The 57,671-nt window shown below is 65.0% G+C and carries 48 protein-coding genes, 1 tRNA gene and 1 pseudogene (2 of these 50 only partly in view); 30 read left to right on the top strand and 20 right to left on the bottom strand.

Going from position 1 to position 57,671, the window contains the following annotated elements:
• Both PSTAB_RS01275 and PSTAB_RS01270 read left to right on the top strand, forming a co-directional pair.
• Positions 1-442 carry the final stretch of an asparaginase gene (locus tag PSTAB_RS01275; RefSeq protein WP_013981392.1) on the top strand. It extends 542 nt beyond the left edge of the window, so 442 of the gene's 984 nt are visible here — the last part of the coding sequence; its start codon lies off the left edge, out of view; it ends in the stop codon at positions 440-442.
• A 127-nt stretch (positions 443-569) separates the two neighbouring features.
• A complete protein-coding gene (locus tag PSTAB_RS01270; RefSeq protein WP_013981391.1) occupies positions 570-1,379 on the top strand; it encodes a substrate-binding periplasmic protein in 810 nt (269 codons plus the stop codon).
• 4 nt (positions 1,380-1,383) lie between these two features.
• On the opposite strand, the gene PSTAB_RS01265 is transcribed toward PSTAB_RS01270, so the two are convergent.
• From PSTAB_RS01265 to PSTAB_RS01240, 6 genes are all read right to left on the bottom strand, one after another.
• On the bottom strand, positions 1,384-2,082 hold the full coding sequence (locus tag PSTAB_RS01265) for a carbonic anhydrase (RefSeq protein WP_011911437.1): 699 nt from the start codon (positions 2,080-2,082) through the stop codon (positions 1,384-1,386).
• A gap of 44 nt (positions 2,083-2,126) precedes the next feature.
• The gene (gene glsB / locus PSTAB_RS01260) at positions 2,127-3,035 is read right to left on the bottom strand and encodes a glutaminase B (RefSeq protein WP_013981389.1); all 909 of its coding nucleotides are present in this window, start codon (positions 3,033-3,035) and stop codon (positions 2,127-2,129) included.
• 64 nt (positions 3,036-3,099) lie between these two features.
• Entirely contained in the window at positions 3,100-3,402 is a 303-nt protein-coding gene (locus tag PSTAB_RS01255) for a P-II family nitrogen regulator (protein WP_013981388.1), read from the bottom strand.
• A 1-nt stretch (position 3,403) separates the two neighbouring features.
• Positions 3,404-4,345: a sodium-dependent bicarbonate transport family permease gene (locus PSTAB_RS01250; RefSeq protein WP_013981387.1), complete on the bottom strand. Its 942-nt coding sequence runs from the start codon at positions 4,343-4,345 to the stop codon at positions 3,404-3,406.
• A 189-nt stretch (positions 4,346-4,534) separates the two neighbouring features.
• A complete protein-coding gene (gene oadA, locus PSTAB_RS01245) occupies positions 4,535-6,346 on the bottom strand; it encodes a sodium-extruding oxaloacetate decarboxylase subunit alpha (protein ID WP_013981386.1) in 1,812 nt (603 codons plus the stop codon).
• 10 nt (positions 6,347-6,356) lie between these two features.
• A complete protein-coding gene (locus tag PSTAB_RS01240; RefSeq protein WP_013981385.1) occupies positions 6,357-7,772 on the bottom strand; it encodes an acetyl-CoA carboxylase biotin carboxylase subunit in 1,416 nt (471 codons plus the stop codon).
• A gap of 238 nt (positions 7,773-8,010) precedes the next feature.
• On the opposite strand from PSTAB_RS01240, the gene PSTAB_RS01235 reads away from it, so the two are divergent.
• Positions 8,011-8,970 (top strand): LysR family transcriptional regulator, encoded by a 960-nt coding sequence (locus PSTAB_RS01235; RefSeq protein WP_013981384.1) that lies wholly within the window; start codon positions 8,011-8,013, stop codon positions 8,968-8,970.
• Here the strand turns inward: PSTAB_RS01235 and PSTAB_RS01230 are convergent.
• The gene (locus PSTAB_RS01230; RefSeq protein ID WP_011911430.1) at positions 8,915-9,127 is read right to left on the bottom strand and encodes a PA3496 family putative envelope integrity protein; all 213 of its coding nucleotides are present in this window, start codon (positions 9,125-9,127) and stop codon (positions 8,915-8,917) included. The two genes, PSTAB_RS01235 and PSTAB_RS01230, sit on opposite strands and share 56 nt — an antisense overlap.
• 97 nt (positions 9,128-9,224) lie before the next feature.
• Complete coding sequence (gene hexR / locus PSTAB_RS01225; protein WP_013981383.1) at positions 9,225-10,091, bottom strand: transcriptional regulator HexR; 867 nt, start codon at positions 10,089-10,091, stop codon at positions 9,225-9,227.
• A gap of 141 nt (positions 10,092-10,232) precedes the next feature.
• On the opposite strand from hexR, the gene zwf reads away from it, so the two are divergent.
• The 8 genes from zwf to trhP all read left to right on the top strand — a co-directional run bounded on the left by zwf (position 10,233) and on the right by trhP (position 18,954).
• Entirely contained in the window at positions 10,233-11,675 is a 1,443-nt protein-coding gene (gene zwf, locus PSTAB_RS01220) for a glucose-6-phosphate dehydrogenase (RefSeq protein WP_013981382.1), read from the top strand.
• Between the two features lie 636 nt (positions 11,676-12,311).
• Positions 12,312-12,827 (top strand): diaminobutyrate acetyltransferase, encoded by a 516-nt coding sequence (gene ectA, locus PSTAB_RS01215; protein ID WP_013981381.1) that lies wholly within the window; start codon positions 12,312-12,314, stop codon positions 12,825-12,827.
• The gene (gene ectB / locus PSTAB_RS01210) at positions 12,824-14,101 is read left to right on the top strand and encodes a diaminobutyrate--2-oxoglutarate transaminase (protein ID WP_013981380.1); all 1,278 of its coding nucleotides are present in this window, start codon (positions 12,824-12,826) and stop codon (positions 14,099-14,101) included. Before ectA ends, ectB begins: the two co-directional genes overlap by 4 nt.
• Before the next feature lie 10 nt (positions 14,102-14,111).
• Complete coding sequence (locus tag PSTAB_RS01205) at positions 14,112-14,513, top strand: ectoine synthase (protein WP_013981379.1); 402 nt, start codon at positions 14,112-14,114, stop codon at positions 14,511-14,513.
• A gap of 68 nt (positions 14,514-14,581) precedes the next feature.
• The gene (gene thpD, locus PSTAB_RS01200; RefSeq protein ID WP_011911424.1) at positions 14,582-15,490 is read left to right on the top strand and encodes an ectoine hydroxylase; all 909 of its coding nucleotides are present in this window, start codon (positions 14,582-14,584) and stop codon (positions 15,488-15,490) included.
• A 152-nt stretch (positions 15,491-15,642) separates the two neighbouring features.
• The gene (locus tag PSTAB_RS01195; protein ID WP_013981377.1) at positions 15,643-17,073 is read left to right on the top strand and encodes an aspartate kinase; all 1,431 of its coding nucleotides are present in this window, start codon (positions 15,643-15,645) and stop codon (positions 17,071-17,073) included.
• A gap of 166 nt (positions 17,074-17,239) precedes the next feature.
• Entirely contained in the window at positions 17,240-17,458 is a 219-nt protein-coding gene (locus tag PSTAB_RS01190) for a YdcH family protein (protein WP_011911422.1), read from the top strand.
• Positions 17,459-17,580: 122 nt separating this feature from the next.
• Positions 17,581-18,954, top strand: a complete 1,374-nt coding sequence (trhP, locus tag PSTAB_RS01185; protein WP_013981376.1) for a prephenate-dependent tRNA uridine(34) hydroxylase TrhP — start codon at positions 17,581-17,583, stop codon at positions 18,952-18,954.
• Positions 18,955-18,975: 21 nt separating this feature from the next.
• Here the strand turns inward: trhP and PSTAB_RS01180 are convergent, their stop codons facing one another.
• Positions 18,976-21,807 carry a putative bifunctional diguanylate cyclase/phosphodiesterase gene (locus PSTAB_RS01180; RefSeq protein ID WP_013981375.1) on the bottom strand — a complete coding sequence of 944 codons (2,832 nt, stop codon included), beginning with the start codon at positions 21,805-21,807 and terminating at the stop codon, positions 18,976-18,978.
• 257 nt (positions 21,808-22,064) lie between these two features.
• Between PSTAB_RS01180 and uvrD the strand changes: the two genes are divergently transcribed.
• The 3 genes from uvrD to PSTAB_RS01165 all read left to right on the top strand — a co-directional run bounded on the left by uvrD (position 22,065) and on the right by PSTAB_RS01165 (position 26,459).
• The gene (gene uvrD, locus PSTAB_RS01175) at positions 22,065-24,254 is read left to right on the top strand and encodes a DNA helicase II (RefSeq protein WP_013981374.1); all 2,190 of its coding nucleotides are present in this window, start codon (positions 22,065-22,067) and stop codon (positions 24,252-24,254) included.
• Between the two features lie 73 nt (positions 24,255-24,327).
• The gene (locus PSTAB_RS01170) at positions 24,328-25,431 is read left to right on the top strand and encodes a TRAP transporter substrate-binding protein (RefSeq protein WP_013981372.1); all 1,104 of its coding nucleotides are present in this window, start codon (positions 24,328-24,330) and stop codon (positions 25,429-25,431) included.
• 185 nt (positions 25,432-25,616) lie between these two features.
• Positions 25,617-26,459, top strand: coding sequence for a Tim44 domain-containing protein (locus PSTAB_RS01165; RefSeq protein WP_013981370.1), 843 nt, complete (start codon positions 25,617-25,619; stop codon positions 26,457-26,459).
• Between the two features lie 160 nt (positions 26,460-26,619).
• Here PSTAB_RS01165 and PSTAB_RS01160 read toward each other — a convergent pair whose 3' ends face one another.
• A complete protein-coding gene (locus PSTAB_RS01160; RefSeq protein WP_013981369.1) occupies positions 26,620-27,570 on the bottom strand; it encodes an alpha/beta fold hydrolase in 951 nt (316 codons plus the stop codon).
• Between the two features lie 37 nt (positions 27,571-27,607).
• Complete coding sequence (locus PSTAB_RS01155; protein WP_013981368.1) at positions 27,608-28,036, bottom strand: organic hydroperoxide resistance protein; 429 nt, start codon at positions 28,034-28,036, stop codon at positions 27,608-27,610.
• Positions 28,037-28,152: 116 nt separating this feature from the next.
• On the opposite strand from PSTAB_RS01155, the gene PSTAB_RS01150 reads away from it, so the two are divergent.
• The 8 genes from PSTAB_RS01150 (at position 28,153) to PSTAB_RS01110 (ending at position 39,570) form a co-directional block, all read left to right on the top strand.
• On the top strand, positions 28,153-28,989 hold the full coding sequence (locus PSTAB_RS01150) for an AraC family transcriptional regulator (RefSeq protein ID WP_013981367.1): 837 nt from the start codon (positions 28,153-28,155) through the stop codon (positions 28,987-28,989).
• Between the two features lie 145 nt (positions 28,990-29,134).
• Positions 29,135-32,209 carry a formate dehydrogenase-N subunit alpha gene (gene fdnG, locus PSTAB_RS01140; protein WP_148263407.1) on the top strand — a complete coding sequence of 1,025 codons (3,075 nt, stop codon included), beginning with the start codon at positions 29,135-29,137 and terminating at the stop codon, positions 32,207-32,209.
• Positions 32,209-33,147 (top strand): formate dehydrogenase subunit beta, encoded by a 939-nt coding sequence (gene fdxH / locus PSTAB_RS01135; protein ID WP_041771908.1) that lies wholly within the window; start codon positions 32,209-32,211, stop codon positions 33,145-33,147. Before fdnG ends, fdxH begins: the two co-directional genes overlap by 1 nt.
• A 57-nt stretch (positions 33,148-33,204) precedes the next feature.
• On the top strand, positions 33,205-33,828 hold the full coding sequence (locus PSTAB_RS01130) for a formate dehydrogenase subunit gamma (RefSeq protein WP_013981363.1): 624 nt from the start codon (positions 33,205-33,207) through the stop codon (positions 33,826-33,828).
• 126 nt (positions 33,829-33,954) lie between these two features.
• Positions 33,955-34,872: a formate dehydrogenase accessory protein FdhE gene (gene fdhE, locus PSTAB_RS01125; protein ID WP_013981362.1), complete on the top strand. Its 918-nt coding sequence runs from the start codon at positions 33,955-33,957 to the stop codon at positions 34,870-34,872.
• Positions 34,869-36,278, top strand: a complete 1,410-nt coding sequence (gene selA, locus PSTAB_RS01120; RefSeq protein WP_013981361.1) for an L-seryl-tRNA(Sec) selenium transferase — start codon at positions 34,869-34,871, stop codon at positions 36,276-36,278. The genes fdhE and selA overlap by 4 nt, the downstream gene beginning before the upstream one ends.
• A complete protein-coding gene (selB, locus tag PSTAB_RS01115; RefSeq protein WP_013981360.1) occupies positions 36,275-38,191 on the top strand; it encodes a selenocysteine-specific translation elongation factor in 1,917 nt (638 codons plus the stop codon). Before selA ends, selB begins: the two co-directional genes overlap by 4 nt.
• Before the next feature lie 272 nt (positions 38,192-38,463).
• On the top strand, positions 38,464-39,570 hold the full coding sequence (locus PSTAB_RS01110; protein WP_041771617.1) for a hypothetical protein: 1,107 nt from the start codon (positions 38,464-38,466) through the stop codon (positions 39,568-39,570).
• A 283-nt stretch (positions 39,571-39,853) separates the two neighbouring features.
• Here the strand turns inward: PSTAB_RS01110 and PSTAB_RS01105 are convergent, their stop codons facing one another.
• Complete coding sequence (locus PSTAB_RS01105) at positions 39,854-40,405, bottom strand: hypothetical protein (protein ID WP_041771616.1); 552 nt, start codon at positions 40,403-40,405, stop codon at positions 39,854-39,856.
• 213 nt (positions 40,406-40,618) lie between these two features.
• On the opposite strand from PSTAB_RS01105, the gene PSTAB_RS01100 reads away from it, so the two are divergent.
• Positions 40,619-40,714, top strand: a tRNA-Sec gene (locus PSTAB_RS01100).
• A gap of 137 nt (positions 40,715-40,851) precedes the next feature.
• Positions 40,852-41,163 carry a hypothetical protein gene (locus tag PSTAB_RS01095; RefSeq protein WP_013981358.1) on the top strand — a complete coding sequence of 104 codons (312 nt, stop codon included), beginning with the start codon at positions 40,852-40,854 and terminating at the stop codon, positions 41,161-41,163.
• A 91-nt stretch (positions 41,164-41,254) separates the two neighbouring features.
• Here PSTAB_RS01095 and PSTAB_RS01090 read toward each other — a convergent pair.
• Positions 41,255-41,719, bottom strand: a pseudogene (locus PSTAB_RS01090) (glycine cleavage system protein H).
• Entirely contained in the window at positions 41,716-42,090 is a 375-nt protein-coding gene (locus tag PSTAB_RS01085; protein WP_041771615.1) for a DsrE family protein, read from the bottom strand. Before PSTAB_RS01085 ends, PSTAB_RS01090 begins: the two are co-directional and overlap by 4 nt.
• Before the next feature lie 151 nt (positions 42,091-42,241).
• Here PSTAB_RS01085 and cfaB point away from each other — a divergent pair, with 151 nt between their 5' ends.
• Positions 42,242-43,423 (top strand): C17 cyclopropane fatty acid synthase CfaB, encoded by a 1,182-nt coding sequence (gene cfaB / locus PSTAB_RS01080; RefSeq protein ID WP_013981356.1) that lies wholly within the window; start codon positions 42,242-42,244, stop codon positions 43,421-43,423.
• 47 nt (positions 43,424-43,470) lie between these two features.
• On the opposite strand, the gene PSTAB_RS01075 is transcribed toward cfaB, so the two are convergent.
• Both PSTAB_RS01075 and PSTAB_RS01070 read right to left on the bottom strand, forming a co-directional pair.
• Positions 43,471-44,322, bottom strand: coding sequence for a universal stress protein (locus tag PSTAB_RS01075; protein WP_013981355.1), 852 nt, complete (start codon positions 44,320-44,322; stop codon positions 43,471-43,473).
• A 260-nt stretch (positions 44,323-44,582) separates the two neighbouring features.
• Positions 44,583-45,800, bottom strand: a complete 1,218-nt coding sequence (locus PSTAB_RS01070; protein WP_080564963.1) for an HD-GYP domain-containing protein — start codon at positions 45,798-45,800, stop codon at positions 44,583-44,585.
• 204 nt (positions 45,801-46,004) lie between these two features.
• Between PSTAB_RS01070 and PSTAB_RS01065 the strand changes: the two genes are divergently transcribed.
• Positions 46,005-47,768 carry a sensor histidine kinase gene (locus PSTAB_RS01065; protein ID WP_013981351.1) on the top strand — a complete coding sequence of 588 codons (1,764 nt, stop codon included), beginning with the start codon at positions 46,005-46,007 and terminating at the stop codon, positions 47,766-47,768.
• Positions 47,769-47,799: 31 nt separating this feature from the next.
• Complete coding sequence (locus PSTAB_RS01060) at positions 47,800-49,143, top strand: sigma-54-dependent transcriptional regulator (protein ID WP_013981350.1); 1,344 nt, start codon at positions 47,800-47,802, stop codon at positions 49,141-49,143.
• Positions 49,144-49,272: 129 nt separating this feature from the next.
• Here PSTAB_RS01060 and PSTAB_RS01055 read toward each other — a convergent pair whose 3' ends face one another.
• The 3 genes from PSTAB_RS01055 to PSTAB_RS01045 all read right to left on the bottom strand — a co-directional run bounded on the left by PSTAB_RS01055 (position 49,273) and on the right by PSTAB_RS01045 (position 51,420).
• Complete coding sequence (locus PSTAB_RS01055; RefSeq protein WP_013981349.1) at positions 49,273-50,514, bottom strand: RNA polymerase sigma factor; 1,242 nt, start codon at positions 50,512-50,514, stop codon at positions 49,273-49,275.
• A 2-nt stretch (positions 50,515-50,516) separates the two neighbouring features.
• Positions 50,517-50,873 carry a YciI family protein gene (locus PSTAB_RS01050; protein WP_011911395.1) on the bottom strand — a complete coding sequence of 119 codons (357 nt, stop codon included), beginning with the start codon at positions 50,871-50,873 and terminating at the stop codon, positions 50,517-50,519.
• Between the two features lie 85 nt (positions 50,874-50,958).
• Positions 50,959-51,420, bottom strand: a complete 462-nt coding sequence (locus PSTAB_RS01045) for a YybH family protein (RefSeq protein ID WP_013981348.1) — start codon at positions 51,418-51,420, stop codon at positions 50,959-50,961.
• 291 nt (positions 51,421-51,711) lie between these two features.
• Between PSTAB_RS01045 and PSTAB_RS01040 the strand changes: the two genes are divergently transcribed.
• The 3 genes from PSTAB_RS01040 to PSTAB_RS01030 are packed head-to-tail and all read left to right on the top strand — an operon-like array spanning position 51,712 to position 55,288.
• A complete protein-coding gene (locus tag PSTAB_RS01040) occupies positions 51,712-53,943 on the top strand; it encodes a TonB-dependent receptor (RefSeq protein WP_013981347.1) in 2,232 nt (743 codons plus the stop codon).
• Positions 53,943-55,070 carry a PepSY-associated TM helix domain-containing protein gene (locus PSTAB_RS01035; RefSeq protein ID WP_013981346.1) on the top strand — a complete coding sequence of 376 codons (1,128 nt, stop codon included), beginning with the start codon at positions 53,943-53,945 and terminating at the stop codon, positions 55,068-55,070. Before PSTAB_RS01040 ends, PSTAB_RS01035 begins: the two co-directional genes overlap by 1 nt.
• Positions 55,067-55,288 carry a hypothetical protein gene (locus PSTAB_RS01030; RefSeq protein WP_013981345.1) on the top strand — a complete coding sequence of 74 codons (222 nt, stop codon included), beginning with the start codon at positions 55,067-55,069 and terminating at the stop codon, positions 55,286-55,288. The genes PSTAB_RS01035 and PSTAB_RS01030 overlap by 4 nt, the downstream gene beginning before the upstream one ends.
• On the opposite strand, the gene PSTAB_RS01025 is transcribed toward PSTAB_RS01030, so the two are convergent.
• Positions 55,251-57,671 carry the 3' portion of a response regulator gene (locus PSTAB_RS01025; protein ID WP_013981344.1) on the bottom strand. 366 nt of this gene lie beyond the right edge of the window, so 2,421 of the gene's 2,787 nt are visible here — the last part of the coding sequence; the start codon falls outside the window, past its right edge — the gene reads right to left on this strand; the stop codon is at positions 55,251-55,253. The genes PSTAB_RS01030 and PSTAB_RS01025 overlap by 38 nt on opposite strands.

Below are 57,671 nucleotides of genomic sequence, written 5' to 3'. Positions count from 1 at the left end.
GCGCCTGGCGAACGCCACCGCCGAGCGGCCGCCGGCCTTGCTGCCCCGGCGCCCGGCACAGGTCATGGTGCTGCCGCTGTATCCCGGCGTCGGCGCGACACAGGTCCAGGCGCTGGTAGCCAGCGGAGCCCAGGCGCTGCTGCTGGAGTGCTACGGCAGCGGCACCGGGCCGGCGGACGACGCCGAGTTCGTCGCGGCGCTGCGCCAGGCACACCGCCAGGGCGTGGTGCTGGCGGCGATCAGCCAGTGCCCGGGCGGCCATGTGGATTTCGGGGTCTATGCTGCCGGCAGCGCGCTGCGTGATGCCGGGCTGATCTCCGGCGGCGGCATGACCCGCGAAGCGGCTCTGGGCAAGCTGTTCGCCCTGCTCGCCGCCGGCCTCGACCAGGCCCAGGTGGAACACTGGTTCTGCCGTGACCTGTGCGGCGAAATGGCGGGCTGACGCCAGCCCCCGGTGAAACGCCTGCGGCTCCGATCGGCAGCCGCACCGGCGACTGGCGAGACCCGCCCGGCACCGCTACTCTCTGATGCGCCAACAACTACAAAAAAAGCGTCAAGGAGCCGATGCCATGGCCAGATCCCGAACTGCCCGGGCGCTGTTCGCCCTGCTCGTCAGTGCTGCGTTCAGCGTCCGGGCCGAACTGCCCGCCAACTACCCGATCACCCTGCAGACCGACAGCTTCCCGCCTTTCAACATGGGGCCCAACAGCAAGGGCTTCGCCCGGGGCGACGACGTGCAGGGAATCGCTGCCGATACAGTGCGCGACATCTTCCGGCGCGCCGGCGTCTCCTACAACCTGACCCTGCGTGGCCCCTGGAGCCGGCTCTACGAACAGACCCAGCAGCAGCCCGCCCACGGTCTGTTCTCGGTGGCGCGCACGCCGCAGAACGCCGGTCAGTTCAAATGGGTCGGGCCGCTGGCACACCATGACAGCGTACTGCTGGCGCCGGCCGGCAAGGGCCTGAAGTTCGACAGCCTGGCCCAGGCCCAGGGCTACCAGATCGGTGGACATGCCAACGGCACCGTCAGCCTGTTTCTGGAGAGTCAGGGCATCCGCACCAGCAACAGCCTCAACGACGCCGAAAACCTGCGCAAGTTGCTGACCGGGCGCATCGACCTGTGGGCCGTGGCCGATCCGGTGTGGCGCTACTTCGCCCGGCAGCAGGGCGTCGAGGAAGGCCAGCTGCAGGTGGCGCTGAGCTTTCGCAGCGAACCGCTGTACCTGGCGCTGAGTCCGGATACCCCCGATGCCGTGGTGAACCGTCTGCAGAAAGCCCTCGACGAGGTGATCGACGAAGGTTACGCCGGCTGCAGCAAGACACCGGACCTCTGCTACCTGATCCAGAACCGCGGCAAGACGCTGGCCGGCAGCCGCTGAGCCCTCAGCTCGCCTGATAGCGGGCGCGTGGCGTGGCCATTGGCAGTGGGCCGTCGCCGATCATGCGGAACTCGCCTTTCTCGGCGTCGTAGGCGCGGATCTCGCTGGTGCCGATGTTGTAGATCCAGCCATGGATGAACAGCTGACCGCTGGCCAACCGCGCCGCCACCGAAGGATGGGTGCGCAGGTGGTCGAGCTGCGCGACCACGTTCTCCTCGGTGAGGATGCCCAGGGTGTTGTGGTCGGCACAGCCGCAGTTCTGCTCCACGACGATCTTGGCCACCTCGGCATGTCGCAGCCAGCCCTTGACCGTCGGCATCCGCTCCAGCTGCGCCGGATTGAGCACCGCCTTCATGGCACCGCAGTCGGAATGGCCGCAGACGATGATGTGCTGTACGCCGAGGGCCATCACGGCGAATTCGATGGCGGTCGACACGCCGCCGTTCATCTGCCCGTACGGCGGGACCACGTTGCCGACGTTGCGGGTGACGAACAGGTCGCCGGGCGAACTCTGGGTGATCAGCTCCGGGATGATCCGCGAGTCGGCACAGGTGATGAACATCGCCCGGGGTTTCTGCTCGTAGGCGAGCTTCTCGAACAGTTCGCGCTGCTGCGGATACACCTCTTCGCGGAAGCGCTTGACGCCTGAGACGATGTGGTCGAGGGCCTCCTGGGCGGTTTCGCCCGTCTTGTCGTCGCTCATGTTCACTTCTCTCCAGTTGCAAGGGTAGGCGCCATCACGGCGCGTCAGAATACGGACCAGCCAATGCGCTGCGACAGCGCCTCCAGCGCGGCCATGCCGATCAGCGAGTTGCCGGCGGCGTTCAGTTCGGGCGACCAGACGCAGACGGTGAAGCGCCCCGGCACCACCGCGACGATGCCGCCGCCGACACCGCTCTTGCCGGGCAGCCCGACCCGGTAGGCGAAGTTGCCGGCCTCGTCGTAGAGGCCGCTGGTGGCCATGATGGCGTTGACCTGCTTGGCCTGGCGCGGCGTGAGCACGGCCTCGCCGCCCTGCGGGCAGACGCCGTCGCGGGCGAGGAAGCCGAACGCACGGGCCAGATCGACGCAGCTCATACGCAGCGCGCAGTGGTGGAAGTAGCTGCGCAGTACCGCCTCGACGTCGTTGTGGAAGTTGCCGAACGACTGCATCAGGTAGGCCATGGCGGCATTGCGTGCGCGGTGCTGGTACTCGGACTCGGCCACCCGGGTGTCGGAGATGACCAGCGGGTTGCCGGACAGGTGCCGGACGAAGTCGCGCATCGACAGTTCGGGCGTGGCGAAGCGCGACTGGTTGACGTCGCAGATCACCAGCGCGCCGGCGTTGATGAACGGATTGCGCGGCCGGCCGCGTTCGAATTCCAGCTGCACCAGCGAATTGAACGGTTGCCCGGAGGGTTCGTGGCCGAGGCGCTCCCACAGCGATTCGCCGCGATGGCCGATGGCCTGCACCAGGCTGAACACCTTGGAAATGCTCTGGATCGAGAACGGCGTCTGCGCGTCGCCGGCGTGGAACAGCTCGCCGTCGGCGCTGCACACGGCGATGCCCAGCTGATCCGGCGCCACGTCGGCCAAGGCCGGGATGTAGCTGGCCACACGGCCCTGCCCGAGCAGCGGGCGCACCTCGTCGAGAATCTCCTGCAACAGCGCGTGCATCGTCAGCTCCATCGGTCCTGGTGGTGGATGGACGCCCGCGCGGGCCATGGCATCACAGCGCGGCTCAGAACTTCTCCGGGCGCAGCACTTCCACCTCGGCCAGGTAGCAGACCATGGCGAAGTTCGCGTAGTAGCGCGCCTGCAGGTGCTCGGCGATCCGCTCGGCCAGCTCGCGGTTGCAGATCACTTCCAGGCGGATGTTGCCATCGGTGTCCCAGCCGGCGCTGCGTACCCCGCGGCTGCCGCTGCCGCGGGCGTCGGACATGGTCCAGCCCGGGGCACCCAGGGTTTTCAGGTCGGCTTCCAGCTTGTGTTCCAGAGCCGCCTCGCAGATCACGGTCAGCAGTGTTCGGTTGTGCGCGTTCATGTCAGAACCCCCAGGCGATCAGCCGCTCGGCCAGGGCCAGGTAGAGCGGAATGCCGATCAGGATGTTGAACGGAAAGGTGATGCCCAGCGATGCGGTCAGCGACAGCGACGGATTGGCCTCCGGCACCGCCAGACGCATCGCCGCCGGCACCGCGATGTAGGACGCACTCGCCGCCAGCGTGGCGAGCATTGCCGTGCCGCCCAGCGAAAGCCCCATGAAGCGCGCCAGCAGCGCGCCGATCAGCGCACCGATCAGCGGCATTACGAGGGCGAAGGCGGCAAGCTTGACGCCGTAACGCTTGAGCGAGCCGAGCTGGCCGGAGGCGATCAGGCCCATCTCCAGCAGGAAGAACGCCAGTACCGGTTTGAACATGCTGGTGTACAGCGGTTCGAGGGGCTTGATCGCCTCCTTGCCGGCAATGGCGCCGATCAGCAGGCCGCCGAGCAGCAGCATGATGCTCTTGCCGAGGAAGATCTCGCGGCCCAGCTCCTTCCAGTCGGTGTCCTTCGACACACCCTTGGCCAGCAGGATGCCCACCAGGATCGCCGGGATCTCGAGGATCGCCACGAACAGCGGCATGTAGCTTTCGAAGAACACTTCGCGCGCCGCCAGGTACGCCACCACCACGGCGAAGGTACCGGCACTCACCGAACCGTAGTGCGCCGCCACCGCCGCGGCGTTGACCCGGTCGAAGCGCAGGCCGCGCAGCAGGACGAACGCCAGGATCGGCAGCAGCACGCCCAGCGCCAGCACCAGCAGCGACTGGCCGAGCAACGCGGCACTGGCCTGCTCGGCCAGCTCCACCCCGCCATGCAGACCGATCGCCAGCAGCAGCACGATCGACAGCGTCTCGTAGAGCGCTGGTGGCAACTTCAACTCGCTCTTCACCAGCCCGGCGAACAGGCCGAAGACGAAGAACAGCACTACCGGGTCGATACCCATCTAGATTCTCCACAGCTCGGAAATTGAACCGCTCCCTGGCATCCACAGGCTCGAAAAAAAGGAGCCGCTGGGGCTCCCAAAGGGGACACATTGCCAGCGCGCTACGTTCCGCCGCCCGCTACAGCGCGCGGGCAGGCGGATCGAAACGACGCTGGCGTGGCGCGATCGGCTCGCCACGCCACCCTTCACTCAGCCCTCGATCTCTATCAAGACTTCTCCCGGGTTCACCCGGTCACCTTTAGCGACGTGAACGGCCTTCACGGTGCCGGCGATCGGTGCCTGGATCTCGGTCTCCATCTTCATCGCCTCGCTGACCAGCACCGTCTGCCCGGCCTTCACCGCATCGCCGACGGCGACCAGCACGTCGACCACGTTGCCCGGCATGGTGGTGCTGACGTCGCCCGGCGCGCTGGCCTGCTTGCGCTGGCTGCCGCCACCGCCGACAAACGCGTTCAGCGGCTCGAACACCACTTCCTCGGGCATGCCGTCGATGGAGAGATAGAAGTGCCGCTTGCCCTCGCCCTTGACGCCGACGCCGGTGATGTCGACGCGGTAGGTCTCGCCGTGCACATCGATGACGAACTCGGTCGGCGTGCCCTCGACGCTGGCGGCCGCGGCCTTGCCGTCGGGGATCGGCAGCAGCACCTCGGGTTGCAGCGTGCCGGCCTCGCGCTCCTCGAGGAACTTGCGGCCGATGTCCGGGAACATGGCGAAGGTCAGCACGTCTTCCTCGCTCTTGGCCAGCTCGCCGATGTCCTTGCGCAGCTTGTCCAGTTCCGGCGCCAGCAGGTCGGCCGGGCGGCACTCGATGACCTCCTCGCTGCCGATGGCCTGGAAGCGCAGGTGCTCGCAGACCGGTGCCGGCGCCTTGCCGTAACGGCCCTGCAGGTAGTACTTCACCTCGGTGGTGATGGTCTTGTAGCGCTCACCGGCGAGCACGTTGAAGAACGCCTGGGTGCCGACGATCTGCGAGGTCGGCGTGACCAGCGGCGGGTAGCCGAGGTCCTTGCGCACCTTGGGAATCTCCGCCAGCACTTCGTCCATGCGGTGCAGCGCACCCTGCTCCTTGAGCTGGTTGGCGAGGTTGGAAATCATCCCGCCGGGCACCTGGTTGACCTGCACGCGGGTGTCGACGCCGGTGAACTCGCTTTCGAACTGGTGATACTTCTTGCGCACGGCGTAGAAGTACAGGCCGATCTCCTGCAGCAGCTCGAGGTCGAGGCCGGTGTCGTACGGCGTGCCCTTGAGCGCGGCGACCATGGACTCGGTGCCCGGATGGCTGGTGCCCCAGGCCATGGAAGAAATGGCGGTGTCGATGTGGTCGGCACCATTCTCAATGGCCTTGAGCTGGCACATGCTGGCCACGCCAGCGGTGTCGTGGGAATGGATGAACACCGGAAGGTCGATCTCGGCCTTCAGCGCGCGGACCAGATCGCCAGTGGCGAACGGGGTGAGCAGGCCAGCCATGTCCTTGATGGCGATGGAGTCGACGCCCATGTCGCGCATGGCCCGCGCCTGTTCAACGAACAGCTCGACGGTGTGCACCGGGCTGGTGGTGTAGGCGATGGTGCCCTGGGCGTGCTTGCCGCTCTTCTTCACCGCACGGATCGCGGTTTCCAGGTTCCGTACGTCATTCATTGCATCGAAGATGCGGAACACATCGATGCCGTTCTCCGCCGCACGGGCACAGAACGCCTCCACCACGTCATCGCTGTAGTGACGGTAGCCCAGCAGGTTCTGCCCGCGCAGCAGCATCTGCAGGCGGGTATTGGGCAGCGCTGCCTTGAGCTGGCGCAGGCGCTCCCATGGGTCCTCCTTGAGGAAGCGCACGCAGGCGTCAAAGGTGGCGCCACCCCAGACTTCCAGCGACCAGTAGCCGACGCGGTCGAGCTTGTCGCAGATCGGCAGCATGTCTTCGGTGCGCATGCGGGTGGCCAGCAGCGACTGGTGGGCGTCACGCAGGATGGTGTCGGTGACGGTGATTTTCTTCTGGGCAGTCATGGTGCGTTCCTCACAGGCCTGCGTGGGCGGCGATGGCAGCGGCGATGGCCAGGGCCAGTTCGCCCGGCTTGCGTTTGATCGAGTAGTTCAGCAGTTCCGGATGGTTGTCGACGAAGCTGGTATTGAACTGGCCGCTGCGGAAATCCGGATTGGCGAGAATCTGCTGGTAGTAGGTGGCAGTGGTCTTCACACCCTGCACGCGCATGTCATCCAGCGCGCGCGAGCCGCGGGCCAGCGCCTCTTCCCAGGTCAACGCCCAGACCACCAGCTTCAGGCACATGGAGTCGTAATACGGTGGAATGGTGTAACCGGTGTAGATCGCCGTGTCGGTGCGCACGCCCGGCCCGCCGGGAGCGTAGTAGCGGGTGATCTTGCCGAAGCAGGGCAGGAAGTTGTTGCGCGGGTCCTCGGCGTTGATGCGGAACTGCAGGGAGAAGCCGCGATGCTGGATGTCTTCCTGCTTGACCGACAGCGGCTGGCCCGAAGCGATGCGGATCTGCTCGCGCACGATGTCGATGCCGGTGACTTCCTCGGTGATGGTGTGCTCCACCTGCACCCGGGTGTTCATCTCCATGAAGTACACCTCGCCATCGGCGAGCAGGAACTCCACGGTACCGGCGTTCTCGTAACCCACCGCCTTGGCGGCACGCACCGCCAGGTCGCCGATATAGGCGCGCTGCTCGGGGGTGAGCTGCGGGCTGGGGGCGATCTCGATGAGCTTCTGGTTGCGCCGCTGGATCGAGCAGTCACGCTCGAACAGGTGCACGGTGTTGCCGAAACTGTCAGCCAGCACCTGCGCCTCGATGTGCTTGGGCTCGACGATGCACTTTTCCAGGAACACCTCGGCACTGCCGAAGGCCTTGGTCGCTTCGGAGATCACCCGCGGGTAAGCCGACTCGAGCTCTGCCTGCGAGTTGCAGCGACGAATGCCGCGGCCACCACCACCGGAGGTGGCCTTGAGCATCACCGGATAACCGATGCGCTCGGCTTCGCGCAGCGCCTCGGCGAGGTCCTTGACGTTGCCTTCGGTGCCCGGCGTGACCGGCACGCCGGCCTTGATCATGCTGCGACGGGCTTCGGTCTTGTCGCCCATGCGGCGAATCACGTCTGCCGAAGGCCCGACGAACTTGATCCCGCGCTCGGCGCAGATTTCCGCCAGTTCGGCGTTCTCGGAGAGGAATCCGTAGCCGGGATGCAGGGCATCGCAGCCGGTCTCTACCGCCAGGTTCACCAGCTTACGCGGGTTCAGGTAGCCGGCCAGCGGGTCCTCGCCGATGAAATAGGCCTCGTCGGCGCGCTTGACGTGCAGCGCATGGCGGTCGGCTTCGGAGAACACCGCCACCGAGCGGACGCCCATTTCGGCACAGGCGCGGACGATTCGCACCGCGATTTCCCCGCGGTTGGCGATCAGCAGCTTCTTGATCACGCTGTCTTCCCTCGGATCGTTGAGCAGGCGACCCGCGAGCGGGTCAGGATCACTCGCATTGCTGGCGAGCCGTTTCACCCTACGCCCGTGAGGGGGATTACTGAAAATGAATAATTGTTTTCTTTGGGATAAGTATTTACTTATATATGCGTCAGGAATGACTGTTTCTTGACCAGTCAGACAGAAACGCCGCAGGTTTGACTGTTCCGCGAAATGCAGGCGAAGTACTGGTAAAACGATGCGAAAATCATTGATGCGCATGACATTGCGCCAGCTTCAGGTGTTCCGCGCGGTCTGCGAGACGCTTTCCTACAGCCGCGCAGCGGAGGAGATGGCGCTGACCCAACCGGCGGTGAGTCTGCAGATCCGCCAGTTGGAAGAACTGGTCGGCCAGCCGCTATTCGAATATGTCGGCAAGAAGCTCTACCTCACCGACGCGGCCGAGGCGCTGCAGCGCGCCAGCACCGACATCTTCGGTCGGCTGGACAGCCTCGACATGCAGCTCTCCGACTTGCAGGGCTCGCTGCAGGGCCAGCTCAACCTCGCCGTGGAGTCCAGCGCCAAGTACGTCACGCCGCATCTGTTCGCCGCCTTCAAGCGCCTGCATCCGGAAGTCAGCCTGCAGCTGGTGGTGGTCAATCATGCCCAGGCGGTGAAACGCCTGTCGGTCAGCCGTGACGACCTGCTGATCATGTCCCAGGTACCCACCGACATGGACCTGGAGTTCATGCCCTTCCTCAACAATCCGATCATCGCCGTGGCGCCCGCCGAGCACCCGCTGTGCCACGCGGCGACGCTGTCGCTGCAGGACCTGACGAGTTATCCGCTGCTGGTACGCGAACCGGGCTCCGGCACGCGCAAGGCCGCCGAGGACTACCTGCGGCAGAAACGCGCGCATTTCACCCAGACCATTCAGGTCGCCTCGCTGGATGCGCTGCGCGAATGCGTGGTGGCCGGCCTCGGGCTGGCACTGCTGCCACGTCACGCGGTGCATCTGGAGCTGGCCGCCGGCCTGCTGCGGGAATTGCCGGTAGCGGAATTGCCGCTGTATCGCAGCTGGTGTGTGGTGCATCCGCGCGGCAAGCGCCTGAGCCCGGTGGCCCAGGCATTCTTCGCCTTCCTCCGTGAAGAACGCGCGCAGATCAGTGCGCTGGCGGAGCGCTTCGCCGGCCCGCCGACGACTCGATCAGCGAGTTGAACACCAGCGTATCGGCATAGTCGTCCAGTTCGGCGTGCAGCTGGCGCTGCTCGGTGTAGCTTTCGATGGCGCGGCGGAAGCGCATGCGGCGCTCATCCTGCTGCTTGCGGCGAGCCTTGCTGTCGAGTGGCGCGGTGACGTCGTTGTGCCGGAGCATGGGCGGTCTCCCAGATCAGGTAACGGGAGACCAGCATCGGCGCTGCGGATGACAGCCTGAAGTCAGCGCGATGACGCGTCCATGAAGCCGCCGCGGCTCACTCCTCGTGCGTCTTCACCGTCTTCGGCGACAGTCGCAGGCTGCGCAGGCTGCGCTTGACGCTCTTGAGGTGGTTGACCAGGCTCGGCCCGCGCGCCATGGCCACCCCCATCGCCAGCACGTCGATCACCACCAGGTGGGCGATGCGCGAGGTCAACGGGGTATAGATCTCGGTGTCTTCCTGCACGTCGATGGCCAGGTTGATAGTGGCCAGCTCGGCCAGCGGCGTCTGGCTCGGGCACAGGGTGATCAGGGTAGCGCCCGACTCACGCACCACGTTGGCGGTGATCAGCAGGTCCTTGGAGCGACCGGACTGGGAAATGCAGATCGCCACGTCTGTGGGCTTGAGCGTGACCGCCGACATCGCCTGCATGTGCGGATCGGAATAGGCCGCGGCCGACAGCAGCAGACGGAAGAACTTGTGCTGCGCATCGGTGGCCACCGCACCGGACGCGCCGAAGCCGTAGAACTCGACCCGCTCGGCCTTGGCCATGGCGGTGATGGCGCGCTGCAGGGCATCCGGGTCGAGGCGCTCACGCACCTCCATCAGGGTGTGCAGCGTGGTGTCGAAGATCTTCAGCGCGAAGTCAGCCACCGAGTCGTTCTCGCTGATGGCGAACTGGCCGAAGCTGGCGCCGGCGGCCAGGCTCTGCGCCAGCTTGAGCTTGAGGTCCTGGAAGCCGAGGCAGCCGATGGCGCGGCAGAAGCGCACGATGGTCGGCTCGCTGACGCCGACGGTGTGCGCCAGGTCGGCCATGGAACTGTGCATCACCGAGGCCGGATCGAGCAGGACATGGTCGGCCACCTTCAACTCCGACTTCCGTAGCAGGCTTCTCGACTGGGCGATGTGTTGCAGCAGATTCACGTGGCGGGCTCGCTATGCTCACGACTGAGGGCTCGTTCGGGCGCGACAGGCACCGCTCGGCCATCAGCGGGTTGTAGTGGGGCGGTAGTTATACTACAAGCCTCGCCATGACGCCCATTTTTTGCCCCTGGGAGAGATTCGATGTCGATTTCCTGTGACATGCTCGTGTTCGGCGGGACCGGTGACCTGACGCTGCACAAACTGCTTCCGGCGCTGTATCACCTGCACCGCGACGGCCGCCTGCATGCCGACGTGCGGATTCTCGCCCTGGCGCGCAAGAAGCTCGACCGCGACGGCTACCTGGCCCTGGCCGAGCGCCACTGTCGCGCGCAGGTCGCCCGCGGCGACTTCAGCCCGGACACCTGGCAGGCCTTCGCCCAGCGCGTCGACTACTTCGCCATGGACGCCTCCCAGCGCAGCGACTACCTGCGTCTGGCCCAGCACCTCGGCCAAGCCAACGGCCGCGTGCGGGTCTACTACCTGGCCACTGCGCCCGATCTGTTCGAACCCATCGCCGCCAACCTGGAAAGCGCAGGGCTTGCCGGTGACGATGCGCGCATCGTGCTGGAGAAGCCCATCGGCCATTCGCTGGATTCGGCGCTGGAGATCAACGAAGCCATCGGCGCGGTGTTCCCCGAAGCGCGCATCTACCGGATCGACCACTACCTGGGCAAGGAAACGGTGCAGAACCTCATGGCGCTGCGCTTCGCCAACGCCCTGTTCGAACCGATCTGGCGCGCCGGGCATATCGATCACGTGCAGATCACCGTGGCCGAAACCCTTGGCGTGGAGAACCGCGGCGGCTACTACGACAATGCCGGCGCCATGCGCGACATGCTGCAGAACCACCTGCTGCAGCTGCTCTGCCTGGTGGCGATGGAGGCGCCGGTGCGTTTCGATGCCAAGCACATCCGCGGCGAGAAGGTGAAGGTGCTCGAAGCGCTCAAGCCGATCACCGGCAACGACGTGCTGGACAAGACCGTACGCGGCCAATACGGCGCCGGGCGCATCGGCGGTCACGACGTGCCGGCCTACTACTTCGAGCCCAACATCGACAACGACAGCGACACCGAAACCTTCGTCGCGGTGAAGGCCGAGATCGACAACTGGCGCTGGGCCGGCGTGCCCTTCTACCTGCGCACCGGCAAGCGCATGGCGCGCAAGCGCTCGGAGATCATCATCACCTTCAAGCAGGTGCCGCACCTGCTGTTTGCCAAGGGCGAGGTCAACCGGCTGGTCATCAGCCTGCAGCCGGAGGAAAGCATCAGCCTGCAACTGATGGCCAAGGCACCCGGCAAGGGCATGCAGCTCGAGCCGGTGGAACTGGACCTCAACCTGGCCCATGCCTTCAGCAGCACCCGCCGCTGGGAGGCCTACGAGCGCCTGCTGCTGGATGTCATCGAAGGCGATTCGACGCTGTTCATGCGCCGCGACGAGGTGGAAGCCGCCTGGAACTGGGTCGATCCGATCCTGCGCGGCTGGAGCAGCTACTACCGCAAACCGCGACCCTACCCGGCCGGCGAGGACGGTCCGGAACAGGCACACCAGTTCATCGAACGGCAAGGCCACAGCTGGTGGCAATGAGCCTTTTTCGTGACCAGAAAGTTACCGGATGAGATGCCCGCAATTACTCTCTCGCGAATTAGCCCGGAGCGCCCGAATAATGCGCGCCAGAGGGCAGCGAGAACTTTGCGGCGACTACGAAGCGTGACTCAAACAATTAAGAGCGGGAGCCGGGAAAACTGCGGAATATATGGGCGTCACACTAGCGCCATATATTCCGGACTCGATCACAGAAGTCTTACGAATATCGAATCGCCCAGCGCGGCCTTATCCGCCCAGCCCCTTCGTTTTTCCCAGACGCCCCGCGCAAGCTACCAATCCGCCGCGCCAAGTACCGCCACAGCCCTCGCCCGGCGCGGCTTTCAGCCAGACAGACCGCCAGCCAGAGAACTTCTGACGCGCTTTGCGCTCGAACTTCCAGCCTGAATTCAAATTGCATTTCGGTGACAGCTAAGTTGCCCGGCAAGCTGACCATCGCAATACACAGAAACATTCTGCGCGCCAGCGCAGTTATCATGCGGGTTTCAGCGGCATATACAGCGACGCACACTTCCCATATTCCGTTACATGGGTTGAGAAACTTGTGCGGATATGCCTACCCTAAAAAGGAATTCAATCAACAACCCCAAAGGCATTGTTTTGAGTTTCCCCACCGTAATGCTCCGTCGTCCAACCGACGGCGACGGTTACAACCTTCATCAGCTGGTGGCGCGCTGCCAGCCCCTCGATACCAATTCGGTCTACTGCAACCTGCTGCAGTGTTCCGATTTCGCTGATACCGCCATCGCCGCAGAGAACGCTCAAGGCGAGCTGGTCGGTTTCATCTCGGGTTACCGCCCCCCTTCGCGGCCGGACACGCTGTTCGTCTGGCAGGTCGCCGTCGACAGCTCGATGCGCGGTCAGGGGCTGGCCCTGCGCATGCTGCTGGCACTGACCGCCCGGGTCGCTCGCGAGTACGGCGTGCGTTACATGGAAACCACCATCTCGCCGGACAACGGGGCGTCACAGGCGCTGTTCAAGCGGGCCTTCGACCGCCTCGATGCCAACTGCACGACGCGCACGCTGTTCGCCCGCGACACGCATTTCGCCGGTCAGCACGAGGACGAGGTGCTCTACCGCGCCGGCCCGTTCACCGTTTCCCATCTAGAAGAAGAGCTCAAGGAGCACGCATGAAAACTTTTGAACTGAATGAATCCAGGGTTCGCAGCTACTGCCGTTCCTTCCCCGTGGTCTTCAAGCAGGCCCAGGGCGCCGAACTGGTCACCCAGGACGGCAAGCGCTACATCGACTTCCTCGCTGGTGCCGGCACGCTCAACTACGGGCACAACCACCCGGTGCTCAAGCAGGCGCTGCTCGAGTACATCGAGAGCGACGGCATCACCCACGGCCTGGACATGTACACCGAAGCCAAGGAGCGTTTCCTCGAAACCTTCAACCGGCTGATCCTCGAGCCGCGCGGCATGGGCGACTACCGCATGCAGTTCACCGGCCCGACCGGCACCAACGCGGTCGAGGCGGCGATGAAGCTGGCGCGCAAGGTCACCGGACGCAACAACATCATCAGCTTCACCAATGGCTTCCACGGCTGCAGCATTGGCGCGCTGGCCGCCACCGGCAACCAGCATCACCGTGGTGGTTCGGGCATCAGCCTCACCGATGTCAGCCGCATGCCGTACGCCAATTACTTTGGCGACAAGACCAACACCATCGGCATGATGGACAAGCTCTTGTCCGACCCATCCAGCGGTATCGACAAGCCGGCGGCGGTGATCGTCGAGGTGGTGCAGGGCGAAGGCGGCCTGAACACCGCGTCGGCCGAATGGATGCGCAAGCTCGAGAAGCTCTGCCGCAAGCACGAGATGCTGCTGATCGTCGACGACATCCAGGCCGGCTGCGGCCGCACCGGGACTTTCTTCAGCTTCGAAGAGATGGGCATCCAGCCGGATATCGTCACGCTGTCCAAGTCGCTGTCCGGCTACGGCCTGCCGTTCGCCATGGTGTTGCTGCGCCAGGAGCTGGACCAGTGGAAGCCCGGCGAACACAACGGCACCTTCCGCGGCAACAACCATGCATTCGTCACGGCGGCCGCGGCGGTCGAGCACTTCTGGCAGAACGACGCGTTCGCCAACAGCGTGAAGGCCAAGGGCAAGCGCATCGCCGACGGCATGCAGCGCATCATCCGTCGCCACGGCCCGGATTCGCTGTTCCTCAAGGGCCGCGGGATGATGATCGGCATCAGCTGCCCCGATGGCGAGATTGCCGCCGCAGTGTGCCGCCATGCCTTCGAAAACGGCCTGGTGATCGAGACCAGCGGCGCCCACAGCGAAGTGGTCAAGTGCCTGTGCCCGCTGATCATCAGCGATGAGCAGATCGACAAGGCACTTTCCATCCTCGACAAGGCCTTTGCCGCCGTGATGAGCGAGCAGACCGAGAACCAAGCTTCCTGAGGTATCCGCAATGATCGTCAGAACCCTCGCCGAGTGCGAAAAGACCGACCGCAAGGTCCACAGCCAGACCGGCACCTGGGACAGCACGCGCATGCTGCTCAAGGACGACAAGGTGGGATTCTCCTTCCACATCACCACCATCTACGCCGGCAGCGAGACGCACATCCACTACCAGAACCACTTCGAGTCGGTGTACTGCATCAGCGGCAATGGCGAGATCGAAACCATCGCCGACGGCAAGATCTACAAGATCGAGCCGGGCACGCTGTACGTGCTGGACAAGCATGACGAGCACCTGCTGCGCGGTGGCAGCGAAGACATGAAGCTGGCCTGCGTCTTCAACCCGCCGCTCAACGGGCGCGAAGTGCATGACGAAAGCGGCGTCTATCCGCTGGAGGCCGAAACCGTCTGATACCGGTTTAACCGGGGCGGCCACCGCGCCGCCCCGCCATTACAAGAAAGGAGGTAAGCGTGAACCCTATGCAAGCCGACCTGTATCCCTCGCGCCAGGAAGACCAGCCCAGCTGGCAGGAACGCCTGGATCCGGTCGTCTACCGCAGCGACCTGGAGAATGCGCCAATCGCGGCAGAGCTGGTCGAACGCTTCGAGCGCGACGGCTACCTGGTCATCCCCAATCTGTTCAGCGCCGACGAAGTCGCGCTGTTTCGCGCCGAACTCGAGCGCATGCGCCAGGACCCGGCCGTCGCCGGTTCCGGCAAGACCATCAAGGAACCCGACAGCGGTGCGATCCGCTCGGTGTTCGCCATCCACAAGGACAACGAGCTGTTCGCCCGCGTCGCAGCCGACGAGCGCACCGCCGGCATCGCCCGCTTCATCCTTGGCGGCGACCTGTACGTGCATCAGTCGCGAATGAACTTCAAGCCCGGCTTCACCGGCAAGGAGTTCTACTGGCACTCGGATTTCGAGACCTGGCACATCGAGGACGGCATGCCGCGCATGCGCTGCCTGTCCTGCTCGATCCTCTTGACCGACAACGAGCCGCACAACGGCCCGCTGATGCTGATGCCCGGCTCGCACAAGCACTACGTGCGCTGTGTCGGAGCCACACCGGAAAATCACTACGAGAAGTCCCTGCGCAAGCAGGAGATCGGCATCCCCGACCAGAACAGCCTGAGCGAGCTGGCCAGCCGCTTCGGCATCGACTGCGCCACCGGCCCCGCCGGCAGCGTGGTGTTCTTCGACTGCAACACCATGCATGGCTCCAATGGCAACATCACGCCCAGCGCGCGGAGCAATCTGTTCTACGTCTACAACCACGTGGATAATGCCGTGCAGGCTCCGTTCTGCGAGCAGAAACCGCGCCCGGCCTTTGTCGCCGAACGCGAGAATTTCAAGCCGCTGGACATTCGGCCGCAACAGTATCTCTGAGGCGATGGGGCGCGTCTGATGACGGGCCCCTTCCCCCGGCTTGGCCGATCGCTACCGGCCCAGGGAAATTCACTCCAGCTCGTTGATCGACAGGTGCGCCAGCTGCGCGCCGGGCCCGTCAACGGCCTGCCAGATTCGGACGCTATAAAAAGATGCATACCGTGGAAAAGATCGGCGGCACGTCGATGAGCCGCTTCGAGGAAGTTCTCGACAATATCTTCATCGGCCGCCGGGAAGGCGCAGCGCTGTACCAGCGTATCTTCGTCGTCTCGGCCTACAGCGGCATGACCAACCTGCTGCTGGAGCACAAGAAGACCGGCGAGCCCGGCGTCTACCAACGCTTCGCCGATGCGCAGAGCGAAGGTGCCTGGCGCGAAGCGCTGGAGGGTGTGCGCCAGCGCATGCTCGCCAAGAACGCCGAGCTGTTCAGTTCCGAGTACGAACTGCACGCCGCCAACCAGTTCATCAACTCGCGCATCGACGATGCCAGCGAGTGCATGCACAGCCTGCAGAAGCTTTGCGCCTACGGCCACTTCCAGCTCTCCGAACACCTGATGAAGGTGCGCGAGATGCTCGCTTCCCTCGGCGAAGCCCACAGCGCCTTCAACTCGGTGCTGGCGCTCAAGCAGCGCGGCGTCAACGCGCGCCTGGCCGACCTCACCGGCTGGCAGCAGGAAGCACCGCTGCCGTTCGAGGAGATGATTTCCAGCCACTTCGCCGGCTTCGACTTCAGCCGCGAACTGGTGGTCGCCACCGGTTACACCCATTGCGCCGAAGGCCTGATGAATACCTTCGATCGCGGCTACAGCGAGATCACCTTCGCCCAGATCGCCGCCGCCACCGGCGCACGCGAGGCGATCATCCACAAGGAATTCCACCTCTCCTCGGCCGACCCGAATCTGGTGGGTGCCGACAAGGTGGTCACCATCGGCCGCACCAACTACGACGTCGCCGACCAGCTGTCGAACCTCGGCATGGAGGCGATCCACCCGCGCGCCGCCAAGACCCTGCGTCGCGCCGGCGTCGAACTGCGCATCAAGAATGCCTTCGAGCCCGAGCATGGCGGCACGCTGATCAGCCAGGACTACAAGTCCGAGAAGCCCTGCGTCGAGATCATCGCCGGGCGCAAGGACGTCTTCGGCATCGAGGTGTTCGACCAGGACATGCTCGGCGACATCGGCTACGACATGGAGATCAGCAAGCTGCTCAAGCAGCTCAAGCTCTATGTGGTGAACAAGGATTCCGACGCCAACAGCATCACCTACTACGCCTCCGGTTCGCGCAAGCTGATCAACCGCGCCGCGCGGCTGATCGAGGAGCAGTACCCGGCCGCCGAGGTCACCGTGCACAACCTGGCCATCGTTTCGGCCATCGGCTCCGACCTCAAGGTCAAGGGCATTCTGGCCAAGACCGTGGCCGCTCTGGCCGAGGCCGGCATCAGCATCCAGGCGATCCACCAGTCGATCCGTCAGGTGGAGATGCAGTGCGTGGTCAACGAGGAAGACTACGACGCCGCCATCGCCGCGCTGCACCGCGCACTGATCGAGCCGGAAAACCATGGCGACGTGATTGCCGCGGCCTGATCCAAGTGCAGGACCGAAACGCCGGGCTCGTCCCGGCGTTTTGCTGTCTGGACGCATGACACCGATCAATACCGCCGGCACCGCGCAGGATGACTATGGAGACAAGAGGCCGGTCACGGCTTACGCCTGACCGGCTCGCCCGCTCATCCACAACGCAGGAGTTGCCATGTTTCCCGAGTACCGCGACCTGATCACTCGTCTCAAGGCGGAAAACAAGACCTTTGCCCGTCTGTTCGACGAGCACAACGACCTCGACCAGCGGGTGAAGAACATCGAGGCGCACATCGTGCCGGGCACCGACAGCGAGGTGGAAAACCTGAAGAAGCAGAAGCTGCAGCTCAAGGATCGCCTCTACGACATGCTCAAGGAGGCATCCGTCGCCTGACCTCTGCGCGCCCCGCTCGCGGGGCGCTGCCTGCCGCGTCATTGCGGACAACGCTCGACGCGCAATCGCCGGGCAAGCGCAGTAAAATGCCGCGCTTTCGATACCCCTGCGAGTCCCGCGCCATGAACACCCCCAACCGCACCGAGCTGCTGTCGCCTGCCGGCACGCTGAAATCCATGCGCTACGCCTTCGCCTACGGCGCCGATGCGGTGTACGCCGGGCAACCACGCTACAGCCTGCGCGTACGCAACAACGAGTTCGACCACGCCAACCTCAAGGTCGGCATCGACGAGGCCCACGCGCTGGGCAAGCAGTTCTACGTGGTGGTCAACATCGCCCCGCACAACGCCAAGCTCAAGACCTTCATCAAGGACCTGGAGCCGGTGGTGGCGATGGGCCCGGATGCGCTGATCATGTCCGACCCGGGCCTGATCATGCTGGTGCGCCAGCATTTTCCGCAGCAGACCATCCACCTCTCGGTACAGGCCAATGCGGTGAACTGGGCGACGGTGAAGTTCTGGGAAAGCCAGGGCGTCAGCCGCGTGATCCTCTCCCGCGAGCTCTCGCTGGAGGAGATCGACGAGATCCGCGAGCAGGTGCCGGGCATGGAGCTGGAGGTGTTCGTCCACGGTGCGCTGTGCATGGCCTATTCCGGTCGCTGCCTGCTGTCGGGCTACATCAACAAGCGCGACCCCAACCAGGGCACCTGCACCAATGCCTGCCGCTGGGAATACAAGACCCACGAGGCGAAGGAGGACGAACTGGGTAACTCGGTGCACCTCTACGAGCCCATCGCCGTGCAGCAGGTCGAGGCGCAGGGCAACCCGACCCTGGGCGTCGGAGCGCCCACCGACAAGGTGTTCCTGCTCGAGGATGTCTCGCGGCCCGGCGAGTTCATGGAGGCGACCGAGGACGAGCACGGAACCTACATCATGAACTCCAAGGACCTGCGCGCCGTGCAGCATGTCGAGCGGCTGGTGCAGATGGGCGTGCACTCGCTGAAGATCGAAGGCCGCACCAAGAGCCACTACTACGTGGCGCGTACCGCGCAGGTCTACCGCAAGGCCATCGATGATGCACTGGCCGGCCGGCCGTTCGACAAGTCGTTGATGGACACCCTCGAATCCCTGGCCCACCGCGGCTATACCGAGGGTTTCCTGCGCCGTCACGTGCACGACGAATACCAGAACTACGAGCGCGGCTTCTCGCTCTCCGAGCGCCAGCAGTTCGTCGGCGAGCTGACCGGCGAGCGGCGCAACGGCCTGGCCGAGGTGAAAGTGAAAAACCGCTTCGCGGTCGGCGACAGGCTGGAGCTGATGACACCGCAGGGCAATCTCAACCTGCGCCTGGAGACCCTGGAAAGCAGCCGCGGCGAGGCCATCGAGGTTGCGCCGGGCGACGGCCACACCGTCTATCTGCCGGTCCCGCAGGACGTGGACCTGCACTTCGGCCTGCTGATGCGCGAGCTGGAGGGCGGCAGCAGCACCCGCGGCTGAAGCTGGGCGGGCAACCCCCCGCTAGCGCAGCAGCTCGGCGAACTGCTCGGCCGGCACCGGCGGGCTGAGCAGGTAGCCCTGGATTTCGTCGCACAGGTTGGCCTTGAGGAAGTCCATCTGCGCCTGGGTTTCCACGCCCTCGGCCACCACTCGCCGTTCCAGGCTGTGAACCATGGCGATGATGGCACGGGTGATCGCCGCATCCTGGGTGGAATGCTCCACCTCGCTGATGAACGAGCGGTCGATCTTCACGTAGTCCACCGGGAAGCGCTTGAGGTAGCTCAGCGACGAGAAACCGGTGCCGAAGTCGTCGATCGCCAACTTCACGCCCAGGGCACGCAATTGCTCGCTGATGCTGATGGCGTTATCGATGTCGTCCAGCAGCTGACTCTCGGTCAGTTCCAGTTCCAGCATCGCTGGCGGCAGCCCGGTCTCTTCCAGCACCTGGCGCACCAGACTGACGAAGTTGCCCTGACGCAGCTGCTTCACGGAGAGGTTCACCGACACGCGGATGTCCGCCAGCCCTTCCTGCTGCCAGCGGCGTGCCTGGCGGCAGGCCTCGCGCAGGACGAACTCGCCCAGCGGAATGATCAGCCCGGTTTCCTCGGCCAGCGGAATGAAGTCCGCCGGCGTGACCAGTCCGCGCTGCGGGTGGCGCCAGCGCACCAATGCCTCGGCGGCCTCCAGGCTGTCGTCGGCCAGACTCAGGCGCGGTTGGTAGAAGACTTCCAGCTGGCCGACTTCCAGCGCCTTGCGCAGCTGGTTTTCCAGTTGCAGGTAGTGCATGCCGGATGCCTGCGGGCGGTCGGTGAAGAACTGCAGGGTGTTGCCGCCCAGGTGCTTGGCCTGCTGCATGGCGGTGCTGGCCTGGCGCAGCAGGACCTCGGCATCGCGGCTGTTGTCCGGCAGCAGGCTGACACCGATGGAAGCGCTGATCACCAGCTCCTGTTCGCCGATGACGATCGGCTTGCGGATGCGCTGCAGCAGACGACTGCCCAGGTGCGCCAGACCGCTGAGGCTGCCGTAGGCATCGAGCAGCACGACGAATTCGTCGCCGGACAGGCGGGCAATGGTGTCGGCCTCACCGAGGGTCTGGCTCAGCCGTCGAGACACCTCGCGCAGCAACGCATCGGCCGCCTCGTGGCCGAGGCTTTCATTGAGCAGCTTGAAACGGTCCAGATCGATATACAGCACCGCCATGTTGCGGCCGTTGCGGCGAACCCGCTGACAGGCTTCCTGCAGCCGCTCCTTCAGCAGGCCGCGGTTGGCCAGCCCGGTGAGATCGTCGTAATGGGTCAGGTAGCGCAAGCGCTCCTCGATCTTGCGCCGCACGCTGAGGTCGGAGACGAAGGCGACCACATGGGTGACGCTGCCGTTGGCATCACGCACCTCGCGCAGCTGCACCCACTGCGGATAGACCTCGCCGCTCTTGCGCGTCTCGATCAGCTCGCCCTGCCAGTGACCGTGCCGCTCCAGCGCCTCGCGCATGGTCTCGTACTGCCGCTGGCTCTCCGGCGAGCCAGCGATACGCGCCACGCTGTGGCCGAGCAGTTCCTCGCGGCTGTAGCCGGACAGCGTGCAGCAGGCGTCATTCACCGCCAGGACACGGTAGCGATCGTTCATGATCACGATGCCTTCGCTGGCGGCCTCGAACACCGTGGCGGCCAGGCGCTGCTGCTCGGCCTGACTGCGCAGCTCGCTGATGTCACGGCGCGTGCCGATCATGCGCAGCGCACGGCCATTGGCGTCACGCTGGATCACCCGCCCGCGGTCTTCCAGGCACAGCTCGCTGCCATCGGCGCACAGGGCACGGTACTCGATGACGAAGGATTCGGTTTCGCCCTTCAGATGGGCGATCAGGGTGGCACGCACGCGCTGCAGGTCGTCGGGATGGATATCCGGCAGTCGCGAACCGTCTTTGCCGTAGCGATTTTCCAGGCCGATGCCGAACACCACCTGCATGCGCGAATGATGTACACGGTTGTTCTGCAGATCCCAATCCCACAGGCCGAGGTCACTGGCCTCCAGCGCCAGGGTCAGCCGCGCCTCGCTCTCGCCGAGTTCGGCGGTGCGCTCGGCGACGCGCTGTTCGAGGCCGTCGTAGGCGCTGCGCAGCTGCTGTTCGGCATGCCGGCGCTGCTCGACCTCGGTGGCCAGGCGGCCATTGAGCAGGTCGGCTTCGCGGCCGGCCTTCTCCAGCCGCTCGATCAGCCGCTGCCGGTGCAGGCGTTGTTCGATGCTGTCGGTGACCAGCCGGCTGATCTGCCAGGCGATCAGACTGAGCGTCGCCAGCACGATCATCGCCAGCACGCCCCAGCCCTGCTGCAGCGGCTCGCCGCTGGTCATCAGCAGCAGTCCCGCCGGCAACAGACAGGGCACGGCGAAACTGAAAAAGGCCGGCAGGCTGACGCCATAGGCGACACTGGCGGCCAGCACCACGGAGCCCATCAAGCCGTAGAGCAAGGCCTGGGTGACAAAGGTATCGGCCGGCACCAGCGCCACCATGGCGTAGGACAGGCTCAACGCCGAGGCACTGCTGCCCAGCAGGAAGCGCCTGCGCCAGTGCGGCGCCGCCTGCGCCTCGGGGCTGGCTCGATTGAAGGCTCCGACCTGCTGCAGGCGCAGCAGCCCGAGCGTGGCCATCCAGCCCAGCCAGACGCCGAGTTCGATACCGCCCTGTTCGGGCCAGAGCACCACCCCGCAGATCAGCGTGGTGAGCAGCAACAGCAGGGCGGGAGTGCGCGAACCGCGATACAGCAACCGCGTGTGCTCGGCAGCCTGCTCGACCGCCGAAGCCTCGTCAGTGACATGCTGCGTTGACGCCGGGCAGGCGGCTCGAATGGAATCGGTCATGAATATTGTTCTAGTAGTAACTGCACCCGAATCAGGTTCCGGCGGAACCACAACACGGCCGATAATGGCACGTTGCTAGCCTCACGTCATATCGCGCTGCGTCGGAAATGCCATGATCGCCGTCCGAACCGACCAGCGGATCGTCGGCACCAGACGTGATGCCGCCTGTGCTGCGGCTGCGCCGGATTGCCGCAAATGCCGCGCCCGAACGGACCACAGGGCGAGCGCAGCGCGGGCATTTCCAATAGAATGCCGCGATGCATGACGATCTCTCCCTTCTCCTGAATTCCCTCAACGATGCCCAGCGCCAGGCCGTGGCCGCGCCGCTGGGCCGGCAACTGGTGCTGGCCGGCGCAGGCTCGGGCAAGACCCGTGTACTGGTGCACCGCATCGCCTGGCTGCACCAGGTCGAGCGCGCATCATTGCACTCGATCCTTTCGGTGACCTTTACCAACAAGGCTGCCGCCGAAATGCGCCAGCGCATCGAGCAGCTGCTGCACGTGAACCCGCAGGGCATGTGGGTCGGCACCTTCCACGGCCTGGCCCATCGCCTGCTGCGTGCGCACTGGCGCGAGGCGAAGCTGGCGGAGAATTTCCAGATTCTCGATTCCGACGACCAGCAGCGCCTGGTCAAGCGGGTGATCCGCGAGCTCGGCCTCGACGAGCAGCGCTGGCCGGCGCGCCAGGCACAGTGGTGGATCAATGCGCAGAAGGACGAAGGGCTGCGCCCACGCAACATTCAGCCCGGCGGTGATCTGTTCCTCGCCACCCAGCTGAAGATCTACGAAGCCTATGAAGAGGCCTGCGCCCGCGCCGGGGTGATCGACTTCTCCGAACTGCTGCTACGCGCCCTGGACCTGTGGCGCGACCACCCCGGCCTGCTCGAGCACTACCAGCGGCGCTTCCGCCACGTGCTGGTGGACGAGTTCCAGGACACCAACGCCGTCCAGTACGCCTGGCTGCGGCTGCTGGCCAAGGGTGGCGAGAGTCTGATGGTGGTCGGCGACGACGACCAGTCGATCTACGGCTGGCGCGGCGCGCGCATCGAGAACCTGCACCAGTTCAGCGCCGATTTCCCGGACGCCGAAACCATCCGCCTGGAGCAGAACTATCGCTCCACCGCCTGCATCCTCAAGGCCGCCAACGCGCTGATCGCCAACAACCAGGGTCGCCTCGGCAAGGAACTCTGGACCTCCGGTTGCGAGGGCGAGCCGATCAGCCTGTACGCCGCGTTCAACGAGCACGACGAAGCGCGTTACGTGGTCGAAAGCATCGAGAAGGCCATCCGCGACGGCATGAGCCGCAGCGAGATCGCCATCCTCTACCGCTCCAACGCCCAGTCGCGGGTACTGGAAGAGGCGCTGCTGCGCGAGAAGATCCCCTACCGCATCTACGGCGGCCAGCGCTTCTTCGAGCGTGCCGAGATCAAGAACGCCATGGCCTACCTGCGCCTGATCCAGACCCGCGACAACGACGCGGCGCTGGAGCGGGTGATCAACGTGCCGGCCCGCGGCATCGGCGAGAAGACCGTCGAATGCCTGCGCCAGCTGGCCCGTGAACAGGGCCTGTCGATGTGGGCTGCGCTGCACCAGGCGGTCGGCACCAAGGCGGTGTCCGGGCGCGCCGCCAGCGCGCTGAACGGCTTCGTCGAGCTGGTCGACACCCTGGCGCTGAAGGTCGAGAAACTGCCGCTGCACAGCATGGCGCAGCTGGTCATCGAGGAATCCGGGCTACTCGCCTACCACCGCGACGAAAAGGGTGAGAAGGCCCAGGCGCGGGTGGAAAACCTCGAGGAACTGGTCTCCGCCGCCCGCGCCTTCGACAACTACAGCGAAGAGGACGACGACATCCAGTCGCCGCTGGCCGCCTTCCTCGACCACGCCTCGCTGGAGGCCGGCGAGCAGCAGGCCGGCGATCACGAGGACAGCGTGCAGCTGATGACCCTGCACAGCGCCAAGGGTCTGGAGTTCCCGCTGGTGTTCCTGGTCGGCATGGAAGAAGGCCTGTTCCCGCACAAGATGAGCCTGGAGGAATCCGGCCGCCTGGAAGAGGAACGCCGCCTGGCCTACGTCGGCATCACCCGCGCCATGCAGCAGCTGGTGATCACCTACGCCGAAACACGCCGGCTGTACGGCAGCGAGACCTACAACAAGGTCTCGCGCTTCGTCCGCGAGATTCCGCCAGCGCTGGTGCAGGAAGTGCGGCTGAGCAACACGGTGACGCGCTCGTTCAGCGGCAAGAGCATGAGCGGCTCGCCGCTGTTCGACGGCGCCGGCGTGCCGGAAACACCGTTCAACCTCGGCCAGCGCGTGCGCCATTCGCTGTTCGGCGAAGGCACCATCCTCAACTTCGAAGGCGCCGGCGCCCAGGCGCGGGTGCAGGTGAATTTCGAGGACGAGGGCAGCAAATGGCTGATGCTCAGCTACGCGAAACTTGAAGCCCTGTGAGGTTGACGCTAACGTCAACCCGCCATACCAACCAGCCACTCTTATAAGAAGAATCTTCCAAGGATACCGACCCATGAAACGCCGCCATCTGTTCGGTGCTGCCGCTGCCTTGCTTGCCACCCTCGGCCTTGCCGGTTGCAACGACGACAAGAAAGTCGAAACCACCGGCCAGCAGGCCGCCAGCGAACCCGCCAAAACCTACACTTGGAAGATGGTCACCGCCTGGCCGAAGAACTACCCGGGCCTGGGCACCGCCGCCGAACGCCTGGCCGAGCGCGTCAAGGTGATGAGCGACGGCCGCCTGACCATCAAGGTCTACGCCGCCGGCGAACTGGTACCGGCGCTGGAAGTGTTCGATGCCGTCTCCCGCGGCACCGCCGAACTGGGCCATGGCGCTGCCTATTACTGGAAGGGCAAGGTGCCCACCGCGCAATTCTTCACCTCCGTGCCGTTCGGCCTGTCGGCCATCGAGATGAACGCCTGGCTGAGCAAGGGCGAAGGCCAGAAATTCTGGGACGAGGCCTATGCCCCGTTCGGCGTGAAGCCCATGGTGGTCGGCAACACCGGCATGCAGATGGGCGGCTGGTACAACAAGGAGATCAATTCGCTGGGCGACCTGCGCGGCCTGAAGATCCGCATGCCGGGCCTGGGCGGCGAAGTGCTGGCGCGTCTCGGCGCGACCACCGTGAACCTGCCCGGGGGCGAGGTGTTCACCGCGCTGCAGACCGGTGCCATCGACGCCACCGACTGGGTCAGCCCGTACAACGACCTGGCCTTCGGCCTGCACAAGGCCGCGAAGTACTACTACTACCCGGGCTGGCAGGAGCCGCAGGCGGTGCTGGAACTGCTGGTCAACCAGAAGGCCCTCGATACCCTGCCCGAGGACCTGCAGGCCATCCTCACCGAGGCGACCCGTGCGGCCAGCCGCGACATGATGGACGACTACGTCTACAACAACGCACTGGCGCTCGATCAGCTCAAGCAGCAGGGTGTGGAGCTCAAGCGCTTCCCCGACGAAGTGCTGGACGCCATGCAGGAGCAGTCGGAGCTGGTGCTCGGCGAGCTGGCCGCGCAGAGCGAGCTGAACGGCCGCATCTGGGCCTCGATGAAGGCCTTCCAGGAGCAGGTCAAGCCGATGCACGAGATTTCCGAGAAGGAACTGTACAACTGGCGGTGATCGCCCTGACGAACGGAGCCACCGGGCTCCGTTCGCCTACCAGGACCAGCGGAGCGTCTGCCGGCACCGCCGGAGGCGACCAACGGTCGCAAGCAAAAGCTCGTAACATACTGCCCCTCGCCAACCCCTGCCCGGCTCGGCAGGATGGCGCGCGTACCTCCACTTAATTCAAGCGGGAACACTCAATGCAACGTGTGCTTAGCATTTTCATGGCGCTGTGTATCAGCCTGACCTTCGCGCTGGACGCCCACGCCAAGCGCTTCGGCGGCGGGAAGAGCTTCGGCTCGGCACCGAGCCACCAGACCCGCCAGGCGCCCCAGCAGACCCAGGCCGCACCGAATCAGGCTGGCCGTCAGACGCCCGCTGCCGCCAGCGGCGCCTCGCGCTGGCTCGGCCCGCTGGCCGGTCTGGCCGCCGGCGGCCTGCTCGCCTCGATGTTCATGGGCGATGGCTTCGAAGGCATCCAGTTCATGGATATCCTGATCTTCGGCCTGATCGCCTTCCTGCTGTTCCGCTTCCTCGCCGCCCGACGCCGCCAGCAGCAACCAGCCATGGCCGGTCACGCGCCAATGCAGCGCGAGATGCCGCAGCAACCAGCGACCTCCATCTTCGGTGGCAGCGCCGCCCCGGTCGCCGCCGCTCCGGTGATCAATGCCCCGGCCTGGTTCAACGAGCAGAACTTCGTTGCGGCCGCGCGCGAGCACTTCCTCTCGCTGCAGCAGCACTGGGACGCCAACGAGATGGACAAGATCGCCGAGTTCGTTACCCCGCAGCTGCTGGGTTTCCTCAAGCAGGAGCGCGCCGAGATCGGCGATGCCTATCAGTCGACCTACATCGACGATCTGCAGATCCAGCTCGACGGCGTCGACGACAATGCCGAGAAGACCACCGCAACGCTGACCTTCAGCGGCGTGGCCAAGACCTCGCGCTTCGACCAGGGCGAACCCTTCAGCGAGAGCTGGCGCATGGAGCGTGTGCAGGGCGAGAACCAGCCCTGGCTGGTGGCCGGTATCCGTCAGAACGCCTGATCGGCACCGTTCCGGAACCCACACCGGCCTGCCTCCGGACAGGCCACGAAAACCCCGCCCCGGCGGGGTTTTTCGTTTCTGCCGCGCCCTCCTCGACCTTCTGCTGCGCAAAAAAAACCGGCCGCGGAGCTAACCGCGGCCGGCACAGCGACGCATGCGATCATTTCCTGAGGAAGTCCAGCAGGTCCTGATTGAAGCGCGCCTTGTGGGTGTCGGTCAGGCCGTGCGGCGCACCGGGGTAGACGATCAGCTTCGCATCCTTGATCTGCGCTGCGGATGCCTTGCCGGAGATGTCCAGCGGCACGATCTGGTCGTCGTCGCCATGGATCACCAGGGTCGGCACGTCGAACTTCTTCAGGTCCTCGCGGAAGTCGGTGGCCGAGAAGGCGGCGATGGAGTCATAGGTGTTCTTGTGCCCGGCCTGCATGCCCTGCGCTCGCCAGTTGTCGATCAGCCCCTGGGAAACCTTGGCGCCCGGCCGGTTGAAGCCGTAGAACGGGCCGGAGGCAAGGTCCAGGTAGAGCTGCGCACGATCTTCCAGCGAGGCCTTGCGAATGCCGTCGAACACCTCCAGCGGAAGGCCGTCAGGATTGTCCTCGGTGCGCAGCATCATCGGCGGCACGGCGCTGACCAGCACGGCCTTCTTCACCCGCCCGGTGCCGTGGCGACCGATGTAGCGCGCCACCTCACCACCACCGGTGGAGAAACCCACCAGGGTCACGTCCTGCAGGTCGAGCGCGTCGATCACCGCCGCCAGGTCGTCGGCGTAATGATCCATGTCGTTGCCTTCCCAGGGCTGGCTGGACCGGCCATGGCCGCGGCGGTCATGGGCGACCACGCGATAGCCCTCGGATGCGAGAAACAGCATCTGCGATTCCCAGCTGTCGGAACTCAGCGGCCAGCCGTGGCTGAAGGTCACCACCGGGCCGTCCTTCGGGCCCCAGTCCTTGTAGTAGAGCTGCACGCCATCGGCGGTAGTGATGGTGCTGGCTGTATATGCGACAACAGCGGCGCTGCCGGGCTTCGCCGGTTGTGCGGCCTGGGCGGCGAAGGCGGGCTGCAGCGCGATGGCCAGCAACGGCATGGCGAGGGTACGGGTGATCGGATTCATGGCATGGGTCTCCTGTTCGAAAGGGTGGCGGTCCGGCTCAGTCGGCGATGACCAGCGTGACGTCGATGTTTCCGCGGGTAGCGTTGGAATAGGGGCAGACGATGTGGGCCTGCTCGACCAGGTTCTGCAGCAGGTCGCGGGCAACGCCGGGGGCACTGATGGTCAGCTCGGCCTCGATGCCGAAGCCGGTGGGGATCTGGCCGATGCCGACCTTGCCGGTGATGCGCGTATCCACCGGCAGAGTGACCTTCTGCTTGCCGGCGACGAACTTCAGCGCCCCGAGAAAGCAGGCCGAGTATCCGGCGGCGAACAGCTGCTCGGGATTGGTCCCGGCACCACCGGCACCGCCCAGCTCGCGCGGCGTGGACAGCTGCACGTCGAGCGCCTGGTCGGAGGAGCTGGCGCGGCCTTCGCGGCCGCCGGTGGCGGTGGCAGTAGCGGTGTAGAGAATCTTCTCGATGGACATGATGGTGACTCCTGTTTCGGGTTGCCGGAGCGGTGTTGCCCGGTAAGCGCTATTCTCCTCAGCACGAAAAACTATTGGTGACGTAAAGTCTTTGAAAATTGATCAGGAGTACAAAGATGGCTGACCGCCTCGCCGCACTGATGACGCACTTCCCGATGCGCGCCCAGGTGTTCAACACCGGGCCGCTGTGCGGCATCAACACGTTGCAGAGCGATGGCGTGCACGGGCAACTGCACCTGATTCGCCGCGGCGCGGTGGAGGTCCGCTACGGCCGGGAGACACTGCACGTCACGCAGCCGAGCCTGCTGCTGTTCCCGCGACCGCTGACGCATCGCTTCATCACCGCGCCGGACTGCGAGGTAGACATGGTCTGCGCGAACCTGACGTTCGAGGGGGGCAGGGCCAACCCGATCGCCTCTGCCCTGGCCGATCTGGTCTGCCTGCCGCTGGATGGCGTGTGGGGCGCCGAGCCGGTGCTCTCACTGCTGTTCGAGGAAGCCTTCGAACAGCGCTGCGGGCGCATGGCGCTGGTGGAGCGGCTGGTGGAGGTGGTGATGATCCAGATCCTGCGTCAGCTGATGGAAAGTGACGAGGTCAGCGGCGGCCTGCTCTCCGGCCTCGCCCATCCGCGCCTGCGCAACGCGCTGGTGGCCATGCACGAAGCGCCCGCACAGGACTGGACGCTCGACAACCTCGCCGGCGTCGCCGGAATGTCGCGTAGCGCCTTCGCCACCAGCTTCCGCGAAACGCTCGGGCAGACGCCCGGCCAATATCTGCAGGGCTGGCGCGTCCGCCTGGCGCAGAAGGCGCTGCAGCGCGGGCGGCCGCTGAAGGTGATCGCCACCGAGGTCGGCTACGGCAGCGAAGCGGCGCTTTCGCGCGCATTCAAGGCCCAAGCCGGACAATCACCGCGGGAATGGAAAAACCAGCTTGCCGCCTCGACAGACGCCTGAAGCCGCCATGTGACCGATCGGCTGGCTGCAAGGGCAGCGGCGGCACCCGGAATTAATCCTTCACTTTCCGAAAGCTTGACTAAGCTGCTTTAGCAGACGCCGGCAAAGCATCGGCGTTTCAGCCTGATAAGAAGGAGAACCTCCGATGGACATGAACCGTCGACAGTTCTTCAAGGTCTGCGGTGTGGGCCTTGGGGCGTCGAGCATGGCGGCATTGGGCATGGCCCCGCCGACGGCGTATGCCGAGTCGATCCGGCATTTCAAACTGACCAACACCCGTGAAACCCGCAACACCTGCCCCTACTGCTCCGTCGGCTGCGGGCTGATCCTCTACAGCCAGGGCAGCGGCGGCAAGAACGTCGCACAGAACATCATCCACATCGAAGGCGACTCCGATCACCCGGTCAACCGCGGCACGCTCTGCCCGAAGGGCGCCGGCCTGCTGGACTTCGTTCACAGCCCCAACCGCCTGACCCATCCGGAAGTCCGCGAAGCCGGCAGCAACGAGTGGAAGCGCATCGAGTGGAGCGAAGCCCTCGACCGTATCGCCCGACTGATGAAGGACGACCGCGACGCCAACTTCATCGAGCGCAACGACAAGGGCCAGACCGTCAACCGCTGGCTGAGCACGGGCTTCCTCGCCGCTTCGGCGTCCTCCAACGAGGCCGGTTACATCACCCACAAGGTGGTGCGCTCGCTCGGCATGCTGGGATTCGACAACCAGGCACGTGTCTGACACGGCCCGACGGTGGCAAGTCTTGCCCCGACGTTTGGCCGCGGCGCCATGACCAATCACTGGAGCGATATCCAGAACGCCGATCTGATCCTGATCATGGGCGGTAATGCCGCCGAAGCGCACCCGTGCGGCTTCAAATGGGTCACCGAAGCCAAGGCGCGCAACAAGGCGCGGCTGATCGTGGTCGATCCGCGCTTCACCCGTTCGGCCTCGGTGGCTGACATGTATGCGCCGATCCGCACCGGTACCGATATCGCCTTCCTCGGCGGACTGATCAACTACCTGCTGGAGAACGACAAGATCCAGCACGAGTACGTGGTCAACTACACCGACGTCTCGTTCATCGTGAAGGAAGGCTTCGGTTTCGAGGACGGCCTGTTCAATGGCTATGACGCCGAGAAGCGCAGCTACCCGGAAAAATCCACCTGGAGCTACGAGCTGGACGAGGACGGCTTCGCCCGCGTCGACAAGAGCCTCACCCATCCGCGCTGCGTCTATAACCTCCTCAAGCAGCACTACAGCCGCTATACACCGGAGGTGGTCAGCAACATCTGCGGCACGCCGCAGGACAGGATGCTGCAGATCTGGGAAACCATCGCCGAGACCTCGGCCCCGGGCAAGGTCATGACCATCATGTACGCCCTAGGCTGGACGCAGCACTCGGTGGGCTCGCAGATGATCCGGACCGGCGCCATGGTGCAGCTGCTGCTCGGCAACATCGGCATGCCCGGTGGCGGCATGAATGCCCTGCGCGGGCACTCCAACATCCAGGGCCTGACCGACCTGGGGCTGCTCTCCAACCAATTACCGGGCTACATGACCCTGCCGCTGGAAGCCGAGCAGGACTACGCGGCCTACATCGCCAAGCGCACCGCCAAGCCGCTACGGCCGGGGCAGCTGTCCTACTGGCAGCACTACGAGAAATTCCACGTCAGCCTGATGAAGGCCTGGTACGGCAAGAACGCCACGGCGGAGAACAACTGGGGCTACGACTGGCTGCCGAAGCTGGATATCCCCGGCTACGACGTGCTCAAGGTGTTCGACATGATGTACCAGGGGCAGGTCAACGGCTATTTCTGCCAGGGCTTCAACCCCATCGCCTCGTTCCCCAACAAGGCCAAGGTCAGCGCGGCGCTGGCCAAGCTCAAGTACCTGGTGGTCATGGACCCGCTGGCCACCGAGACCTCGGAGTTCTGGCGCAACGCCGGCGAATACAACGACGTCGACACCGCCAGCATCCAGACCACCGTGTTCCGCCTGCCGACCACCTGTTTTGCCGAGGAGGATGGTTCGCTGGTGAACAGCGGGCGCTGGCTGCAGTGGCACTGGAAGGCCGCCGAGCCGCCAGGCCAGGCGAAGACCGACGTGGTGATCATGGGCGGGCTGTTCCATCGCCTGCGCGAGCTCTACAGCAAGGAAGGCGGTGCCTATGCCGAACCGCTGCTGAACATCGACTGGGCCTATCGCCAGCCGGAAGAACCGACCGCAGAGGAGATCGCCCAGGAGTACAACGGCAAGGCACTGGCCGACGTCTTCGACCTGCAGACCGGCGCCCAGCTGGCCAAGGCCGGCGAGTTGCTGCCGGGCTTCGGCCTGCTGCGCGCCGACGGTACCACCTCGAGTGGCTGCTGGATCTTCTGCGGCTCCTGGACCCAGGCCGGCAACCAGATGGCCCGTCGCGACAACGCCGACCCTTACGGCATGGGCCAGACGCTTGGCTGGGCCTGGGCCTGGCCGGCCAACCGGCGCATCCTCTACAACCGCGCCTCGGCCGATCCGGCGGGCAATCCATGGGATGCGCAGAAGAAGCGTCTGGTCTGGTGGGATGGCGGCAAGTGGGGCGGTACCGACGTGCCGGACTTCAAGGTCGATTCACGTCCGGAAGATGGCATGAACCCCTTCATCATGAACCCCGAAGGGGTGGCGCGGCTGTTCGCCGTGGACAAGATGAACGAGGGGCCATTCCCCGAGCACTACGAGCCGTTCGAGACGCCGATCGGGCGCAACCCGCTGCATCCGGACAATCGCCAGGCGATCAGCAACCCCGCCGCACGGGTGTTCAAGAACGACATGGAGTTGTTCGGCAGCGCCGACGAGTTCCCCTACGCAGCGACCACTTACCGTCTCACCGAGCACTTCCACTTCTGGACCAAGCACTGCCGGCTCAACGCGATCACCCAGCCCGAGCAGTTCGTCGAGATCGGCGAGGTGCTGGCCAAGGAGCTCGGCATCGCCGCCGGCGAACGGGTCAAGGTGTCGTCCAACCGCGGCTATATCAAGGCGGTGGCGGTGGTGACCAAGCGCATCAAGCCGCTGACGGTGGACGGCAAGACCGTGCACCAGATCGGCATCCCGCTGCACTGGGGCTTCGCCGGCGTGGCGCGCAACGGTTACCTGACCAACACGCTGACGCCGTTCGTCGGTGACGCCAACACCCAGACGCCGGAGTTCAAGTCGTTTCTGGTCAACGTGGAGAAGGCATGATGGCTACTCAAGACGTGATTGCCCGCTCCGCCACGACCACCGAGCAGCCGTCGATCCGCGAGATCGGCGAAGTGGCGAAACTGATCGACACCTCCAAGTGCATCGGCTGCAAGGCCTGCCAGGTGGCGTGTTCGGAATGGAACGACCTGCGCGACGAGGTCGGCACCAGCCACGGGACCTACGACAACCCGATCGACCTCACCGCTGAATCCTGGACGGTGATGAAGTTCGCCGAGTACGAGAACCCCGGCAGCGGCAACCTCGAATGGCTGATCCGCAAGGACGGCTGCATGCACTGCGCGGACCCGGGTTGCCTCAAGGCCTGCCCGGCGCCGGGGGCGATCGTGAAGTACGCCAACGGTATCGTCGACTTCAACCAGGACCACTGTATCGGCTGCGGCTACTGCATCACCGGTTGCCCGTTCGACATCCCGCGCATCTCCGAGAAGGACAAGAAGGCCTATAAGTGCACGCTCTGTTCCGACCGCGTGTCGGTCGGACTGGAGCCGGCCTGCGTGAAGACCTGCCCCACCGGCGCCATCGTCTTCGGCAGCAAGGAGGACATGAAGGAGCACGCCGCCGGGCGCATCGCCGACCTCAAGGAGCGGGGTTTCGACCAGGCCGGCCTGTACGACCCCGATGGCGTCGGCGGTACGCACGTGATGTACGTGCTGCACCATGCCGATCAGCCCTCGCTGTACAACGACCTGCCGAACGAGCCCACCATCAGCCCGCTGGTCAGCCTGTGGAAGGGCGTGACCAAGCCCCTCGCCCTGCTGGGCATGGGCGCGGCGGTGCTGGCCGGCTTCTTCCACTACACGCGGGTCGGCCCGATTCGCGTCGAGGAAGAGGACGACAAGGCCGAGCTCAGCGAGCCCGTGGTGCATCAGGTCGATCCTTCGGTGCATGTGGTCGATCCCAAGGAGCCGCGACCCTGACCGCGCGGCCCCGTTCGCGGGGCCGCCTTCGGTGTCCGCTCGCTCAAGGAGTCAACGATGAACAACAACGAGATCGAACGCTACAACCCCTCGCAACGGACCAACCACTGGATCGTCGCGATTCTCTTCGTGCTCGCCGCGCTGTCCGGCCTGGCACTGTTCCATCCGGCGCTGTTCGGCCTCTCGGGGCTGTTCGGCGGCGGCACCTGGACGCGCATCCTGCACCCCTTCATCGGGGTCGCGATGTTCGTCTTCTTCCTCTGGCTGGCGATCCGTTTCGCCGGACACAACCGCATCGAGGCGCGGGATCGCCAGTGGCTCAGGCAGATCAACGACGTGGTGCACAACCGCGAGGAAAAGCTGCCGGAAGTCGGCCGCTACAACGCAGGGCAGAAGGTGCTGTTCTGGGTGCTGATCCTCAGCATGTTGGTGCTGCTGCTCAGCGGCATCGTCATCTGGCGCGAGTACTTCAGCAGCTTCTTCGGCATCGTCTCGCTGCGCTGGGCCAGCCTGTTGCACGCCATCGCCGCCTTCGTGCTGATCGTCAGCATCATCGTGCACATCTACGCAGCCATCTGGATCAAGGGGTCGATGGGCTCGATGCTCTACGGCACCGTCAGCCGGGCCTGGGCGCGCAAGCACCATCCGGCCTGGTACCGGGAGATCAACCAGCGCAAGTAAGCGCCGCCAAGCACGCCGGAGATTCCCGCCGCCGCGGGAATCTTCGCCCGTGCATGCCATCGAAAGCCGAGCTATAACCGTGACGGACTATGCTGTTCGGCATAACCACAAGAAAAGGAGTCCTGCGTGGCAGGCACCATTCTCGAGCCCGGGCAGATCGAAGCCGCTGCCAGCAAACCACCCTTCACCAAACTGCCGCCGCGCGATCTGTTCGCCATGCGCAGCGAGCGCCTCGCCAAGCTCGCCGAAGATCATCCGCTGGCCGACTACCTGCGCCTGCTCGCCGGCGTATGCCAGGCGCAGCAGCAGGTGCTGGACAACCCGCCTGCCAACGCACCGCTCGACCCTGCGCGCACCCGCGAATGCTTCAAGCACGCCATGCCGCCGCTGGCCGCCGACACCCTGGTGCGCGAAGGGGCGTGGCTGCCGCTGCTAGATGCCTGGCTGGATGCCTTCGCGGTGCCGGACAACCTGTCGGTCATCGCTGCCATCGACCAGCTGCGCCGCGCCGACAGCGGCCAGCGCAAGGCCTGGGCCGTGGCGCTGGTCAGTGGCCAGTACGACAGCCTGCCGCCGGCGCTGGTGCCCTTTCTCGGCGCCGCGCTGCAACTGGCCTGGACCCACTGGCTGCTCCAGCTCGACCTCTCCGACCTGCGCGAACGCGAAGACCAGACGCTCTGCCCCTGCTGCGGCGCACCGCCCATGGCCGGGGTGATTCGCCACCGCGGGCAGCTCAACGGCCTGCGCTACCTGGTCTGCTCCCTGTGCGCCTGCGAATGGCACTACGTGCGCCTGAAATGCAGCCACTGCCGCAGCACCAAGAAGCTCGACTACCTGCACTTCGAAGGCTCGCCCAACGGCATCAAGGCCGAGGCGTGCCCCGAATGCAACGGCTACCTCAAGCAGCTCTATCTGGAGCTGGCACCGGACGGCGAAAGCCTGTCCGCCGACCTGGCGACGCTGGACCTCGACCTGCTGCTGGCCGATCAGGGCTACAACCGCCAGGCACCCAACCTGCTGCTGGCACCGGGGAACGAGGCATGAGCAGCAGCCATCTGCCCTCGGTGGACAAGCTGCTGCGGGATCCGGCCTGCCAGCCACTGCAGCAGCGTTACGGCCGCCAGGCCCTGCTGGCGACGCTGCGCGATCTGCTCGACGAACTGCGCGAACCGGCTCGCCGTGGCCAGCTGGCCGCGCTGGAACTGTCCGAAGCGGTGCTCGCTGGGCGCGCCGGCGAACGCCTGGCCAGCCAGCACAAGAGCCGCGTACGTCGAGTGTTCAACCTCACCGGCACGGTGCTGCACACCAACCTCGGTCGCGCCCTGTTGCCGGATGAGGCCATCGAGGCGATCACCCTTGCGGCGCGCTATCCACTCAACCTGGAATTCGATCTCGCCACCGGCAAGCGCGGCGATCGCGACGACCTCATCGAAGGACTGATCCGCGAGCTGACCGGCGCCGAGGCCGTTACCGTGGTCAATAACAACGCCGCCGCCGTGCTGCTGGCCTTGAACAGTCTCGGCGCACGCAAGGAAGGCATTATTTCCCGCGGCGAGCTGATCGAGATCGGCGGTGCCTTCCGCATCCCGGACATCATGGCCCGCGCCGGCGTGAAGCTGCATGAAGTCGGCACCACCAACCGCACCCACGCCAAGGATTACGAAGCGGCGATCAACTCGCGCTCGGGCCTGTTGATGCGCGTGCACACCAGCAACTACAGCGTGCAAGGCTTCACCGCCAGCGTCGCCACCGCCGAACTGGCGCGCATCGCCCATGCCCACGATCTGCCGCTACTGGAAGACCTCGGCAGCGGCAGCCTGCTCGACCTCTCGCGCTGGGGCCTGCCGAAGGAGCCCACGGTACAGGAAGCGCTGCGCGACGGCGCCGACATCGTCACCTTCAGCGGCGACAAGCTGCTCGGCGGCCCGCAGGCCGGGCTGATCGTCGGCAGCAAGGCACTGATCCAGAAGATCAAGAAGAACCCGCTCAAGCGCGCCCTGCGCGTCGACAAGCTGACCCTTGCCGCGCTGGAAGCGGTGCTCAACCTCTATCGTGACCCCGACCGCCTGGCCGAACGCCTCACCAGCCTGCGCCTGCTCAGTCGCCCGCAGACGGAGATCCGCGACCAGGCCGAACGCATCGCCCCGGCACTGGCCACCGTGCTCGGTAAAACCTGGCTAGTCTCCGTAACCGATGCCCTGGGCATGATCGGCAGCGGCGCGCAGCCGGTGGCACGCCTGCCCAGTGCCGCCCTGTGCATCCGCCCGCAGCAACCCAAGCGCCTGCGCGGCCGCAGCCTGCGCCAGCTGGAAGAAGCCCTGCGCTGCCTGCCGATTCCTGTGCTCGGGCGCATCGATGACGACGCCCTCTGGCTCGACCTGCGCCAGCTCGACGACGAACCGGCCTTCCTCCAGCAAATGGTGCACCTGCAAGAGGAGCTGGCCCGTTGATCGTCGGTACCGCCGGCCATATCGACCATGGCAAGACCGCACTGCTGCAAGCCCTCACCGGGCAACAGGGCGACCGCCGCCGCGAGGAGCGCGAGCGCGGCATCACCATCGACCTCGGCTACGTCTACGCCGACCTCGGTGAAGGCAGCCTCACCGGCTTTATCGACGTGCCGGGCCACGAGCGTTTCGTGCACAACATGCTGGCCGGCGCCAGCGGCATCGACTGCGTGCTGCTGGTGGTCGCCGCCGACGATGGCGTCATGCCGCAGACCCGCGAACACCTGGCCATCGTCGAGCTGCTCGGCATCCGTCGCGCGCTGGTAGCGCTGACCAAGATCGACCGCGTCGAGCCGGTGCGCATCGCCGAAGTCCAGCAGCAGATCGAAGCCCTGCTGGCCGCCGGACCACTGGCCGGAACGCCGATCTTTCCGGTTTCCAGCATCCGCGGCGATGGCATCGACGCCTTGCGCGCCGCGCTGATCGACGAAGCCGCGCGCACCGCCGCCCGCAGCGACAGCGGCCACTTCCGCCTGGCCATCGACCGCGCCTTCAGCGTCACCGGCGCTGGCGTGGTGGTCACCGGCACCGCCTTTGCCGGGCGCGTGCGAATCGGCGACGAACTGTTGCTCGGCCCCGCCGGCAAACGCGTGCGCGTCCGCGGCCTGCACGCGCAGAACCGCGAAGCGGACGAAGCCCATGCCGGCCAGCGCGTGGCCCTGAATCTTGCCGGCGAGCGGCTGGCAGTGGAGCAGATCCATCGCGGCGACTGGCTGCTGCACCCACTGCTGCACGCACCGACCCAACGCATCGACGTCGACTTCCAGCTGCTGCCGGGCGAAGCCCACGAACTCAAGCACTGGACGCCCGTGCACGTGCACCTCGGCGCCCAGGACGTCACCGCCCGCGTCGCCCTGCTCGAAGGCACGAGCCTGGCGCCGGGCGAACGCGCCTTCGCCCAGCTACTGCTCAACGCACCGAGCCACGCGGTACATGGCGACCGCATCGTCCTGCGCGACCAGTCCGCCCAGCGCACCCTTGGCGGTGGCCGTGTGCTCGACCCCTTTGCACCGCCACGCAATCGCCGTCGTGCCGCGCGGCTGGAGCAACTTCGCGCCCTCAACCAGCCGAGCCTGGAGCAGGCATTGCCGCCACTGCTCGCCAGCGCCACCAATGGCATCGACCCGCAAGGCCTGGAACGCCAGTTCAACCGTCCGCGCGAAGGCTGGCAGCTCCCGCACGGCGTACTGGAAGTCGGCACGCGATTGGGGCCACGGCTTTTCGATCAGGCCCGCTGGGACGAACTCGAAGCCACCCTGCTCGCCGCCCTGCAACGCTTTCACGAAGAACAACCCGACGAACTCGGCCCCGACCGCGACCGCCTGCGTCGCTACGCCCTGCCGCAGCTGGAGCGGCCGGTGTTCATCGCCCTGCTGGAACAGGCACTGGCCGCCGGCCGCATCGAAACCAGCGGCCCGTGGCTGCACCGCCCCGATCACCGGGTGCGCCTGAGCGATGCGGAAGAAGACTTGAAAGCGCGCCTGTGGCCATTGCTCGAAGCCGGCCATTTCGACCCACCCTGGGTCCGCGACCTGGCCCGCGACCTCGGCGTCGACGAAATGCAGATGCGCAACCTGCTACGCAAGCTCGCCCGTCTCGGCCTGCTGCAACAGGTGGTGAAAGATTTGTTCTACCCCGAGCTCACCATTCGCCAACTCGCGGGGCATGTACTGCAACTGGAAGCGCAAAGCGGCGTAATCCGCGCCGCCGCCTTCCGCGACCGCATCCAGCTCGGCCGCAAACGCAGCATCCAGCTGCTCGAACACTTCGACCGCATCGGCCTCACCCGCCGCTTCGGCAACGAACGCAAAGTCCGCCAGCACAGCGCCTTGGCGATCCAGTCAGCCCTGGGGTAGGCTGGTCGCCGCTTCCTTTCCCACATCAAGACCAGATAAGGAAGGCAATCGCACCCGGTGGTGCAGCCGGGCTTCAAATCCTGTTTTTAACATGGTCAATGATGGGTAACGTTGACCATTACTGATCAGAATCGGAAGAGGTCTGTGCCTTGGTGGCCTTTGACGGCGATTTACGGCATATATTTTCGACACATTTTCGACACATTCTCAGATAAGCAGAAATCCATCCTGCGCCGTGCTTTCGCATGCAGTGATGAGGAAAAGGAAAATCTATGGATTTAGCAGCTTTTGAGAGAAACATTCTTGCCACAGGCTTCGAGCTTGAGTTCAAAGTCGGCTGCCTACTGAAGGATAAAGGCTGGTCTTTTATCAGCAACCGCTATTATGTCGATGACGTTGAACAGTCCGTCAGAGAAATAGACCTTCTAGCTTATAAATATTCAAAATTAGAAGATGTAGATGTTTTTACGGCGCTATTGATCAGCTGCAAAAAGGCCGATGGTCGCGCATGGGCATTACTAACACGTGATATTAACTTAAAAGACCCCAATACGAACTGGTTTCCTTACCACGGCTACAGCAACCATGTAGGCATCCAGTATCAAACCGCCCTTCCTGAATGGGAAGATAGATATAAAGAAAAATGCCAAAAGCATGGGTCCAAAATTATAACTACTCCCGGAGTTGAAATCTTTGCATTCCAAGAAATGGATAGCAAAAATGGGAAAGCTCAAAACGATAAGGCGATATTCTCCTCGATCAGCTCGTTAATGAAAGCCCAAGCATACGAGCTGAATTTCTTACCTAAGCGCCTCGATGATAAAAAGAAGACGGTTTACAACCTGAATTTAATCTCGGTTCTTGCGGGAGATTTAATTAAGATACATTTTTCACCCAACGTGCCGCCTGCAGCGGAGCGAATTCAATCCGAGACTTATGTATCAAAGTACATCCTAAATAATCAGCAGACAACATGCAGAATACGCTTCGTTACCGAGCCTGCACTGCCTGAGCTTCTAGATCATTACAGTTCACTTCACGAGATTAACTGTAATATTTTTACTCAGGAGCTGAATGACTTTTACAGCGACGCTATAAAAATAGGAAAGAAAAACACTCTCTTAAAAGATGATTTTCGGTCCGAAGTTTATCAGAAGCTCAATAGATTACTTTTTGCTAACCAGCTCCCAGAGCTTGACAGAGACGACTTGGACGCTTGGAGCGGTGGCAAGATCGTTTATATCGAAGTTGGCGATGACGAAGAAGTCGTCGATTTTTTAAATGAATACGCTCCTGCGAAAGAAATAGCAAAAGCAGCCTTAATGAAGACATATAAGTACAGTGGGGAATTCACTTTTACCGTATCGATACCGTTCTAAGAAAACTTGCCATGCTGGGAGTTTTGCAGTTCTGCCTACATTTTTTTCGATAATCAAATTTTGTCAGGGTCGAGAAGCTCTATTTGTGAACAACGGATATTCGTCTTCTCGTTTCGCAGCTGTGCTATCTGCTTTCGGAGTTGTTCGCCCTGCCTGCAATCCTTCTCGGTAGTGAATATGTATGACTCTCTGAGTGGCGGTTGTGCTGTATCCGGTGGATTGATAAGTGTCGCTGTAAGTATCCATGCCAGCATTCTCTATATCTCCGCTCTCAAGTTCACCACTAGTTTCTGATGTTCAGATTAAAGCTCGCCTTGCAGTTCCTGCGCTGAATGCTTCCTTCCCCGCCAGGGCAGAAGTCGCTGAGCCGCGACTCTTTGCCTACAACCACAATTTCTTTTGGTCGGGACGGAATCGTTGCGGTTAGCTCGGGAATAACGCGTGTAGCGGGAACGATATTGGTTGCGCCCTGGGGAACGTAGTTTTTGTCGTTGAATACGGTTTGCTTGGGCGGTGGTTCTGCCGTACCGGCTTGGGGCTGGGGTGTTTGCGGCTGAGGCGTTTCACCTTTCGCGGCCACTTCCTCTACTACCCTGCCCCAATCCTTGGTCGCTACCGGCTCAGCTCGCGTGATTTCGGCGACAGGGGCTGGCTTAGGCTGGATGCGCTTATCGGCGATGCCCTGGGCGGTGCCTTTGAGGAATGCCGAACTCACCACCTGTAGCGCGGCCAGCATGATCGCGGTGCCGATCAGCCCTAGTATCAGCCATGCTACGGCTCCTTTGCGCGGGCGCCTTCTGACGTAGTCCGGGGCGTCGTTCCATTCAGCCTTCATATTCCATTCCCGCGGACGCGCCCGCGCCTCGTCATTCCTTACGGACCGCTACCCTGTGCTGGCTGGCCAGCCCGAACGGGACTGCGTGTAATAGTTCGGGCCACGGCTCGATGTTGCCACTCAAGCGGCGTTACATGCTAGCTTTCGTCCCGGCCCGCTCTGTTGCTATTCCTCAATCGGGCGCAACAGAAACACGCCAAAACCATCGTTCATGGAAGGCAATCGCACCCGGTGGTGCGGCCGGGCTTCAAACCCGGTTGGGGGCGGCAGCCGCTCCCGGGTGAGTTCGACTCTCACTGCCTTCCGCCAATCTCCCTCGCCTCCACCCTCTCTCCAGCCGCCAAGTCGGTCTGCGACAGTCTGACCCAGATATCAAAAAGCCATCGCCTTATCATGCGAAGCGCGTCACAATCGGCGTTTTTCTTTCCAGGGATGGAGAGACGCTTGTGAACGATCGGATCGACGAGCGGCGTGCATTTCATGCGCTGCGAGACCATATCGATTGCCTGTTGACGGCAGGTGCTTCGCTGGTGGGCCGGGACCCGGTGCAGCTGAGTCTGCAGGGCCGCACGTTGACGGTACGGCATGGAATGCTGGTCAACGAGAATGGTCATCAGGACCTTGTCGAGACGCTGGCAGAACTGGAATGGTCGAACAAGCGCACCCGCGATATGGCGATCGAACTCTGCATCCGCCAGCTCGATCAGGCGATCAAGGAAAGCTGCGAACAACTGCTGGGCTATTCGACGCCGGATTAGTCTTGAGGGCTCAGCGCAACCATCGCGGCATCGGGGCGTGCATTGGAAGCGGTGGGCTGAAGCCCACCGTACCGAGCAGCCTGCAGCACCGTTACTTCCACTGCAACGCCTGCACATGGGCGTTGGCCGGGTCGAAGTTGTCCAGGCGCATGCGTTCGGCGATTGCCGGCTGGGCTGCTTCGCCCAGTGGGAAGGCGTCGCGCGCAGCAGCCCAGTTCTCGGGTTGCAGGCGGACCATCCAGCCTTCGCCGTAACAGTCCTGGTTGATCAGCCCGGGGCGCTTCAGCAGCGCTTCGTTCACCGCCAACAGTGTGCCGCTAAGTGGACAGCGTGCCGAGGACGCGGCCTTGGCGAACTCCACCACGCCGAAGCTGCGGTCGCGCTCGATGCGGGCGCCGACGCGCTTGGGAGTAAAAGCGAATATCTAGCCGTAGAGCGCGCAACCGTAGGCAGTCAGGCCGAGGGTGACGCTGCCGTCGGCTTCCTCGCGCAGCCACAGGCTGTCCTCCGGCGCGTAACGCAGCGTGTCGGGAAATTCCAGGCCCTGTACATTCATAGGGTCAGCACCCGCTCGTACTCCAGGATCATCTGCGCCAGCTCGCCACCGCTGGAGATGTCGTCCAGCTCGGCGATCAGCGCGGAGGCCTCCAACTGGGCGCCGGGCTGGCGGCACATCAGCAGCCGCGCACCCGCCGCTTTCGCATTGCGAATAAAGTGCAACAACGGTTCGCCCCCGTCCACCGCGCGCAACGTTGCGGCGACCTCGGGGTACGCCAGCTGCGTGGCCTCTCCGGTGAGGTAGAGGGTGACCTCGGCATCCATGCAGGCGAGCAGCGTCGCGATGTGGAATGGCGCGGCGCAACGGGCGGGGGTACTGGGGCCGCTGGCTACCAGGATCAGCACGCGTGGTGAGGGAGACTGCTGCATAACGCCTCTTCTGGACCAAGCCGACGAGTTAAGCCGTCAAGCGCACGTTCGCCGCCGTTCGGGCCATTGCATGAAACTATCATCACCATAGCCTACAGTTTCGATTTCATGGTCTAGGATTTTTCACGGATGCACAGATAGGAGATCGAGCATGCTGGCGACACTGCTACCGGCCCTGAAAGAACTCGCCGTGCCACTGAAACTGCAGCTGTGGGATGGCAAGGAGATCGACATCGGCCCCGCCCCTTCCGTCACGCTGGTCATCAGGGACCCCAGCCTCGTCACTCAGTTGGCCAGTCCCAGTCTGGATGTGCTTGGCGCCGCCTATGTCGAAGGTCAGATCGACCTGCACGGGCCAGTGGATGAGGTCATCCGTATCGGCGACGTGATCAGTCGGGCAATGAGCCAGGACGATTTCTCGACACCGGCACGCGAGGCCCATGACAAGGCGACAGACGCCGAGGCCATCTCCTACCACTATGACCTGTCCAACGACTTCTACCAGCTCTGGCTGGACCGCGACATGGTCTATTCCTGTGCCTACTTCGAGACCGGCGAAGAGGCTATCGACCAGGCGCAGCAGGCCAAGCTGCGCCTGATCTGCCGCAAGCTGCGGCTCAAGCCCGGCGACCGCCTGCTGGATGTCGGATGCGGTTGGGGCGGATTGGCCCGCTTCGCCGCCCGCGAGTTCGGCGCTCGGGTGTTCGGCATCACCCTCAGCCGCGAGCAGCTGGCGCTAGCCCGCGAGCGCGTGGCGACCGAGGGGCTGCAGGATCAGATTCAGCTGGAGCTGATGGATTACCGCGACCTGCCGCAGGACGAGCGCTTCGACAAGGTGGTCAGCGTCGGCATGTTCGAGCACGTCGGCCACGCCAATCTGCCGCTGTACTGCCAGCGGCTGTTCGGCGCAGTGCGTCCGGGTGGCTTGGTACTGAACCACGGCATCACCTCGCGCCATCTCGATGGCCGGCCGGTGGGCCATGGCGCCGGCGAGTTCATCGATCGCTACGTGTTTCCCCATGGCGAGCTGCCGCACCTGGTGAACATCAGCGGCTGCATCAGCGAAGCGGGGCTGGAGATCGTCGACGTGGAAAGCCTGCGCCTGCATTACGCACGTACGCTGCAGCTGTGGAGCGAGCGGCTGGAAGCCCGGCTCGCCGAGGCCCAGGCGCTGGTGCCCGAGCGGGCGCTGCGTATCTGGCGGCTGTATCTGGCGGGTTGCGCCTATGGTTTCCGCCGCGACTGGATCGACCTGCATCAGATTCTGGCGACCAAGCCGCTGCCGGACGGCTCCCACGAGCTGCCCTGGACACGCGCCGACCTGTACCGCTGAAGAGGCTGGCCGCTGCGCCCGACGTCGACGGGCGCGGCGTGCTGCCGTCAACGCAGCAACAGCAGCGGCGTGCGGGTGGTGCGGATCATGTTGGTGGTGGTGCTGCCGACGAAGAACTGGCGAATGCGCGAATGACCGTAGGCGCCCATCACCAGCAGATCAATGCCGTGCTCGGCCTGATAGGCATGCAGGGTCGGCTCGACCTCACCGTCGCGGATGGCGATCTGCACCGCGAAACCGGCCGACGCCAGTACGGCGCGCGCATCTTCCAGTTGCGCGCGGTGCTCGGCGCCATCCTGCCCAACCATCACCAGATGGATCGGCATGCCTTTGAACAGCGGGCTGCCGGCCAGCATTTCCATGCCCTTGCGGCTGGTGGCACTGCCGTCGAAGGCGAGCATCACGCTCTGCGGCGCACTGAATTCGCCGGGTACCACCAGGATAGGTCGCTGCATGGTGCGGATGACATTCTCCAGCTGGCTGCCGATGTGCTGGAGGGCATCGTCACTGTCCTCACCCTGGCGGCCGATCACCAGCAGGCGCGTTTCGTTCTGCAGATCCCGCAGGGCTTCGACCAGGTCGCCATGACGCTGCCGGCATTCCGGCTGGGCGACACCGGCGGCAATCGCCCGCTGGCGCGCCGCATCGAGCATCATGCGGCCCTCCTCAAGGGCGAGCTTGGCGCGCTTTTCGTCCAGCGTCGCCAGCTCCTGCAGCAGGAACTCGCGGCTGCCGAGCCCGATGATGCCGCTGAGGTCGCCCGACATCGGGTACTGCTGGCGATCCAGCACGTGAAGCAGCGTCAGCGGCGCGCCCAGCCGCCGGCTGGCCCAGGCGGCGCAATCACAGACCGCCGCGGCCTGCGGAGAGCCGTCGATACAAGCCATTACATGGGTCATGGTGCTTCTCCTGGTCAGTGGCTCACGATCGGGTCGATGGCCGCGGGTTCGCCATGCACGCCGAGGCGATCATCGCGCTCGCTTGTTGAGACCCGGCACCCGGGCATCGGTGCCGTCGCGGCGCTCGTTGCTGCCTGCTCACCAACGGCTCGTCTACCCGAACACGGTAGGCCAGGACGCAGGGGATGACCACCGTCAGGAAGGCAGTCGTCTGGCCATCTGGAACGACGAAGGCTCGACTGGCGAGCCGGGCTGCCGAGCTAGGTCCAGAGCTCGTCCAGATTGTTGAAACCCCAGGCGGCGGGATCTTCCCGACCGACGATGCGGTCGCCGCATTGAGGGTTGGAGAGATCCAGCTCCTGGGCCGGAATCGCCGCCCGGGTGCGCACCGAATAGAACAGCTTCAGCCGCGGCGCGGTCAGTTGCTGCGGATGATGCTCGATAACCACGCCGAGCCGACCCGACTGCAGCCGCACCAGCGAGCCCAGCGGATAAATGCCCACGGTACGGACGAAGGCGTGCAGCAGCTGCGTATCGAAATGCCCTTGCCACTGGGCCATGCGTGCCAGCGAGCCCGAGGCATCCCAGGCCGTCTTGTACGGGCGGTTCGAAGTGATGGCGTCGTACACATCGCAGATCGCACCCATGCGAGCCAGCAGGCTGATCTCTTCGCCCGCCAGCCGGTGCGGGTAGCCGGTGCCGTCGACCTTTTCATGGTGATGCAGGCAGACGTCCAGCACCGCGTCGGATACGGCGGTCTGCGCGGCGAGCAGCATGGCATGGCCGCGCTCCGGGTGGCTGCGCATGATGGCGTACTCGTCGTCGCTCAGCTTGCCCGGCTTGTTGAGCACATCCAGCGGCATGGCCATCTTGCCGATGTCGTGCAGCAACCCGGCCATCCCGGCTTCGTGCACCTGATCCTCGGGCAGGTCCAGCTGACGGGCGAGCGCGACCATCAGCGCGCACACCGCCACCGAATGCATGTAGGTGTATTCGTCCTTGGTCTTCAGGCGCGCCAGGCTCAGCAGCGCCGAACCGTTGCGCGCCAGCGAGGCGGATATCTGCTCCACCAGGGGCTGGCACTGTTGCGGATCGACGGCTTTGCCCAGACGAGCCTCGTTGAACATCGAGGTCACCTGCTCCTTGGAGCGCTTGAGCAGCCGGCTCGCGCGCTGCAACTCGTCATCCACGCTGCACTGCTGCGTCGAGGTGGTGGCGTCCGACGGCAGGCTGGAGGGCTCCGGTGGTTGCACCAGCGGTGGCGCATCGGCGGCGGCCGGCGTTGCCGTTTCGACATCCACGCCCTTTTCCACGTTGATCCACAGCGCCTTGACGCCACTGCCGCGCAGCGTCTGCAGGTCGGCGGGATCGGTCAGCAGGAACTTGCTGCGCCAGAACGGATGGTCGAACCAGCTGCCCTCCAGAGCGTGTACGTACATGCCGAAGCGAAGCTGACTGACAAGGATTTTTCTGAGCAAGGCGCACCTCGATTCGTGAGCGGCGCTGGTAGCCGCGCAAGCGTTCCATGCTCGCCACTACAAGAACTCCCCACAGTATATGTGTGATGGCACTTTGCCTCTACATGTCTGGATCAAGACTTTGGTGTCGATCGGCTCGCCGGTCGGTCTACAGGCGCTACGGCTTTCGCTTACCATCGTCGCGTCCTTTCGCGAGCGTCGCCAATGCCTGTCATCTCCAACCGCAGCCGCGTCAGCCTGATCGTGGCGTTGATCCTCGTCGGTCTGCTGCTCAGCATGTACTGGGCCGGGCGGCTGGCCGAGCAGCGCGCCTGGGCCGAGCGCGGGCAGGAATCGCAGGGGCAGCTGGAGCTCTATGCGCAGGCCATCCACACCCAGGTCGAGCGCTTCCGATCGGTGCCGGCGTTGCTGGCGCTGGACAGCGACATCCAGGCATTACTCGCCGACCCGGGCAACCGCCAGCTGCGCGGCCAGCTCAACCAGCGGCTTGAGCAGCAGAACCACGCCGCGGGCTCCTCGGTGCTGTACCTGCTGGATCGTAACGGCGAGACCATCGCAGCCAGCAACTGGCGTGACTGGAGCAGCTTCGTCGGCAACAACTATGCCTTTCGCCCCTATTTCCGCGACGCCGTGGCCAATGGCAGCGGGCGTTACTTCGCGGTCGGCGTGACCACCGGCATTCCCGGCTATTTCCTTTCAAGTTCGGTGAAGAACACTGCCGGCGAGCTGCTCGGCGTACTGGTGGTCAAGCTCGAACTGGAGGACATGCAGCGCGACTGGGTCGGCCAGCCGGGTATCCTGCTGATCGCCGACTCGCTGGACATCGTCATCCTCACCAACCGCCCGGCCTGGCGCTTTCGCTACCTGCGCCCGCTGAGCGACGAGGTGCGCAGCCGGTTGGTGGATGTGCGCCGCTATGCCGAGCAGACCCTGCAGCCGCTGCAGAGCAGCCGGGTGCAGCAGCTCGACGAGGGCAGCGAGCGCCGCCTGGTGGACGGCCCGGATGGCCGCCGCGAGTACCTCTGGCAACGTCTGGCATTGCCCGAGGAAGACTGGACCCTGCACCTGCTGCATGACCCGCAGTCGATCGCCGCCAGGGTGCGCAGCTATCGTCTGGCCGCGGCCGGCGTATGGATGACGCTGGCGTTCCTGTTGCTCTACCTGGCGCAGCGACGCAAGACCCGCCGCCTCGAATTGCGCAGCCGCACTGAGCTGGAGCGCCTGGTGCAGGAACGCACCCGCGAGCTGCACACCGCCCAGGACGAGCTGGTGCATGCTGCGCGCATGGCGGCACTGGGGCAGATGTCCGCCGCGCTGGCCCACGAAATCAACCAGCCGCTTACCGCCCTGCGCATGCAGCTGGCCAGCCTGCGCCTGCTGCTCGACAACGGCCGGGATGGCGAAGTGCGCGAAGGGCTCGGGCACGTGGAAGGCCTGCTCGAGCGCATGGCTGCGCTGACTGGCCATCTGAAGACCTTTGCCCGCAAGAGCCCTGCCGGCCTGCAACAGCACCTGGCGCTGGCCGATGTGCTGGAACAGGCGTTGCAGCTGCTGTCGCCGCGCATTCGCAGCGAGCAGGTGGAGGTATTCCGCCAGGTGCCGGCCGAGGCCACGGTGCGTGGCGATGCGATCCGCCTGGAGCAGGTGCTGATCAATCTGCTACACAACGCGCTGGACGCCATGGCCGAGCGACCGCAACGGCGCCTGCGCATCCTCTGTCGGCGCGTCGGCGACGCCTGGCAGCTCAGCGTTGCCGACAATGGCGGCGGCATTGCCAGCGAGCATCTGGATCAGGTGTTCGAGCCCTTCTTCACCACCAAGCCGGTCGGTCAGGGCCTGGGCCTGGGCCTGGCGGTGTCCTACGGCATCGTGCGCGACATGGGCGGCACCCTGGAGGTGAGCAACGACGAACAGGGCGCGGTGTTCACCCTGACGCTGCCGGCTGCCGAAGTGCACGCCGCCGAGTAAACTGCGGCGACGCGAGCGCGAGGAGCTGGCAATGAGCGGGCAGGTAATCTTCATCGATGACGAGGCGGCGATCCGTCAGGCCGTGCAGCAATGGCTGGAGCTCTCCGGCTTCCAGGTGCGCACCTTTTCCCGCGCGCGGGAAGCGCTGTCGGTACTGGATCGCGACTTTCCCGGTGTGCTGATCAGCGACGTGCGCATGCCCGACCTCGACGGCCTCGGCCTGCTCGAGCGGCTGATCGAACTGGATGCAGACCTGCCGGTGATCATGGTCACCGGCCACGGTGACGTGCCCATGGCCGTGCAGGCGCTGCGTCAGGGCGCCTACGACTTCATCGAGAAGCCCTTCACCCCCGAGCGCCTGCTGGACAGCGTGCGCCGCGCGATGGACAAGCGCCGGCTGGTCTGCGAGAACCGTCAGCTGCGCGAGCAGTTCGCCCGCAAGGGGCGTATCGAATCGCAGCTGCTGGGCGTATCCCGCGCCATGGATAACCTGCGACGCCAGGTGCTGGAGCTGGCCGGAACCGACGTCAACGTGCTGATCCGCGGCGAAACCGGCAGCGGCAAGGAGCAGGTGGCGCGCTGCCTGCACGACTTCAGCCCGCGCGCCGGCGGGCCGTTCGTGGCGCTGAACTGCGCGGCGATCCCGGAAACCATCTTCGAGAGCGAGCTGTTCGGTCACGAGAGCGGCGCCTTCACCGGCGCCAAGGGCAAGCGCATCGGCCGCATCGAACACGCCGCCGGCGGCACGCTGTTTCTCGACGAAATCGAAAGCATGCCGCTGGCACAGCAGGTCAAGCTGCTGCGCGTGCTGCAGGAGAAGACCCTGGAGCGGTTGGGCTCCAACCGCAGCATCGAGGTCGACCTGCGGGTGATCAGCGCGGCCAAGCCGGATTTGCTGGAAGAGGTGCGTGGCGGGCGCTTCCGCGAGGACCTGCTGTACCGGCTGAACGTCGCCGAGCTGCATATCCCGCCACTGCGCGAGCGGCGCGAGGACATTCCGCTGCTGTTCGAACACTTCGCCAGCCAGGCCGCCCAGCGCCACGGCCGTGCCGCGCCACCGGTGACGCCCGGCGAACTGGCGCAGCTGCTCGCCCACGACTGGCCGGGCAACGTGCGCGAACTGATCAACGCCGCCGAACGCCACGCCCTCGGCCTCAGCGCGCCGGCCCCGGCGAGCAGCGGCGGACAGTCGCTGGCCGAGCAGATGGAAGCCTTCGAGGCGCAGTGCCTGCACAATGCGTTGCAGCAATGCAAAGGCAACATTGCCGAGGTGATGACCCTGCTGCAGCTGCCGCGCCGAACCCTCAACGAAAAGATGCAGCGCCACGGCTTGAGCCGCAGTGACTATTTGCCGGCCGGAAGTTGCGACAACTGATCACGGCGCCGCCCTCGCCGCCTCTGCAAACCGTCGCAGCGCGACGCCATGTAGCATGGGTCGTCAACTCCGAATGGGAGCCTCGCGGGGCGTTGAGCGCACGCATCCGCAAGCGTCGAGCCCGTCGAGTCAACTGTCCAGCCCATCCAGCTGCCTCTGCAGAAAACGGCGCTCCGGCTCCAGCTGCACCAGCCGCAAGGCGCTGCGGTACGCCTCGCGAGCCTCGTCGAGGCGCGCCAGCTGGCGCAGTAGGTCGGCGCGGGTGGCGTGGCTGAGGTGATAGTCCTGCAGGTGCCCCTGGGCCAACAGCGCATCCACCAGCAGTAATCCCGCTTCGGCGCCGTCGCGCATGGCTACGGCCACCGCGCGGTTCAGCTCCACCACGGCTAACGGACTGAACTGCAGCAACACATCGTAGAGCCGCACGATCTGCGTCCAGTCCGTCTGCGCGGCGCTCGGCGCCTCGGCATGCACGGCAACGATGGCTGCCTGCAATGCGTAGGGGCCGAAGGCACGCGTGCTCAGGGCACGCTGCACCAGCAATGCGCCTTCGGCGATCTGCTGCCGATCCCACAGGCTGCGATCCTGCTCGTCCAGCCGCACCAGCTCGCCGCAGGCATCCGTGCGTGCGGCGCGCCGGGCATCATGCAGCAGCATCAGCGCCAGCAGCCCGGCGACCTCCACGTCGGGCAGCAGCTCGTAGAGCAGGCGACCCAGCCGAATGGCCTCGGCGCAGAGGTCGGCGCGGGTCAACGATGCCCCGGCCGATGCCGAATACCCTTCGTTGAACACCAGGTAGATCACCCGCAGCACGCTCTCCAGGCGTGCCGGCAGTTCCGCGCGCTCCGGCACCCGATAGGGCAGCTGGGCATCGCGGATCTTCGCCTTGGCTCGCACGATGCGCTGGGCGATGGTGCTGGGCGGCGCCAGAAAGGCCCGGGCGATCTCCTCGGTGGTCAGATCGCAGACCTCACGCAGGGTCAGCGCCACGCGACCATCGGCCGGCAAGGCCGGATGGCAGCAGGTGAAGATCAGCCGCAGACGGTCGTCTTCCATCTCGTCCACCTCCGCCGCCTCGGCTGCGTCTTCCAGCTGCTCGGCCAGCAACCGCAGCGAGGCATCGAAGCGCGCCCGCCGGCGCAGGGCATCGATGGCCTTGAAGCGACCGGTGGACACCAGCCAGGCGCGCGGGTTGTCCGGAACGCCATCGCGTGGCCATTGCTGCAGCGCGGCGGCGAAGGCGTCTTGCAGTGCTTCCTCGGCACGATCGAAATCACCCAGCAGGCGGATCAGCGTGGCCAGGACCCGACGCGATTCGCGGCGGTAGACCGCCTCGACCTGCGCCGCCGCAATGGCTCCAGTGAGCGGCATGCTCAGCGCTGCGGCAGCTGGCGCAAAGGCCGGACCTCGACACAACCGAGGCTGGCTGGCGGAATCTTCGCCGCGATGGCCTCTGCTTCCCGCTGGTCAGCCGCCTCGATCAGGTAGAAGCCGGCCAGCTGCTCGCGGGTTTCGGCAAAAGGACCATCGACCACCGAGGTGATGCCATCGCGCACGCGCACCGTGCGAGCCGTGCGCACCGACTGCAGCGGTTCCCCGGCGAGCATATGCCCGCTGGCACGCAGCTCCTCGCCACAGCTCAGGCAGCGCGCAACCAGCGCTTGCCACTGTTCATCGGTCAGCGCATCCACGCGCTGCTCGTCGTAATAGATCAGACACAGGTATTTCATGGCGAGGCTCCGGCTGCTGGGGACGCAGAAAAGCTAGCAGCCGGGAGCAAAGCCTGCCCGATCGAACGACGAAGCTCCGCAGCGCTCAACCGGCCTGCTGCACCGCCGAAGGTGTCGACGACATGCATACCTGGCCGGTCTCCATGTCGAAGGGCATCGAGAAGTGCTCATGGATGACCTTCCAGTCGCCGCCGCGCCGCGCCCAGACACGGGTGCCGCGCATCCACGCGCTCTGCATCTCGCCTTCGGCGTTGGGGCCACCGCAGTGGCTGAGCATGCGGCTGCAGGCCAGCTCGCCGCCGACGTCCACGTGCAGCTCGTGGGTCTCGAAGAAGCCTTCGCCCTGGCAGAACTCGAAGCAGCGCTGCCAGTGCGCGCGGTACTCGGGCACGCCCTTGAACTGCAACGCGCCCACGGCATCGAAGGCGACCACCTCCGGCGCGTACTGCGCCATGATCCGGTCGAGATCCTTGGCGCCAATGGCCTGCTCGAAGTCTTCGTGCAGCTGGCGAATGGCGGTTTCATCCTGGCGGGTTTCGGTGCTCATGGCCGTCTCCTGTGATCGGGTTGAACGGGTGGGTTCAGCCAGTAGTCGTTCGGCGCGCCCATGGATCGACAGGCCGGGCGAATCTTTTTTTCAGAAGACCGACAGGCGACGGGCCGCGGGCCAGACGCCTTGGCATGCCTAGCGCGCCGCCATGACACGGCACCGCCAGGCGGAATACAGTTGCGAATTGTTATCCTTTATATACGATAGTGGCTCTCAGATGGCACAGGCTCGCATCGCCAGCCGAGCCATCCTCCGCCACCTAAAGTCCAATGCCCGGTCAGGTCCGTCATGCCCACTCTTCGCTTCTCGCGTAAAACCGCACTGCTGCCCGTTTGCCTTGCCGCCAGCTTCGCTGGCTCGCCGCTCATGGCCCAGGAACAACTCGAAGAGGGAGCACAGAGCAGTGCGGCCGAGCCGGTCGAGCTGCAATCGGTGGAAATCACCGCCAGCGCGGACGCCTCTGCAGACGGGCTGACCCAACCCTACGCCGGCGAACAGGTCGCCCGCGGTGGGCGCGTGGGTATTCTCGGCAACCGCGATTACATGGAAACGCCGTTCACCTCGACGTCCTATACCTCGCAGCTGATCCAGGATCAGCAGGCTCGCAGCGTGTCGGACGTGCTGCAGAACGACCCCTCGGTGCGCGTTGCCCGCGGCTTCGGCAACTTCCAGGAGCTGTACGTGGTGCGCGGTTTCCCGGTGTACTCCGATGACATTTCCTACAACGGCCTTTATGGCCTGCTGCCGCGCCAGTATGTAGCCGCCGAATTCATCGAGCGGGTGGAAGTGTTCCGCGGCGCCAACACCTTCCTCAACGGCGCAGCCCCAGGTGGCAGCGGCATTGGCGGCGCGATCAACATCCTGCCCAAGCGCGCGCCGAACGAGCCGCTGACGCGACTGACCGTCGGTGCCGAAAACGGTGGCCAGGCCATGACCCACGCCGATATCGCCCGCCGCTTCGGCGAAGAGGAGCGCTTCGGTGTGCGCCTGAACGCGGCCAAGCGTGCCGGCGAGACCACGGTCGAAGACGAGGATCGCACCCTCGACATGTTCGCCCTTGGCCTCGATTACCAGGGCGACAACTTCCGCCTGTCCGGGGACATCGGTCACCAGTACCACTTTATCGACCAGCCACGACCGAGCGTCACGCCGAGCGGTGGCATTCCCAGCGCGCCGGATGCTGACGACAACTTTGCCCAGCCTTGGACCTATTCGAAGGAAAAGCAGACTTTCGGCACCTTCCGCGCCGAATATGACTTCTCCGATGCCGTAACCGGCTGGCTCGCAGCCGGCGTGCGTGAGGGCGAGGAAAAGAATCGTTTGGCAAGCATGACTGCAGGCAGTTCGGGCGCCGGCACCTTCTACCGCTTCGACAACGTACGTGAGGAGGAGGTATTCACCAGCGAAGTGGGCCTGCGCGCCCGCGGCAGAACTGGCGACGTGTCCCACGAATGGGTGATGTCGGCAGCCATGTTCGATCTGGAAGCCCGCAACGCCTACGCCATGTCGGGCAACTATGCAGCAGATATCTACCGGCCGTTCGCCGCCGCGATGCCGGATGCTGTCTGGCTGGGCGGCTCGATGTCCAACCCCAACGTCACAGAGCGAACCCACACCCAGAGTCTGGCCATCGCCGATACCCTGGGCTTCATGGATGACCGTCTGTTGGTCACCCTTGGTGCCCGCCGCCAGGGCATCGAAGCCAAGAGCTACGACTACAACAGCGGTGACCGTTTGTCTTCCTACAACCGCTACAAGAACAGCCCGGTCGCCGGCGTGGTGTATCAGCTGACCGACGAGCTTTCGGTCTATGCCAACTACATCGAAGGCTTGGTCAAAGGTGATATCGCACCGGTTACCAGCGGAGGCGTCACGATCAACAATGCTGGCGACGCCTTGGAGCCTTACGTTTCGAAGCAGACCGAAGTCGGTATCAAGTATGACGGCGGTAACCTCGGCGGCAGCCTGGCCGTGTTCACCACTGACCGGCCATTCAGCACCGTTGAAGGTATCGAAACCATTGGCGGCGTCACGAGGGGCGTCTATACCGACGGCGGCGAGCAGCGCAACCGCGGTATCGAGCTGTCGGTGTTCGGTGAACCGACCTACGGCGTGCGCCTGCTGGGCGGCCTGACATTGCTCGATGCAGAGCTGACCAGCACCCAGGACGGCGTCAACGAAGGCAACCGCGCCATCGGCGTGCCACGCACCCAGGCCAATATCGGCGGTGAGTGGGACGTACCCGGCAGCAATGGCCTGACCCTGACCAGCCGTGTCGTCTACACCAGCAGCCAGTATGCCGATACGGCAAATGATCTCGAAATCCCTTCCTGGACCCGCCTGGACCTTGGCGCCCGCTACCGTATGGTGATCGACGAGCGTGACGTGACCCTGCGTGCCCGCCTGGACAACGTGACCGGACGCGACTACTGGGCCTCGGTGGGCGGCTATCCGAACGCCAACTACCTCGTCCTCGGCGCCCCGCGCACGCTGTCGGTCAGCGCCACGGTCGACTTCTGATGCAGGCAGCCACGCTTCGTCGCTGGGGCTGGGTCCACAAGTGGTCCAGCCTGGTCTGCACGCTGTTTATCCTGATGCTGTGCCTGACCGGCCTGCCGTTGATCTTCTCGCATGAGATCGATCACCTGACCGGCAACGGGATCGAGGCGCCGGCGATGCCAGAAGGCACGCCGCGCGCTCCGGTCGATCAGGTGGCTGCCAAGGCGGTCGAGGCCTATCCGGGGCTGGTCCCGCTGTATTTCTTCGCCGAAGAAGACGATCCGGATGTCTGGTACGTCAAACTCGATACCCGCGTCGATACCGATGAAAGCGGGTCGACGCTGATCCTCTCCGACGCCCGCACGGCCGAGGTACTGGGCGCGCCGAACTTCGACGAGGGGTTCATGAGCGTCATGTACCGCCTGCACGTCGACCTCTACGCGGGGCTGGCGGGCAAGCTGTTCCTCGGCTTCATGGGCCTGCTGCTGATGGTGGCGATCATCTCCGGCGTGGTGCTCTACGCGCCCTTCATGCGCAAGCTGCGCTTCGGCGAAGTGCGTCAGGAACGCACTGCCCGCACCCGCTGGCTGGACCTGCACAACCTGCTCGGCATCGTCACCCTGGTCTGGGCGCTGGCGGTGGGCTTCACCGGGGTGATCAACACCTGGGCGGACCTGATCTTCCAGGCCTGGCAGGCCGAACAGGTCGCCGCCCTGCAGGCCGGCAAGACCCGCGTGTTGCTGCCGAAGGACGCCAGTGATGCACCGGCCGCGGACGGCTCGCTGCAGACTGCCGTCGACCGTGTACTGGCCGCCGCGCCGGGCATGGCGGTGGCAATGATCGCCTACCCCGGTACCCTGCGCGCCACGCCGGAGCATGTCGCAGTGATGCTGCATGGCGACACACCGCTGACCTCGCGCCTGAGCCAGGCGCTGCTGGTCGACCCCGCCAACGGCGAGGTGCTGGAGGCCAGCGCGCGGCCCTGGTACGTCACCGCGCTGCAGCTGTCCGAGCCGCTGCACTTCGGCGACTACGGCGGCCTGCCGCTGAAGGTGCTCTGGGCGCTGCTGGATATTCTCACCATCGTCGTGCTCGGCAGCGGCCTGTACCTCTGGCTCAAGCGCGGCGCGACCGAGGTGCGCACATGATGCGCATCTGGTTGTGGCCGGTGGTGATCGCCGTGTTGTCCGCCGCCGGACTGATCGCCGGCCTGGTTTCCGAAGGCGCCGGCGACTGGCTGAGCTGGCTGGCCCTGGCAGCACCGGTCGCCGTCGGCGTGCATGGCCTGACCCGCTGCGGCGCCCGGGCTCAGGCGCGCAGCGACGATTTCAGGGGCGCAGCACCTCGGCGAGCTGATCGAAGCTGAACGGCTTGGGCAACGAACGCGCCGGCAGGCGGCTGTCGATACGGCCCTCGCCGGAGACGAAGACCAGTCGCAGCCACGGCTGGGTCTTCAGCGCCTCGGCAGCGAATTCCGGGCCCGAGCGACCGGGCAGGTTGACGTCCAGCAGCAGCTGGTCGAAACGCTGCTCGTGCAGCGCCTTTGCCGCCGTTTCCGCGTCCGGATAGCCGCGCACGCCGTAACCCAGCTCCTCGACCATCTCACAGGTCAGCGTCAGCAGCTGCGGCTGGTCCTCCACGACCATCACCCACTGCCGCGGCGCGGTCTTGTCGTCCCCATGCTGGGCACCCAGCAGCTGACGCACCTTGCGCGCCAGGTCTTCCTGCCGGTAGGGCTTGCTCAGCAGCTCCACGCCCGGGTCCAGGCGCCCGCCATGAACCACCGCATTGCGCGTGTAGCCGGACGTGAACAGCACCGCGACGTCCGGCTGCAGCAGCCGTGCCTGGCGCGCCAGTTCGGTGCTGCTCAGCGGCCCGGGCATGACCACATCGGTGAACAGCAGGTCGATACCGATGCCGCTCTGCAGGATGCTCAGGGCGCTCTGCGCATCGTTGGCACGCAACACCGAATAGCCGAGACCGGTGAGCAGTTCGATCACCGTGGCCTGTACGGGCAGGTCATCCTCCACCACCAGAATGGTTTCGCTGCCGCCCACCACCGGGCCGACGGTGGCTGGCAGCGCCTGTACTTCGGGCTGCTCGGTACGCGGCAGGTAGAGCTTGACCGTGGTACCCGAGCCCGGCTCGCTGTAGAGGCGGATATGCCCGCCACTCTGCTTGGCGAAACCGTAAGCCATGCTCAGGCCCAGGCCGGTACCGTGGCCTTCCGGCTTGGTGGTGAAAAAGGGTTCGAAGGCCTGCTCGATGATTTCGGCAGGCATGCCGATGCCCGTGTCGGACACCGCCAGCAACACGTACTGACCGGGCGTCACATCGGCCTGGGTGCCCGCATAGAGTTCGTCGAGCATGGCGTTGCCCAATTCCAGGGTCAGCTTGCCGCCCTCGGGCATGGCATCGCGGGCATTGATCGCCAGGTTGAGCACCACCTGCTCGAGCTGGTGCGGATCGACCATGGTGGTCCACAGGCCGCCGGCGACCACGGTTTCGATCTCGATGTGCTCGCCGATGGCCTGGCGCAGCAGCTCGTCGAGATCGCGCAACAGCCGGCCAAGGTTGGTCGGTTGCGGCCGCAGCGGCTGGCGGCGGGCAAAGGCCAGCAGCTGGCGCGCCAGCTTGGCACCGCGTTCGACTGCCGAGCTGGCAGCATCGACGCGCTTGGCCGCGCTGCGGTGCTCCTCCACCAGCGGCTGCAGCAACTGCAGATTGCCGGCGATCACCTGCAGCACGTTGTTGAAATCATGGGCCACGCCGCCCGTGAGCTTGCCGATGGCCTCGAGCTTCTGCGACTGGTACAGCGCCTGCCGGCTCAGCTCCAGCTCGCGAGTGCGTTCCTCGACCAGTTCCTGCAGCCGCTCGCTGGAGCGCTGCAAGGCCTGCTGCGCCAGCACCTGGGCGGTGACGTCATGACCCTGGCAGAAAATACCGCTGACCCGCTCGTCCTCGCTGAATACCGGCTGGAAAACGAAGTTGAGGTAGCGTCGCTCGGCCTTGCCACCGGTCTGCGGGCGCACGCGCACGGCGAGGTCACGGCCGAGATAGGGCCGCCCGGTAACGTAGACCTGCTGCAGCAGCTCGGACAGCGCACGGCTCTCCAGCTGCGGAAAGGCCTTGAATGCCGGGCGGCCGAGCAGTTCGCGGGCACCGACCAGCTGATGGAAGGCGCGGTTGGCGATCTTCAGTTCGTGGCGCGGCCCTTCGGTGATGGCGATGAAGCCCGGTGCCTGGTCGAACAGCCGCTGCAGATGCGCGCGCTCCTCGTCGAGTCGGCGCCCGTGCAGCTCGCTGGCGCGGCGCTCGGCCACCAGTGCCGACACATCGCGCAGGGTCAGGGCCGCGCCCACCACGGCACCATCCGCCGCACAGACCGCGGCCACGACGATCTCCAGGGCGCGGCCGCTGACGGCGTCCTCGTGCTGCAGCGTCTGCGTCGTGTCGCAGTCCAGCGCTCGTGCCAGCGCCTGGCCCAGCTCCGGGCTCCAGAACGGCAGACCACTCGCGGTACGACCCAGCACCTCGGCGCGCGCGAGACCGAACAGCTCGGCCGCGCCGGCACTCCAGTAGAGCACCGCGCCGGCCCGGTCGAGGCCGACGATCGCATCGCGCGCGGCATCGATGAAGTGATGCAGATAGAGCTCCGCCGTTGGCAGCGGCCGCCTGCTTGACTGACTGCCATGCACCGTGGCATTGGCCCGGTCCAGCGTGGTCCGCAGACGCGCCCGTCGCCGCAC

It is taken from the genome of Stutzerimonas stutzeri, from assembly GCF_000219605.1.
Taxonomy (GTDB): Bacteria; Pseudomonadota; Gammaproteobacteria; order Pseudomonadales; family Pseudomonadaceae; genus Stutzerimonas; species Stutzerimonas stutzeri.
Note: the sequence above shows the minus strand (reverse complement) of the source record. Positions and strands in the feature narration are given on the sequence as shown.

Bases quoted from the DNA above. Each gene is read 5' to 3' on its own strand.
- PSTAB_RS01055 (WP_013981349.1), bottom strand. From the start codon at position 50,514: ATGCCGCTCACTGGAGCCATTGCGGCGGCGCAGGTCGAGGCGGTCTAC.
- PSTAB_RS01050 (WP_011911395.1), bottom strand. From the start codon at position 50,873: ATGAAATACCTGTGTCTGATCTATTACGACGAGCAGCGCGTGGATGCG.
- PSTAB_RS01165 (WP_013981370.1), top strand. From the start codon at position 25,617: ATGCAACGTGTGCTTAGCATTTTCATGGCGCTGTGTATCAGCCTGACC.
- ectB (WP_013981380.1), top strand. From the start codon at position 12,824: ATGAAAACTTTTGAACTGAATGAATCCAGGGTTCGCAGCTACTGCCGT.
- PSTAB_RS01040 (WP_013981347.1), top strand. From the start codon at position 51,712: ATGCCCACTCTTCGCTTCTCGCGTAAAACCGCACTGCTGCCCGTTTGC.
- PSTAB_RS01255 (WP_013981388.1), bottom strand. From the start codon at position 3,402: ATGAACGCGCACAACCGAACACTGCTGACCGTGATCTGCGAGGCGGCT.
- PSTAB_RS01045 (WP_013981348.1), bottom strand. From the start codon at position 51,420: ATGAGCACCGAAACCCGCCAGGATGAAACCGCCATTCGCCAGCTGCAC.
- PSTAB_RS01270 (WP_013981391.1), top strand. From the start codon at position 570: ATGGCCAGATCCCGAACTGCCCGGGCGCTGTTCGCCCTGCTCGTCAGT.
- PSTAB_RS01085 (WP_041771615.1), bottom strand. From the start codon at position 42,090: ATGCAGCAGTCTCCCTCACCACGCGTGCTGATCCTGGTAGCCAGCGGC.
- PSTAB_RS01110 (WP_041771617.1), top strand. From the start codon at position 38,464: ATGGATTTAGCAGCTTTTGAGAGAAACATTCTTGCCACAGGCTTCGAG.
- PSTAB_RS01030 (WP_013981345.1), top strand. From the start codon at position 55,067: ATGATGCGCATCTGGTTGTGGCCGGTGGTGATCGCCGTGTTGTCCGCC.
- fdxH (WP_041771908.1), top strand. From the start codon at position 32,209: ATGGCTACTCAAGACGTGATTGCCCGCTCCGCCACGACCACCGAGCAG.
- oadA (WP_013981386.1), bottom strand. From the start codon at position 6,346: ATGACTGCCCAGAAGAAAATCACCGTCACCGACACCATCCTGCGTGAC.
- PSTAB_RS01180 (WP_013981375.1), bottom strand. From the start codon at position 21,807: ATGACCGATTCCATTCGAGCCGCCTGCCCGGCGTCAACGCAGCATGTC.
- PSTAB_RS01155 (WP_013981368.1), bottom strand. From the start codon at position 28,036: ATGTCCATCGAGAAGATTCTCTACACCGCTACTGCCACCGCCACCGGC.
- PSTAB_RS01235 (WP_013981384.1), top strand. From the start codon at position 8,011: ATGCGAAAATCATTGATGCGCATGACATTGCGCCAGCTTCAGGTGTTC.
- PSTAB_RS01250 (WP_013981387.1), bottom strand. From the start codon at position 4,345: ATGGGTATCGACCCGGTAGTGCTGTTCTTCGTCTTCGGCCTGTTCGCC.
- PSTAB_RS01075 (WP_013981355.1), bottom strand. From the start codon at position 44,322: ATGACCCATGTAATGGCTTGTATCGACGGCTCTCCGCAGGCCGCGGCG.
- PSTAB_RS01195 (WP_013981377.1), top strand. From the start codon at position 15,643: ATGCATACCGTGGAAAAGATCGGCGGCACGTCGATGAGCCGCTTCGAG.
- glsB (WP_013981389.1), bottom strand. From the start codon at position 3,035: ATGCACGCGCTGTTGCAGGAGATTCTCGACGAGGTGCGCCCGCTGCTC.
- PSTAB_RS01130 (WP_013981363.1), top strand. From the start codon at position 33,205: ATGAACAACAACGAGATCGAACGCTACAACCCCTCGCAACGGACCAAC.
- PSTAB_RS01035 (WP_013981346.1), top strand. From the start codon at position 53,943: ATGCAGGCAGCCACGCTTCGTCGCTGGGGCTGGGTCCACAAGTGGTCC.
- PSTAB_RS01105 (WP_041771616.1), bottom strand. From the start codon at position 40,405: ATGAAGGCTGAATGGAACGACGCCCCGGACTACGTCAGAAGGCGCCCG.
- uvrD (WP_013981374.1), top strand. From the start codon at position 22,065: ATGCATGACGATCTCTCCCTTCTCCTGAATTCCCTCAACGATGCCCAG.
- PSTAB_RS01205 (WP_013981379.1), top strand. From the start codon at position 14,112: ATGATCGTCAGAACCCTCGCCGAGTGCGAAAAGACCGACCGCAAGGTC.
- ectA (WP_013981381.1), top strand. From the start codon at position 12,312: ATGCTCCGTCGTCCAACCGACGGCGACGGTTACAACCTTCATCAGCTG.
- PSTAB_RS01190 (WP_011911422.1), top strand. From the start codon at position 17,240: ATGTTTCCCGAGTACCGCGACCTGATCACTCGTCTCAAGGCGGAAAAC.
- cfaB (WP_013981356.1), top strand. From the start codon at position 42,242: ATGCTGGCGACACTGCTACCGGCCCTGAAAGAACTCGCCGTGCCACTG.
- PSTAB_RS01150 (WP_013981367.1), top strand. From the start codon at position 28,153: ATGGCTGACCGCCTCGCCGCACTGATGACGCACTTCCCGATGCGCGCC.
- PSTAB_RS01060 (WP_013981350.1), top strand. From the start codon at position 47,800: ATGAGCGGGCAGGTAATCTTCATCGATGACGAGGCGGCGATCCGTCAG.
- zwf (WP_013981382.1), top strand. From the start codon at position 10,233: ATGTCGATTTCCTGTGACATGCTCGTGTTCGGCGGGACCGGTGACCTG.
- PSTAB_RS01160 (WP_013981369.1), bottom strand. From the start codon at position 27,570: ATGAATCCGATCACCCGTACCCTCGCCATGCCGTTGCTGGCCATCGCG.
- PSTAB_RS01170 (WP_013981372.1), top strand. From the start codon at position 24,328: ATGAAACGCCGCCATCTGTTCGGTGCTGCCGCTGCCTTGCTTGCCACC.
- selA (WP_013981361.1), top strand. From the start codon at position 34,869: ATGAGCAGCAGCCATCTGCCCTCGGTGGACAAGCTGCTGCGGGATCCG.
- PSTAB_RS01065 (WP_013981351.1), top strand. From the start codon at position 46,005: ATGCCTGTCATCTCCAACCGCAGCCGCGTCAGCCTGATCGTGGCGTTG.
- PSTAB_RS01230 (WP_011911430.1), bottom strand. From the start codon at position 9,127: ATGCTCCGGCACAACGACGTCACCGCGCCACTCGACAGCAAGGCTCGC.
- PSTAB_RS01265 (WP_011911437.1), bottom strand. From the start codon at position 2,082: ATGAGCGACGACAAGACGGGCGAAACCGCCCAGGAGGCCCTCGACCAC.
- trhP (WP_013981376.1), top strand. From the start codon at position 17,581: ATGAACACCCCCAACCGCACCGAGCTGCTGTCGCCTGCCGGCACGCTG.
- thpD (WP_011911424.1), top strand. From the start codon at position 14,582: ATGCAAGCCGACCTGTATCCCTCGCGCCAGGAAGACCAGCCCAGCTGG.